At 35.1% G+C, this 57,671-nt stretch carries 59 protein-coding genes, 1 tRNA gene and 1 pseudogene (1 of these 61 running past the window's edge); 54 read left to right on the forward strand and 7 right to left on the reverse strand.

Annotation, left to right across the window (positions count from 1 at the left end):
- Positions 1-241 (reverse strand): annotated as a pseudogene (locus BM157_RS08740) (hypothetical protein); the annotation flags it as partial.
- Positions 242-334: 93 nt separating this feature from the next.
- On the opposite strand from BM157_RS08740, the gene BM157_RS08745 reads away from it, so the two are divergent.
- The 17 genes from BM157_RS08745 (at position 335) to BM157_RS08810 (ending at position 14,152) form a co-directional block, all read left to right on the forward strand.
- Positions 335-1,186, forward strand: a complete 852-nt coding sequence (locus tag BM157_RS08745) for a DUF5688 family protein (RefSeq protein WP_090140742.1) — start codon at positions 335-337, stop codon at positions 1,184-1,186.
- A 35-nt stretch (positions 1,187-1,221) separates the two neighbouring features.
- The gene (locus BM157_RS08750; protein WP_090140744.1) at positions 1,222-1,560 is read left to right on the forward strand and encodes a hypothetical protein; all 339 of its coding nucleotides are present in this window, start codon (positions 1,222-1,224) and stop codon (positions 1,558-1,560) included.
- Positions 1,561-1,716 (forward strand): hypothetical protein, encoded by a 156-nt coding sequence (locus BM157_RS13015; protein ID WP_318255883.1) that lies wholly within the window; start codon positions 1,561-1,563, stop codon positions 1,714-1,716. It abuts the gene before it with no gap.
- Positions 1,717-1,820: 104 nt separating this feature from the next.
- Positions 1,821-1,970 (forward strand): hypothetical protein, encoded by a 150-nt coding sequence (locus tag BM157_RS13020; RefSeq protein WP_318255884.1) that lies wholly within the window; start codon positions 1,821-1,823, stop codon positions 1,968-1,970.
- A gap of 342 nt (positions 1,971-2,312) precedes the next feature.
- A complete protein-coding gene (gene hxsD / locus BM157_RS08755) occupies positions 2,313-2,663 on the forward strand; it encodes a His-Xaa-Ser system protein HxsD (protein ID WP_318255885.1) in 351 nt (116 codons plus the stop codon).
- Entirely contained in the window at positions 2,656-2,868 is a 213-nt protein-coding gene (locus tag BM157_RS08760; RefSeq protein ID WP_090140748.1) for an HxsD-like protein, read from the forward strand. Before hxsD ends, BM157_RS08760 begins: the two co-directional genes overlap by 8 nt.
- Positions 2,865-3,896, forward strand: a complete 1,032-nt coding sequence (locus BM157_RS08765) for an A24 family peptidase (protein WP_090140750.1) — start codon at positions 2,865-2,867, stop codon at positions 3,894-3,896. Before BM157_RS08760 ends, BM157_RS08765 begins: the two co-directional genes overlap by 4 nt.
- Positions 3,881-5,002, forward strand: a complete 1,122-nt coding sequence (hxsC, locus tag BM157_RS08770) for a His-Xaa-Ser system radical SAM maturase HxsC (RefSeq protein ID WP_090140751.1) — start codon at positions 3,881-3,883, stop codon at positions 5,000-5,002. The genes BM157_RS08765 and hxsC overlap by 16 nt, the downstream gene beginning before the upstream one ends.
- The gene (gene hxsB, locus BM157_RS08775) at positions 4,999-6,402 is read left to right on the forward strand and encodes a His-Xaa-Ser system radical SAM maturase HxsB (RefSeq protein WP_090140752.1); all 1,404 of its coding nucleotides are present in this window, start codon (positions 4,999-5,001) and stop codon (positions 6,400-6,402) included. Before hxsC ends, hxsB begins: the two co-directional genes overlap by 4 nt.
- A 10-nt stretch (positions 6,403-6,412) precedes the next feature.
- The gene (gene hxsA3, locus BM157_RS08780; RefSeq protein ID WP_090140754.1) at positions 6,413-7,123 is read left to right on the forward strand and encodes a His-Xaa-Ser repeat protein HxsA3; all 711 of its coding nucleotides are present in this window, start codon (positions 6,413-6,415) and stop codon (positions 7,121-7,123) included.
- A 294-nt stretch (positions 7,124-7,417) separates the two neighbouring features.
- Positions 7,418-7,753, forward strand: a complete 336-nt coding sequence (locus BM157_RS08785; RefSeq protein ID WP_055176724.1) for a nucleoside triphosphate pyrophosphohydrolase family protein — start codon at positions 7,418-7,420, stop codon at positions 7,751-7,753.
- A 95-nt stretch (positions 7,754-7,848) separates the two neighbouring features.
- On the forward strand, positions 7,849-8,058 hold the full coding sequence (locus BM157_RS13245) for a GIY-YIG nuclease family protein (protein ID WP_444292339.1): 210 nt from the start codon (positions 7,849-7,851) through the stop codon (positions 8,056-8,058).
- Positions 8,059-8,089: 31 nt separating this feature from the next.
- Positions 8,090-8,950 carry a DNA damage-inducible protein D gene (gene dinD / locus BM157_RS08790; protein WP_055176603.1) on the forward strand — a complete coding sequence of 287 codons (861 nt, stop codon included), beginning with the start codon at positions 8,090-8,092 and terminating at the stop codon, positions 8,948-8,950.
- Between the two features lie 537 nt (positions 8,951-9,487).
- Complete coding sequence (locus tag BM157_RS08795) at positions 9,488-10,159, forward strand: response regulator transcription factor (protein WP_055176599.1); 672 nt, start codon at positions 9,488-9,490, stop codon at positions 10,157-10,159.
- A complete protein-coding gene (locus BM157_RS08800; RefSeq protein ID WP_055176597.1) occupies positions 10,156-11,172 on the forward strand; it encodes a sensor histidine kinase in 1,017 nt (338 codons plus the stop codon). The genes BM157_RS08795 and BM157_RS08800 overlap by 4 nt, the downstream gene beginning before the upstream one ends.
- 189 nt (positions 11,173-11,361) lie before the next feature.
- Positions 11,362-12,129 carry an ABC transporter ATP-binding protein gene (locus tag BM157_RS08805; RefSeq protein WP_055176594.1) on the forward strand — a complete coding sequence of 256 codons (768 nt, stop codon included), beginning with the start codon at positions 11,362-11,364 and terminating at the stop codon, positions 12,127-12,129.
- Complete coding sequence (locus tag BM157_RS08810) at positions 12,122-14,152, forward strand: ABC transporter permease (RefSeq protein WP_055176590.1); 2,031 nt, start codon at positions 12,122-12,124, stop codon at positions 14,150-14,152. Before BM157_RS08805 ends, BM157_RS08810 begins: the two co-directional genes overlap by 8 nt.
- A 153-nt stretch (positions 14,153-14,305) precedes the next feature.
- Here the strand turns inward: BM157_RS08810 and BM157_RS13025 are convergent, their stop codons facing one another.
- A complete protein-coding gene (locus BM157_RS13025) occupies positions 14,306-14,443 on the reverse strand; it encodes a hypothetical protein (RefSeq protein WP_156333760.1) in 138 nt (45 codons plus the stop codon).
- Positions 14,444-14,655: 212 nt separating this feature from the next.
- Here BM157_RS13025 and BM157_RS08815 point away from each other — a divergent pair, with 212 nt between their 5' ends.
- The 4 genes from BM157_RS08815 to BM157_RS08830 all read left to right on the forward strand — a co-directional run bounded on the left by BM157_RS08815 (position 14,656) and on the right by BM157_RS08830 (position 18,122).
- Complete coding sequence (locus BM157_RS08815; RefSeq protein ID WP_022501366.1) at positions 14,656-16,047, forward strand: MATE family efflux transporter; 1,392 nt, start codon at positions 14,656-14,658, stop codon at positions 16,045-16,047.
- A 291-nt stretch (positions 16,048-16,338) separates the two neighbouring features.
- Positions 16,339-16,779 carry a MarR family winged helix-turn-helix transcriptional regulator gene (locus tag BM157_RS08820; RefSeq protein ID WP_055176584.1) on the forward strand — a complete coding sequence of 147 codons (441 nt, stop codon included), beginning with the start codon at positions 16,339-16,341 and terminating at the stop codon, positions 16,777-16,779.
- Between the two features lie 2 nt (positions 16,780-16,781).
- Positions 16,782-17,462, forward strand: coding sequence for a hypothetical protein (locus BM157_RS08825; RefSeq protein ID WP_055307216.1), 681 nt, complete (start codon positions 16,782-16,784; stop codon positions 17,460-17,462).
- A 111-nt stretch (positions 17,463-17,573) separates the two neighbouring features.
- A complete protein-coding gene (locus BM157_RS08830) occupies positions 17,574-18,122 on the forward strand; it encodes a hypothetical protein (protein ID WP_022501363.1) in 549 nt (182 codons plus the stop codon).
- A 148-nt stretch (positions 18,123-18,270) separates the two neighbouring features.
- Here the strand turns inward: BM157_RS08830 and BM157_RS08835 are convergent, their stop codons facing one another.
- Complete coding sequence (locus BM157_RS08835; RefSeq protein WP_090140756.1) at positions 18,271-19,353, reverse strand: NAD(P)H-dependent flavin oxidoreductase; 1,083 nt, start codon at positions 19,351-19,353, stop codon at positions 18,271-18,273.
- A gap of 244 nt (positions 19,354-19,597) precedes the next feature.
- On the opposite strand from BM157_RS08835, the gene BM157_RS13250 reads away from it, so the two are divergent.
- The 24 genes from BM157_RS13250 to BM157_RS08955 all read left to right on the forward strand — a co-directional run bounded on the left by BM157_RS13250 (position 19,598) and on the right by BM157_RS08955 (position 44,901).
- The gene (locus tag BM157_RS13250; protein ID WP_443973499.1) at positions 19,598-19,744 is read left to right on the forward strand and encodes a DUF3021 family protein; all 147 of its coding nucleotides are present in this window, start codon (positions 19,598-19,600) and stop codon (positions 19,742-19,744) included.
- A 197-nt stretch (positions 19,745-19,941) separates the two neighbouring features.
- The gene (locus tag BM157_RS08845; protein WP_090140758.1) at positions 19,942-21,408 is read left to right on the forward strand and encodes a phospholipase D-like domain-containing protein; all 1,467 of its coding nucleotides are present in this window, start codon (positions 19,942-19,944) and stop codon (positions 21,406-21,408) included.
- A gap of 40 nt (positions 21,409-21,448) precedes the next feature.
- Positions 21,449-21,910, forward strand: a complete 462-nt coding sequence (locus BM157_RS08850) for an NUDIX hydrolase (protein WP_055176574.1) — start codon at positions 21,449-21,451, stop codon at positions 21,908-21,910.
- A 174-nt stretch (positions 21,911-22,084) separates the two neighbouring features.
- A complete protein-coding gene (locus BM157_RS08855; protein ID WP_022501359.1) occupies positions 22,085-22,831 on the forward strand; it encodes a hypothetical protein in 747 nt (248 codons plus the stop codon).
- A 1-nt stretch (position 22,832) separates the two neighbouring features.
- Positions 22,833-23,729, forward strand: a complete 897-nt coding sequence (locus BM157_RS08860; RefSeq protein WP_090140760.1) for a LysR family transcriptional regulator — start codon at positions 22,833-22,835, stop codon at positions 23,727-23,729.
- A gap of 162 nt (positions 23,730-23,891) precedes the next feature.
- Positions 23,892-24,839 (forward strand): nickel ABC transporter permease, encoded by a 948-nt coding sequence (gene nikB / locus BM157_RS08865; protein ID WP_022501357.1) that lies wholly within the window; start codon positions 23,892-23,894, stop codon positions 24,837-24,839.
- The gene (nikC, locus tag BM157_RS08870; protein WP_090140762.1) at positions 24,829-25,698 is read left to right on the forward strand and encodes a nickel transporter permease; all 870 of its coding nucleotides are present in this window, start codon (positions 24,829-24,831) and stop codon (positions 25,696-25,698) included. Before nikB ends, nikC begins: the two co-directional genes overlap by 11 nt.
- Positions 25,676-26,554 carry an ABC transporter ATP-binding protein gene (locus BM157_RS08875; protein ID WP_318255886.1) on the forward strand — a complete coding sequence of 293 codons (879 nt, stop codon included), beginning with the start codon at positions 25,676-25,678 and terminating at the stop codon, positions 26,552-26,554. The genes nikC and BM157_RS08875 overlap by 23 nt, the downstream gene beginning before the upstream one ends.
- Positions 26,532-27,260, forward strand: coding sequence for an ABC transporter ATP-binding protein (locus BM157_RS08880; protein WP_055307212.1), 729 nt, complete (start codon positions 26,532-26,534; stop codon positions 27,258-27,260). The genes BM157_RS08875 and BM157_RS08880 overlap by 23 nt, the downstream gene beginning before the upstream one ends.
- Before the next feature lie 34 nt (positions 27,261-27,294).
- Entirely contained in the window at positions 27,295-28,968 is a 1,674-nt protein-coding gene (locus BM157_RS08885) for an ABC transporter substrate-binding protein (protein ID WP_318255887.1), read from the forward strand.
- A gap of 45 nt (positions 28,969-29,013) precedes the next feature.
- Entirely contained in the window at positions 29,014-29,769 is a 756-nt protein-coding gene (locus BM157_RS08890) for a class I SAM-dependent methyltransferase (protein WP_090140763.1), read from the forward strand.
- Between the two features lie 196 nt (positions 29,770-29,965).
- Positions 29,966-30,823 (forward strand): transporter substrate-binding domain-containing protein, encoded by an 858-nt coding sequence (locus BM157_RS08895; RefSeq protein ID WP_090140765.1) that lies wholly within the window; start codon positions 29,966-29,968, stop codon positions 30,821-30,823.
- A 237-nt stretch (positions 30,824-31,060) separates the two neighbouring features.
- Positions 31,061-31,846, forward strand: a complete 786-nt coding sequence (locus tag BM157_RS08900; protein ID WP_022501350.1) for an amino acid ABC transporter permease — start codon at positions 31,061-31,063, stop codon at positions 31,844-31,846.
- Positions 31,847-31,868: 22 nt separating this feature from the next.
- Complete coding sequence (locus BM157_RS08905; RefSeq protein WP_349153849.1) at positions 31,869-32,630, forward strand: amino acid ABC transporter ATP-binding protein; 762 nt, start codon at positions 31,869-31,871, stop codon at positions 32,628-32,630.
- 112 nt (positions 32,631-32,742) lie between these two features.
- Positions 32,743-33,414, forward strand: a complete 672-nt coding sequence (locus tag BM157_RS08910) for a cytidylate kinase-like family protein (protein ID WP_090140766.1) — start codon at positions 32,743-32,745, stop codon at positions 33,412-33,414.
- 44 nt (positions 33,415-33,458) lie between these two features.
- Positions 33,459-34,217: a helix-turn-helix transcriptional regulator gene (locus tag BM157_RS08915; RefSeq protein ID WP_055307209.1), complete on the forward strand. Its 759-nt coding sequence runs from the start codon at positions 33,459-33,461 to the stop codon at positions 34,215-34,217.
- 44 nt (positions 34,218-34,261) lie between these two features.
- Complete coding sequence (locus tag BM157_RS08920; RefSeq protein ID WP_090140769.1) at positions 34,262-35,521, forward strand: class-III pyridoxal-phosphate-dependent aminotransferase; 1,260 nt, start codon at positions 34,262-34,264, stop codon at positions 35,519-35,521.
- Between the two features lie 102 nt (positions 35,522-35,623).
- Positions 35,624-36,688 (forward strand): phosphotransferase enzyme family protein, encoded by a 1,065-nt coding sequence (locus BM157_RS08925; protein WP_318255888.1) that lies wholly within the window; start codon positions 35,624-35,626, stop codon positions 36,686-36,688.
- Between the two features lie 115 nt (positions 36,689-36,803).
- Positions 36,804-37,730, forward strand: a complete 927-nt coding sequence (locus BM157_RS08930; RefSeq protein ID WP_090140773.1) for an AEC family transporter — start codon at positions 36,804-36,806, stop codon at positions 37,728-37,730.
- Positions 37,731-38,164: 434 nt separating this feature from the next.
- Positions 38,165-39,265 carry a Fic family protein gene (locus tag BM157_RS08935; RefSeq protein ID WP_090140806.1) on the forward strand — a complete coding sequence of 367 codons (1,101 nt, stop codon included), beginning with the start codon at positions 38,165-38,167 and terminating at the stop codon, positions 39,263-39,265.
- A gap of 65 nt (positions 39,266-39,330) precedes the next feature.
- A complete protein-coding gene (locus BM157_RS08940) occupies positions 39,331-40,026 on the forward strand; it encodes a response regulator transcription factor (protein WP_318255889.1) in 696 nt (231 codons plus the stop codon).
- 16 nt (positions 40,027-40,042) lie between these two features.
- Entirely contained in the window at positions 40,043-41,227 is a 1,185-nt protein-coding gene (locus BM157_RS08945; protein ID WP_090140776.1) for a sensor histidine kinase, read from the forward strand.
- Positions 41,228-41,374: 147 nt separating this feature from the next.
- On the forward strand, positions 41,375-42,055 hold the full coding sequence (locus BM157_RS08950) for an ABC transporter ATP-binding protein (RefSeq protein WP_318255890.1): 681 nt from the start codon (positions 41,375-41,377) through the stop codon (positions 42,053-42,055).
- On the forward strand, positions 42,052-44,901 hold the full coding sequence (locus tag BM157_RS08955; protein WP_090140781.1) for an FtsX-like permease family protein: 2,850 nt from the start codon (positions 42,052-42,054) through the stop codon (positions 44,899-44,901). The genes BM157_RS08950 and BM157_RS08955 overlap by 4 nt, the downstream gene beginning before the upstream one ends.
- Positions 44,902-44,955: 54 nt before the next feature.
- Here BM157_RS08955 and BM157_RS08960 read toward each other — a convergent pair.
- From BM157_RS08960 to BM157_RS08970, 3 genes are all read right to left on the reverse strand, one after another.
- Positions 44,956-45,037 (reverse strand) — tRNA-Leu (locus tag BM157_RS08960).
- Between the two features lie 41 nt (positions 45,038-45,078).
- Positions 45,079-46,314 carry a glycosyltransferase gene (locus tag BM157_RS08965; RefSeq protein WP_318255891.1) on the reverse strand — a complete coding sequence of 412 codons (1,236 nt, stop codon included), beginning with the start codon at positions 46,312-46,314 and terminating at the stop codon, positions 45,079-45,081.
- A 10-nt stretch (positions 46,315-46,324) separates the two neighbouring features.
- Positions 46,325-47,143 (reverse strand): Mrp/NBP35 family ATP-binding protein, encoded by an 819-nt coding sequence (locus tag BM157_RS08970; RefSeq protein ID WP_055176539.1) that lies wholly within the window; start codon positions 47,141-47,143, stop codon positions 46,325-46,327.
- A 378-nt stretch (positions 47,144-47,521) separates the two neighbouring features.
- Between BM157_RS08970 and BM157_RS08975 the strand changes: the two genes are divergently transcribed.
- The 6 genes from BM157_RS08975 (at position 47,522) to BM157_RS09000 (ending at position 54,350) form a co-directional block, all read left to right on the forward strand.
- Entirely contained in the window at positions 47,522-47,893 is a 372-nt protein-coding gene (locus BM157_RS08975) for a GntR family transcriptional regulator (RefSeq protein ID WP_022501336.1), read from the forward strand.
- 17 nt (positions 47,894-47,910) lie between these two features.
- Positions 47,911-48,831, forward strand: a complete 921-nt coding sequence (locus tag BM157_RS08980; protein ID WP_022501335.1) for an ABC transporter ATP-binding protein — start codon at positions 47,911-47,913, stop codon at positions 48,829-48,831.
- Complete coding sequence (locus tag BM157_RS08985) at positions 48,818-50,980, forward strand: ABC transporter permease (RefSeq protein ID WP_090140785.1); 2,163 nt, start codon at positions 48,818-48,820, stop codon at positions 50,978-50,980. Before BM157_RS08980 ends, BM157_RS08985 begins: the two co-directional genes overlap by 14 nt.
- Positions 50,981-51,305: 325 nt before the next feature.
- The gene (locus tag BM157_RS08990) at positions 51,306-52,175 is read left to right on the forward strand and encodes an NUDIX hydrolase (RefSeq protein WP_070101528.1); all 870 of its coding nucleotides are present in this window, start codon (positions 51,306-51,308) and stop codon (positions 52,173-52,175) included.
- Between the two features lie 30 nt (positions 52,176-52,205).
- Positions 52,206-53,444, forward strand: a complete 1,239-nt coding sequence (pncB, locus tag BM157_RS08995; RefSeq protein WP_055176532.1) for a nicotinate phosphoribosyltransferase — start codon at positions 52,206-52,208, stop codon at positions 53,442-53,444.
- 42 nt (positions 53,445-53,486) lie between these two features.
- Positions 53,487-54,350 carry an aldose 1-epimerase family protein gene (locus BM157_RS09000; protein WP_055307199.1) on the forward strand — a complete coding sequence of 288 codons (864 nt, stop codon included), beginning with the start codon at positions 53,487-53,489 and terminating at the stop codon, positions 54,348-54,350.
- Positions 54,351-54,353: 3 nt separating this feature from the next.
- Here the strand turns inward: BM157_RS09000 and BM157_RS09005 are convergent, their stop codons facing one another.
- Positions 54,354-55,175: a polysaccharide deacetylase family protein gene (locus BM157_RS09005; RefSeq protein WP_172678529.1), complete on the reverse strand. Its 822-nt coding sequence runs from the start codon at positions 55,173-55,175 to the stop codon at positions 54,354-54,356.
- A 237-nt stretch (positions 55,176-55,412) separates the two neighbouring features.
- Here BM157_RS09005 and glnA point away from each other — a divergent pair, with 237 nt between their 5' ends.
- From glnA to dapF, 3 genes are all read left to right on the forward strand, one after another.
- Positions 55,413-56,744 carry a type I glutamate--ammonia ligase gene (glnA, locus tag BM157_RS09010; protein ID WP_055307198.1) on the forward strand — a complete coding sequence of 444 codons (1,332 nt, stop codon included), beginning with the start codon at positions 55,413-55,415 and terminating at the stop codon, positions 56,742-56,744.
- Between the two features lie 27 nt (positions 56,745-56,771).
- Entirely contained in the window at positions 56,772-57,326 is a 555-nt protein-coding gene (locus BM157_RS09015; protein ID WP_055176523.1) for an ANTAR domain-containing response regulator, read from the forward strand.
- A 101-nt stretch (positions 57,327-57,427) separates the two neighbouring features.
- Positions 57,428-57,671, forward strand: the 5' end (the start) of a protein-coding gene (gene dapF / locus BM157_RS09020; protein ID WP_022501327.1) for a diaminopimelate epimerase. It continues 698 nt past the right edge of the window; only the first 244 of its 942 coding nucleotides appear in the window; its start codon is at positions 57,428-57,430; its stop codon lies beyond the right edge, outside the window.

Genomic DNA, 57,671 nt, shown 5'->3' on the forward strand with positions numbered 1-57,671 from the left:
CTGATTTGTTGGATTCTCCGGAAATCACTCTAGCAACAAGTTCCAATTTTTCTTCAGGGGACCATTTTTTATAAGATCCTTTTGGCTTTAGTGCATCGGGCCCTTGAGCATCTTCAAGATGCATCCAATCATTTAAGTAATGGATAAAACGTTCTCTGGAAATACCTTTAGGAATGTCTGGAACAATCCCTTGGCGATACATCTCTACACATTTCCTTTTAAATTCATAACTATATCGCATAAAAATACCCTCCTTACTGGTTTGTCCAGTAAAGAGGGTACATATCAAAAACCTTTCAGTACTTGCTCTTATTTTATTTACAGGAGGTTTGCTATGGATGACAAGATAGGTGCTGTTGTTAGTAAGCTACAGCAAAGACTTGGCGATGATTACGAGGTGAGAATTGTTGATGTAACAAAGAACAATGATACTGTGAAGAAAGGTATTTCTGTCAGGAAGAATGGAGAGAAAATCGGAAGAATATATTACTGGAATGGAGAAGCATTAGAAGCATTCCTTGGTGATGTAGAAAGCAGTCCTCTTCCTGATATAGACTTTGAAATGAGTCTTAAGAAGCAGAAGGACAACATAGTTGCTATTCTAATCAATGCTGAAGCGAATAAGGAACGGCTAAAGGATATGCCACATAGAATGGTAGAAGGTCTGGATCTGGCAGTTGTCTATAAGATAATATTCAAGAAAGATTCAGAGGTAATAACATCATCAGATATCAATAATGGCATGATGGCAATGTTGAGAGTGACAGAAGGAGAATTGTATACCATTGCAATGAAGAATACAAAAGAATACTATGCTCCGGATATAAAATCTATGACAGAAACACTTAATGATATGATGAAAGAGTCTCAGGATATTGTAGAAGATATTCCTGAGACTCTTTTTATATTGTCAAATGAAACAAGACAGTTTGGAGCAATATGTATGCTATATCCAGAAGTCTTAAAGAAGTTCTGTGTGGAAAAGATGATTGATGGAGTATTTGTAATTCCTTCATCAATTCACGAAGTGTTGCTGATGATAGCAGATAAGAATAAGGTTGATGTTGGATATATAAGGCAGATGATTAAAGAGGTTAACTATGAAAATGTGAGCGAGGTTGAAAGATTGTCTGATAGTCCGTATTACTATGATGTTGCAACAGATACATTAAGAATTGCTGAGTGAAAATGTAAAACAATGCTTACAGAACAGGAGGTCATATGTATACATTCAAAAGTGAAAAGGAACTGGAGAATATCATAAGGATTGATAAAAGTATACCTAATAAGGTAATAGAAAATGCCAAGTATCATATAGGACTTGTTGAGGAAAGCTATGAGGATGGAGCCTGTGGCAACTTCTACATACTGACAGATGATAATGGCATAGATAGTGCGGTATATAAAGATTGTCTTGCTAATTGTAACCTGGATGAAGATGAGTATGAGTTTGATGACCTGATATGTATGGACAATAATTATGAGTGGCACGTAAGGGCATATATAGGAACAGAAGCATACTGGGTATTTTTCTATCGTGATTGCAGAAAGGAGCAGTAAATGGAAACTAAGAGAGAACAGATAACAACAGAGGTTGTATTCAATGGAGACAGGACATATGAGATAAAGAGAAGAATAGAAGGGTATAAAGGAGACAAGGCAATACTGATAGGACTTTACCCTACTATTGATGGTGATAACATTACCCAAATATAAGAGCAGATAGTTCTTGATTCAGATGATATGAAAGAGGTCGTTTTTCTGCCATATGAGAAGTATTTATAATAGTAATAAAGCGTAAACAGGAAGTGAGTGATAAGATGTTTGATAATGACAGATATGTAACGAAAGGTATCAATGAGAAAATGCCTTCAGACGCACAGAAAGTGCATAAACATAAGTCAGAATATGAGTTTTTTTCTGTTGATGGCAACTATGTAGAAGGTAAAGTATATGTAATAGATGAATGAGTGTATGCAACAAAGCCTTGAGCAGAAGAATACTAGAGAAAATGGTATTGAAAAGGCAGATTTGGAGATAATAATTCCTATTTACTTTTATTTGTAAGATGTATATTTTTTCATAAGATTAGGAGCACTTGCTAGTGATAGCTATATAGTAGTACAAAAAGAAATGTTATGATTCAATTAATAAAATTATTAGAATTAATACAAGAGTTTGATATAATAAGAAAAAAATTAATGCGAATTAATTTATTAAGTGGTGAAAGGTATAGATATAAGTGAGTATATAAAAGTAATATAGTATAATAAATTGGTGATAAAAATTATAAATAAATGAAAGGAATTAATATGTTTTTCTCAATTAAGAAAGATATTTATGATAAAAAAGTCTTATTAAAGACCTGTTATAAATTCACAGATGAATATTATATTCACTTGGATTCTAATAAGGATGAGTTTGTTATTAGTATACAAAAGAAAGATGGGAAGGCAGATACATCCATAGAAGGTGAATTTAAGAATGAACTTATTGAATTTGCTAATAGAGAGATAGTATTTGAACAAACGAAAAATATTAGAGAACTTCTTTTTGCAAGGTCAATGGCATCTTCAGTTATATATGATGATGAAATACAAACAGATATTAATTTGAATGTCGATGATAACAGTTCAATGAGGGATTGGTTTGATAATGAATGAGTTAAAACTTAGTAAAGAAATATATAATTATGGTCTTGTTAAAATGGCAGTTAAAGAATTTGCTGGAATATCTAATATTGTTGTTAATATTGAAGAAAATTTTTTAAGATGCGTATTTACAAATTGTATTTATGATGTCGAAATTACATTGAAAGAATTTGAAAATTATGTCATTGATTTAAATAATCAAAGAGGATTGATATGACAATGGTAATTAATGTGGTTCTTATAATATTATTTTGTTATATTGCATTAATAAGTTATTACAGTGATAAGAAAAATGGGATAATTCCTAATAAAAATCTTTTAGTCATAGGAATAATAGCTGTTATATTGAAAATTTTAGATTACAAAAATATAGATATAATGATAATACAATTAGTTATAGCATGTATTTGTTCATTATTATTTTATTTATTACATATATGGGCTGGTGGTGATTCTAAGTTATTTATAGTTGAGGCTATATTGACACCTAATATATTATATGTTCAGGATAGAATGGCGATTTTCCAAGTAATAGTTTTTTCATACTCATCGGTATATGTATATTTGATTATAGATAGTATATATGCATATATTCGCAAAAAAGAAACATATAATAAGCTTTCTTTGAAAAATATAAATGTAAAATTCTTTATTATGAATTGGTTATTAGTATTTTTGGCTTCAGCAGATATTCAAAAGCTGTTATATTATTTATTGAGAAAGTTTTATATTGAAAATTACATAATATTTGTTTTTGGAAATATGTTTTTTGTATTGATAATGAAAGAAGTTCTTGTAAAAGTAAGCAGACAATTAAGAAATAGTCTATTGATATTGTTATTGGTTTTATTTATGGTTCTTTCTCTTATATCTCCAATAAATTTTAAAATTGATTTAAAAAACGTAATTATTGTTTTGGTTATAGTTATTCTTCGTGAATGGGCAGATAGGTATAGTTATACACCAATTAAGACTTTAGATATAAAAAAAGGAATGATATTATCTGCATCATCAGTAATGTTATTTTTAAACTCAAACATAAAAGGTCTGCCTATGAAAGTATCAGAAGATATGGCAGCCAGACTGACAGATGAGGAAGTAGATAGTATTAAAAGATGGGCAAGAACAAAGAATGGGAAAGATGAATTAATTATAGTAAAGAAAATTCCATTTGCTTTTTTTATAAATATTGGTTATGCAATATTTATGATAATAGGAGGCTATAAGTTGTGGTTAGGTACATAAGTGAATATAAAAGCAAGTATAGAATATTTATTTTTTCTACTAAAGAAATTTACACAAAGGAATTACTAAATAAACAAAAAAATGTAGGAGAGTTTATAAATAATAAAATTGTATTTTATCCAGATGGAGAGACAGTAAAATTAAGTCCTAAAGAAATAAAAATAATGGATGAATTCTGTGATGGAGATGTTTTAGAAATATCAGAAACAGGTATAATTTACAGATGGTATTCGGTTATAGAAGGAGATGCAGGTATTGCGACAACTCCAAAATGTAATTCTAATTGCATAATGTGCCCTGCAAGTGATGGTGAACGAAGTCATAATACAGGATTATCATTAGAACAGCTAGAAACAGTAATCAAACATATGCCAGAAGATTTATGGTATTTTACAATAACAGGAGGAGAACCAACTTTAATTGGTGAAGATAATTTTATAGAAATATATAGAACAGTAAAAGAACATCTGCCGAATACCAATATATTGCTTTTAACAAATGGTAGGACGTTGGGAAATTATAGTTTTTTTGAAAAGTTTAAAAAGGAAAATATGAAAAATCTTAGAATAGCTATACCTATTCACGGAAGTATAGCATCAAAATATGATTATATAACGCAGGCAAAAGGTGGATTTGAGCAAACAATTAGAGGGTTGACTAATATTATTAATGCTAATATTGAAACAGAAATAAGAATTGTAGTTAGCAAGCTAAATGAGGATGATATACTTGATATTGCCAAGCTCATTGTTGCAAAATTTAAAAGAGTAAGAGTAGTTCATTTTGTAGGACTTGAAATGCGAGGTAATTGTGCTGCTAATGCTGATAAAGTGGTTATATCGTATGAGGAGGCTTTTTCAAAGTCAAAGAAAGCAATTCAATTATTAATGATAAATGGGATTGATGTTGCTTTATATAATTTTCCTTATTGTATGATTGAGAGAGGATATTGGTCATTAGCGAAGAAAAGTATTTCATCATATAAGGCAGAGTATTATGTTGAATGTGATAAATGTAAAATGAAGTCTATGTGTTGTGGGATTTTTACAGCTACAAGAAATTTTTACAAGCCAAGAGTATATCCAATAAAAGGTGATAATGAATGATAGGTTATTTTAATGCTAAAAAACAGAGTGAGGATGAATATTTACTTACAAATGATATGGGATTTTATAAGTATGTAAATTCAGAAACATATGATAAATTATGCAATAATAAAATCGACAAAGAAGATGAAGATTATGAGGATTTGATTGAAAAAGGGTTTATTATTAATATATCAATAGAAGAATATATAAAAAAATATTCTGGATTTATAAGAAGTATGAAATCATATTGTATGGGAGGTACTTCTTTACATATATTTGCAGTTACCAATATGTGCAATCTTGACTGTATTTATTGTCAGGCACATAGTAGAAATTCACATTTGAATGGTAAAATGACAGAGGAAATAGGAAAGCGTGCAATTGATATTGCGATGAATTCCAAGAATGATAACCTGACATTTGAATTTCAAGGTGGCGAGCCGTTGTTAAACTTCAATGTTATAAAAAGTATGATTGAGTATTCAAAGGAAAAAAATAAAATTTTAAATAAACATATTGAATACACAATAGTAACAAATTTGACGTGTCTGAATGATGATATATTACATTTTTTGTTAGATAATAATGTTAGTATATGTACTTCATTAGATGGAACAAGAGAAATTCATAATTATAATAGACCATACAAATTATCAAAAATAGGTAGTTTTGATGATGTTATTGATAAAATAGCATATTTAAAAAGTAAAGGTGTAAATGTTGGGGCTATTCAAACAACTTCTAAAAAAAGTATTCAAAATCCTAAAGAGATAATAGATATGTATTTAAAGATTGGCATAAACCATATTTTTTTAAGACCATTAACTCCATTAGGTATGGCTGATGATTCGTGGAAGAAGGTTGGATATACAGTAGAAGAATATATAAATTTTTATAAAGAAGCATTTCAGTATATAATGGAACTTAATAAAAATGGTACATTTTTTGTTGAAACGCATGCGGCATATTTTTTGTGTAAGATACTTGAAAATTATTCTCAAAATTATATGGAATTACGTTCGCCTTGTGGCGCTACATTAGGACAAATGAGTTATTATTATGATGGCAATATATTTACCTGTGATGAAGGAAGAATGTTATATGAAATGGGAGATAGTTCTTTCTTGCTAGGAAATGTATATAATGATTCATATATGGATATGATTGGTTCCGATATATGTAAAACATTATGTAAGTCCTCTATAATAGAAAGTCTTCCAAAATGTAATAATTGTGTATATCAGCCATACTGTGGAACTTGTCCTGTTGTTAATTATGCCAGCGATAAGGATTTGTTTTCTAAAAATCCAAAGGATTTTAGATGTAAAAGTTACTCAGCAATTATGGATTTATTATTTGAAATAATACATAGAAATGACAAACAGGAAATGGATATATTATATTCGTGGATAAGATGAGGTGATATGGATGGAAGAGAAAAAGTTTCCTAAAATAAGTAAATCTATTCAAGATTTTTTTGAGGATGAAGATGGAAGTATAACAAGAAATAAAGCATTGTTAATGGGTGGAATGATATTAGTGTTAGGGATGCTTTTTAGTGATGAGGTGTATGCTGCACATAGAACTCATTCAACGCATAGGACACATTCGACCCATAGGACTTCTAATAATGCGCATGGAAGTCATTCAACACACGCAACTCATAGCAATACACATTCAAATCATGCAACTCATTCAACACATGATTCACATAGCTCCCATAGTACACATTCAAATCACGCAACACATTCGACAAGTACTGTAGCACCAACAACACAGTCAGCACCAACAGAATCAGCAACAGCAGCACCAACAACTCAGTCAGCAACGATAGAACCAACAACAGCAGCACCAACAACACAGTCAGCAACGATAGAACCAACAACAGCAGCACCAACAACTCAGTCAGCAACGATAGAATCTACAACTATAGCACCAACAACGCAAGCGGTAACAATTGAATCAACAACATCAGCAATGACGGAAGAGGCGGCAATAGATGCTGGAACTTTAAATTCTGCATGTAATGATGTAATAAATACGTTAGTAGGCGGTGGAACATTGGCAGCAGTTGGAGGAGTTTTAGCACACAAAATAAAAAAGAATAAAGATAAAAATAAGGATGATAATAAAAAATAGCACGATTATTTAATTAAAATTTAATATAATAATTTAAAACAGAGCAAGTACTAAGGTGACGAAAACCTTTCAGTACTTGCTCTTATTTTATTTAAAGAATGAAGAAGAATGATACTGAACTGAGAAAATTCATGTCAGGAGAAAGAACAACAACATTGAACAGTTATGTTTACTCCTGTGGCACTTGGTGTCAGGGGGAGAGGAATGATTGAGAATAGGAGTTTTAACTTGGTTGAGTTTTATGTTAAAATGGATAAAACGAATCGAAGTTTGTGCATTATGGAGGATATTAGAATGAAGATTAATGAATATCAGGAATTGGCAATGACTACTTTAAATCCTGAACTAAGTAAAAGAGATGTATTAATAAATAGTGTAATGGGATTATGTGGCGAATCAGGAGAAGCCATTGATATAGTAAAAAAATGGATGGCTCAAGGACATGAATTGGACAAGGAACATTTGGCAAAGGAACTTGGAGATGTAGCTTGGTATTTGGCAGAAGCTGCAACAGCATTAGATATATCGCTTGAAGATATTTTACAAGCAAATATCGATAAATTAAAGATGAGGTATCCAGACGGATTTGAAACGAAAAAATCTTTAGTGCGCCTAAAAGGAGATATATAAACTCAAGTTTATAGATTACATCTCACAGAATATCCGTAAATCACCTGCCTACAACCATATATAATAAATTTGATATAAAAAACAGAGCAACAGGTATAGTTTTTCCATTTTCATCTAGAAAGGTTTTTAGAGTTTATGATGCATCATATTCTGAAAAATTGGTTTATAAAGAATTATCACAGTATCGAATAAGGAACGATAGAGAATTTTTTTTATTATCATATTCAAAAGCATGTGAAATGATAGAGAAAATTTTAATAGACAATAATATGATGTATTATAAGTATGACAATAAAGAAAAGTAGTAATTTGAGTATTAGTTTATAGGAGTTTTATATGAGTGATTTAAAAGCAATAGAGTATAAAAGATTTGAAGATATAAAGCATATTAATGAGAATGGTAGTGAATATTGGAGTGCGAGAGAATTAGCCGTTGCTTTAGATTATGTTCAGTGGCGAAATTTTGAAAAAGTAATAAAACGTGCAATGATTGCATGTGAAAATAGTGGACATAATGTTATGGACGATTTTGCTGAGGTCAGCAAAATCGTGGAAGCTGGTGCAACACACAAATCTACAAGGGATTATGAATTATCAAGATATGCTTGCTATTTAATAGTTCAAAATGGTGATCCGAGAAAAGAGGTCATTGCTTTAGGACAAACATATTTTGCAATTCAGACATATAGACAAGAAGTAGCTGATCATTTCAATGAATTGGATGAGGATAATAGAAGGTTGGTGGTGAGAGGGGATATAAAGCAATGGAATCAGATGTTAGCAGAAACTGCTCATAATGCAGGTGTTATTACAAATGAAGAGTTTGCTATTTTTCAAAATGCGGGTTATATGGGACTTTATGGAGGTCTTGATGTGGATGATATTCATACGAGAAAACAATTGGAAGTGGGGCAGAAAATTCTTGATTATATGGGAAGTACAGAGTTAATTGCCAATTTGTTTAGAATATCACAAACAGAAGAAAAATTAAGAAAAGATAAAGTGCAAGGTGCTGAAAAAGCAACATCGGTTCATTATAATGTTGGCAAAGAAGTAAGAAACGCAATAGAAAAAATAGGTGGAACTATGCCAGAAGATTTACCAACACCAGAAAAAAGTATTCAACAAATTGAAAAGGAACAAATGGAAAGATTGCGTAACAAAGCCCAAAATGGGAAACTTATGTTGGACGAATAGATTAAAAGATATTTATATTTGAAATAAAACTATGGATTTTTCAGGTGCTAGTTTAGAGTCGAGTGTTCATTAACTCAGTTGATATATGTGTTGTGTAAGAATATTTGTTTGTATATGATGCTTGAAATCACGTAAGAATAATTAAAAAAGTTTTGGGCACTTTTCCGGCACTTATTTCATCACTAATCATTACATAAAAATCATTACACAGGCTATCGGATCCTACTGGACTAGTGCCATAAAGGAGACCTAAGAAAGTCAGTGTTTAAGCGGTCTCACGGCTTCGAACCCCGGTGGGCTCATTGTCAAGGGAATGGTTGAAGACCATTCCCTTTTTTCTTTTCGTGTCCGGTGACTAGGAGGGGAACGGGTGTCTTGTGAAGAAATTCATTCTTCATTATTTCCAAGTGGTGTTAATGAAAAAAGTGAAAAATATCAAAATATTTACATTATTTACAATAAACAGGGAAAAGGGTATTATTATCAAAGAAATTTAGTGAATTGACCAGAATTTATCAGGCGGAAATGGAGAAGAAAATGTATAAGGTGTTAATAGTAGAGGATGAAAAGGTAATTGCAGATACACTTGCGGCTCATCTTAACAAGTGGGGATATGAGGCGGTATGTGTTACTGATTTTCAGAATGTGTTAGAGGAGTTTGAAAGAGAAAAGCCCCATATTGTTCTTATGGATATAGGGTTGCCCTTTTTTAATGGGTATCACTGGTGTACCCAGATTAGAGCTCAGTCTAAGGTGCCTGTTATATTTCTATCTTCAATGTCGGACAATATGAATATTGTTATGGCCATTAATATGGGCGGTGACGATTTTATTACGAAGCCCTATGACCTTAATGTGGTTGTGGCAAAGGTGCAGGCACTTCTTAGAAGAACCTATGATTTTACTGACAATACAAGCACAATTGAGCATAATGGCGGGGTGTTGAATTTAAATGACCAGACATTTATGTATAATAATAATAAGGTTGAACTTACTAAGAATGAATACAGGATATTGCAGTGTCTTCTTGAAAATGTAGGTAAGGTTGTAAGCCGTGACAGTATTATGGAAAAACTCTGGGAGGATGAAGCATTTGTTGATGATAATACACTTACTGTCAATGTTACCAGACTTAGAAGAAAGCTTGAGGATGCAGGGGTCAGCGATTATATTAGAACAAAAAAAGGAGTGGGATATATTATTTCATGAAAAATGTGGTGTTATATCTAAAAAGCAGAATAAAGGTTATAGTGATGCTTGTGGTAATTGCGATTGTGCAGTTTGTAGTGTTTTATCTTTATTCGGTGCCAGTGGCACCTGTTATATATTCATTGGAATTGCTGTCCTTTATGCTGGCTGTGGCAGTTGTTTTTGATTATATGGCATTTTACAGAAGGCATAAGGCGCTTAAGCACAGCCTTTTGTGTGATGAGATTTTTCAGGTTGAATTATATGATACTTCTGATGCAATAGAGGATGATTATCAGCAGCTTCTTACAAAGGTGCTTACGCAGAAGTATCAGGCTAATGAGCTTAGAGAGAAATCGATGGCAGACCTAAGAGATTACTATGCTATCTGGGCACATCAGATTAAGACACCTATATCGGCAATAGATGTACTGCTTCAGGCAGAGAATGAACCGGATAAAATTGACTTAAAGGAGCTTAAAAGGCAGCTTTTTAATATTGATTTCTACGTGGATGCTGTTATGAATTACCTAAGGCTTGAGGATATGTCCTCTGATTATGTATTTGAGGACTGTCAGGTTGAAAAAATTGTGCGAAAGGCAGTTAAAAAATTCGCGGCACAGTTCATAGGTAAGAAGATATCAATTGAGCTTAACAACCTTGATACAAATGTAAAAACAGATGAGAAGTGGCTTGGCTTTATAATAGAGCAGCTTATTTCCAATGCGGTTAAATACACCAGAAATGGCGGAAAAATCAGCATATATATGAAGGAAACCTTCAATAGTGCTGATAGAATTCTGGTTATTGAGGATAACGGAATAGGGATTACTAAGGAAGATATTCCAAGAATCTTTGAGCGAGGATACACGGGCTACAATGGAAGAATGAGTAAAAAATCATCGGGAATCGGTCTGTACCTTTGCAGGAAAGCAGCAGATAAGCTGGGGATTTCTATTGCAATAGAGTCAAAACTGGATAAGGGAACTAAGGTGCTTCTGGATATGACGCAGAAGTATATCTCACATGAGTAAGTTTAATAGATTCTTGTAAGATGATTTTTAATATAATACGTTGTGCAAGCTATACAATTTACGTTATTAAATATTTATCTTACAAAAATGTAAGAAAAACGTAAGCTGCTTAAATGGCAGGGAATGCAAACTCTGCGTATACTTGGCATTGTAAGAAATGTTAGATGTTTGAAACACAAGGAGGATTGTATGGCATTATTAGATGTAAGAAATTTGAAAAAGGTATACACAACAAGGTTAGGTTCTAATCAGGTTCAGGCGCTTTCTAACGTGAATTTCAGCGTTGAGCAGGGCGAGTATGTGGCTATTATGGGAGAGTCTGGTTCAGGAAAGACTACGCTTCTTAATATACTGGCGTCGCTCGACAGGCCTACAGGTGGTGAGGTTATTCTTAATGGCAAGAATACAGTGGATATTAAAGAAAAGGAATTATCAGCATTTAGAAGAAAGAACCTTGGCTTTGTATTCCAGGATTTTAATTTGTTAGATACATTTTCACTGCAGGACAATATATTCCTTCCGCTGGTGTTGTCAGGGGAGAAGTATGATAGCATGCAAGAGAAGCTTAAGCCAATTGCAAAGGAGCTGGGAATTGAGTCTATATTAGGAAAGTTCCCATATGAGGTGTCAGGTGGACAGAAGCAGAGGGCAGCGGTTGCGAGAGCTCTTATTACTAACCCTCAGATTATTCTGGCAGATGAGCCCACAGGAGCGCTGGATTCAAAGTCTACAGACCAGCTTTTAGAGCTGTTTAGCAAGATTAACGGACGTGGTCAGACAATACTTATGGTAACTCATAGCACTAAGGCTGCAAGCAAGGCGGGCAGAGTGTTATTTATCAAGGATGGAGAGGTGTTCCATCAGATATACAAGGCATCAATGACAGACGAGGAAATGTACACTAAGATTTCTGATACACTGACTGTTTTGGCAACAGGAGGTGAGAGCCTTGAGTAAAGCATTTTATCCTAAAATGGCGCTGTCTAATATAAATAAGAACAGACAGACTTATTTTCCATACATTATAACCTGCATCCTTACTATTATGATGTATTTTATGATGGGCTCAATACTTCATAATGAGAATGTAAGAAATATGAATCACGGTGATATGGTTATTGTGCTCCTGAATATTGGTATGTGGGTTACGATGATTTTCGCAGTTGTATTTCTTTTTTATACCAACAGCTTCTTAATTAAGAGAAGACAAAAGGAAATTGGACTTTATAACATTCTTGGAATGGAAAAAAGGCATATTGCAAAGATGATGTTTTATGAGACATTATTTACAGCAGTGGTAAGTATAGGCATTGGAATGCTTATGGGTATGCTATTTGGAAAGCTGATGTTTCTTTTACTGATTAAGCTTATTGGCTCTAGCGAAATTCCGGCGTTTCAGATTCCAAGTGAAGCAGTAGTTAATACTCTTGTCACAATGGCATTAGTATTTTTTGCAATTTTACTTTATAACCTGGCAAGAATTCATCTTACGAAGCCGATTGAACTTATTCACGGTGGACAGATTGGTGAAAAGGAGCCAAAGACAAAGATACTTCTTACAATAATTGGCGTTCTTACTATGGGCGCAGGCTACACATTTGCACTGACAGCAAAAACCCCATTTCAGGCTATGAATAATTTCCTTGTTGCGGTTATTCTTGTTATTGTGGGCACCTATTGTCTGTTTACAGCAGGAAGCATTGCATTTATTAAGCTTCTTAGAAAAAACAAAAAGTTTTATTACCAGACAAAGCATTTTACAAGTGTATCTGGAATGCTTTACAGAATGAAGCAAAATGCAGTTGGGCTGGCCAATATATGTATTCTTTCAACTATGGTTTTAATCAGCGTATCAACTACGGTGTCTATGTATCTTGGTATGGAGGATACACTGAATACGGCTTGCCCTAATGAGATTAACCTGAGTGCTTCATTCTACGGCGAGAAGGATACTGATATGGTTGAAAATGTTGTTGATGAGATGGCAAAAAAATATGGTGCAACCACATCTAATTACTCAGGTGTTTCTTCTATTACATTATTTTGCAATGCTAGTAGTGAGAGCGGTGAGTTTCAGGTGTTAAAGCAATCTAATATGTCAGGTGCGTATATGGATAATCTGTCGGGTTGTTTGTGTATGACGGTTGATGATTTTAATAAGTTGGAGAAGAGTAACTATAAGCTTAATGAAGGTCAGGTTATTGTTTATAAAAATAATGGCTATAAAGCTGCTAATGTAAGGCTGTCAATCGATGATGAAACAAGTACATTTAAGGTGGCAAAGGTTATTACAAAGTTAGAAAATGCACATCTTGGAATTGAAAATACTGAACAGCTTGTCCCTTGTTATGTATTCATAGTAGACAGTGAGAAGACTTTGGAGAAAATCGTTGATGCAATGCAGAGTGGTAACGTGGTTGAGAAAAGAAAAGCTGCAACCTACGATTATGTAGTTCAGTTTGATACTAATCTTACAAAAGAACAGAGTATTGCAATGAGTAGAGAACTGGATGCCCTTGACCTTGAAGGGGTTAGGATAGTTTCAGACAACAGATATGAGATGGCTGAGGAATTTCATCAGATGTATGGAGGCTTCCTGTTTATAGGAATGTTTGTAGGTTCATTATTCTTAATGGCAACTGTACTCATAATCTATTACAAGCAGATATCAGAAGGCTATGAAGATAAGGCAAGATTTGAAATCATGCAGAAGGTTGGCATGAGCAGAGCAGAAGTTAAAAAGACAATAAGAAGCCAGGTGCTTATGGTATTCTTTATTCCTCTTATAATGGCAGCAATTCATATTGTTGTATCATTTAGAATTATTAAGATGATTCTTTCAATGCTTAATCTTGGAAATGTAAATCTGTTTATGTGGTGTACTCTTGGAACGGTTCTTGTGTTCTGTGTAATATATGCTATCGTATTCGCCATTACAGAAAGGGCATATTACAAGATTGTCAGCATAGGTAATAAATAAAGACTTATGTGGTGTTAGAAATATAAATTGTCAAATTGTTTGAAAAAAATTTGAAAAACCTTAATTTCCAGCCCGAGATAGCCCTAAAGGCATCTCAGGCTGGAAATTTACATGTTATTGGCACCTTGAATCTGTGCTTCCGTCATACATATATCATGTTCTTTCGCAAATCAACGTCTTTTTCTTCTGGCTGTTCTTAAATAATAATTCCCGTACAGACATCATAACTTCATGATAGAGAAGAATAATTATATCGCCATACCTGACTGCAAAATAGTATTCCGTTAACATTTGGTCACACCTCTTCAGATTTACTGTGCAGGTACTGCATGATTTCTTCATAACTTCGTCCGCTCTGTGCTATATGCATAAATACTGGGATTGTTTGAAAGTGAGTTAGACACTTTTTCTGTACTCTATGCCATAAATCGCTAGAAAATGTAATTCAATTACAGTATTATTATAAACAACAGATACAGACAGATTCAGGAATGGAGATTACCATGGCAGATTCACAAAAAGGGAAGATTGATATGACCACAGGTCATATAATGAAAAATATTATACTGTTTGCGATACCGATTATTATTGGAAATGTTTTGCAGCAGTTATATACTACGGTTGATGCACTTGTAATAGGCAAATATTGTGGAGATACATCTTTAGCTGCGGTAGGAACGAGTTCACAGCCGGTTGAAGTATTATTATGTGTTTTTTTAGGAATAGGAACAGGTGTGTCTATTCTTATTTCACAATATACCGGAGCAAGGGAATCGGGAAAGGTTGTTTCAGTATGTGGAACTTCAATAACACTTATATATATTGTAGGTATTCCGATTGGAATTCTTGGATGGTTTGCAGCACCATATATTCTGGAATTCATGAAAGTGCCGCAGGATGTGTGGAATGCCGCATTAATATATACGAGGGTTGTGTTCTTAGGTACACTTGGTAATCTGGGTTATAATATGAATGCTGGTATTTTAAGAGGACTTGGAGACAGCAAGGCTTCATTATGGTTTCTGGTTGTGTCCTGTGTTTCTAATATAGTATTTGATTTATTGTTTGTTGCAGGGTTTGGAATGGATGTAGCCGGAGCAGCACTTTCTACAAGTATTGCTATGTTCATTTCATGGATTGTAAGTATTGTTTATATAAGAAAGAAGTTTCCGGAGATACAGTTTACATATTTGCCTAGAAGATTTTCTGGAACAATGATGAAAGCTATTCTGGCTATTGGTTTGCCCGTTGGACTTAACAATTCTCTTTATTCATTAGGACATGTTGCATTACAGACATTTAATAACTCGCAGGGTGCTATATTTATGGCTGGAGGTGCAGTAGCAGGAAGAATTACAGGATGCGCTAACATAGCAATTACAGGATTATCTTCGGCGGCCACTACATTTTCAGGACAGAATTATGGTGCTAAGAAATATTCAAGAATTAAAGAGGGACACTGGAGAATTCCATTGTGTTCAGGTCTGATTACATTAAGTTTTGGATTGCTTTTTATAATGATACATAAACCTATAATCCGTTTCTTCTCGTCAGATGAAATGGTATTGATGTATGCTAGCAGACATGTTGTTGTCATGTTACTTTCACAGTGGTTTTATGCTATCTTTAACTGTATAATATCTATTGTAAACGGAACTGGAAAGGTGCGTTATACTACAATTGTCAACATTCTTATGCTTTGGGCAGTCAGAATTCCAAGTGCCTATATTATTAGCAGATACTTTGATGGAACATGGGTAATGTTGTGCTTCCCAATCTCTTTCAGCTTTGGAATGTTTGCAATGATAGGTTATTATCTGTTCTCACCGGCATGGAAGGAAGTTATGAGAATGGCGGAAAAGAAACAAAATGAAGGTGAGAAGAATCTGGCGTAAGTAATATTGCAGGCTTGCGAAAAGAGTGCAATAAGATTGATAAAAAATTAAAGAACAGCAAATCATCAACATACAACTATATATAATAACTTTGATATAAAGAAGCAGAGCAAGTGCTAAGGCAACGAAAACCTTTCAGTACTTGCTCTTATTTTATCACTAATGCTTACATAAAAATCATTACACAAAATAGAGTAAAGATTTTGTGAGTTGAATAAGAAAAAATGATTGACATAACAGAATAATCTGTCTATAATCGTTCTAAAAAGAACGATAGTAAAGGAGGTCAGGATGTATTTCTGGGATAAGCATAAAACAATCACAAGCTATTATGAATTACTTTCAGGAGAAGTGTGCGACAGGTATGAATTAACGCAGATGGAATATGATATACTTATGTTTCTTCATAATAATCCACAGCATAATACAGCAGCAGACATAGTAAAGATTAGAAAATCAACAAAATCCCACGTTTCAACATCACTAAAGAATCTTGAAAATAAAGGTCTTGTTGAACGAATACAAAGTAAGGATAATAAAAAGCATATTGAGATTGTTTTATTAGATAAGGCGGAGGTAATTGTAAAAGCAGGAATAAACGCACAGAAACAGTTTGCTAAGGATGTTTTAAGTGGCTTAACAGAAGAAGAAAAGCATATGTGTATAGATGTGTTTGATAAGATCTGCAATAATGCAGAAAAATATTTAAAAGAGTATAGGGAGCAGAACTAGTAATGAAGCAGAACAATTATAAACCACAGCTTCCAGATGTTATGGAAGCAATATTTGATGCAGCATATCTTATATTTGATCTTGTTGCTGCAATATTATTTTTTATATATTCAAATGGGGATATGTTATTTATTCTTTATGGAATATTAACATTAACACTTTGCGGAGGAGATGCATTTCATCTTGTGCCAAGAATTATCAGAGCAGTATGTGGAAGTAGTGATAAGATAAAGAAACAGCTAGGAATTGGATTGCAGATATCTTCTATTACAATGACAGCTTTTTATATTATTTTGATGTATATCTGGAAATTTACATTTCCAGGGTTTACAATACCAGTAATAATTGAGGTTATAATATGGATATCAGCAATTGTTAGAATTGTAATATGTATGTTCCCACAGAATAATTGGTGTACAGATGAGGGAAATATGAAATTATCCGTTATCAGAAATTCAGTCTTTGCAGTTACAGGTATAGGAGTAATTATTCTATATTTGATTTCAGGAAATGCTTATGGATATCATCTGACAAGGATGGTAGCAGCAATTATTATTTCATTTGGATGCTATATACCAGTAACCTTATTCAGCAAAACTAAACCAAAGGTTGGACTTTTAATGATTCCGAAAACTTGTGCATATATGTGGATTATAGCTATGGGACTTAAGCTTTTGTTTTAGAATTATGTGGAGCAGCTCTGAGGCATCACTAAGCGGTAGAATTTACGTTCATTGTTCATATTATTACAATTATAAATATAACAAAATATTATCATATGGAGGCATAACATTATGATGGAAATTAAAAAGTTTGTAGAGCTTATGACTGGAGAATTTGATAACAAAGAACAGTTTATGGAAATGAAGGAGGCTGGTAAAAGCTTTCCGTATGCACAACATATAAACACAGTCTGCAATGATAAAATAAAAAATATTCCAGAGGATTTTAACGGAATATTTGTTGTAGAGGAAAGTTATTATGAAACAGATGGAAAACGTCATGCGTCACCACATTTATTTCTGATTACAGATAGTAACGCTGGAGTTATACTTTCTTCTTATGAAATTCCTGCAGGAGAAGACAAGAATACATTTTCTTATAACTCAATGAAGAGTGTAGATTATAGTGAACTTAAAAAATCTGAGAAGTTTACGCCAGCATTATATAAGGAAAATAATGGAAGCTGGGAGGGAGGAAGCGTAAGCCAGTTTACACCAGTTATGATATTCAGATTATGGGAGCGTTTTTCAGAAGCTTGTCTTGAGGTATCAGAAAGCATGGAGGTGAATGGAAAGAGAACCTTCGGATATGATGTTCCTATTATTTATAAGAGAGTATAGAACAATTGGACTGCCAGCCGGATTATCCTGCTGGCAATTAACTGGCAGTGGTGCAAGGTAGTGTAGAGTTATATAATAAGCATATTATTTTATATTAAGTGTACTACATATGAAACTAAAGCTTGGGTGCTTTCTGTTTCATATGTAGTTATTCTGTAAGTTCCTTCATAAGTGAGTTTACAGTTGTAATTTCATTTATCCGGCCAACATTGTCACCACAGAAGATTAAGCCATTATCCACATCTCCCTTTACAGCATTTATAAGAGCTTTTGTAATACAATATGGAACCTTTGCAGGGTTACATTTTTCAAGACAATTGTAGCATTTGGAAATAGGAATTCTTGAATTGTCAAGTCGTTTGATAAATGCATTACGAAGTGCTCTTCCAGGCATTCCGACAGGACTTTGGATAATCTGAACATCTTCTTGTCTGGCATTGATATAAGCCTGTTTATAAGCAGGTGATGCATCACATTCTTTAGTAGCAACGAATCTGCTTGCTATCTGCACTCCATCAGCTCCAAGATTAATTGCATGAATAATATCCTGTTTATCGAATATTCCACCTGCAACAATAACAGGTATTTTTTTGGAGTATTTATCTTCATATTCTTTTTTACATTCTATAATATTAGTTATTTCATTATCGAAATCAAGTGAAGCTGTATTGTTCAGCTGTTCATTAGAAAATCCGAGGTGTCCGCCAGCCTTTGGTCCTTCTATTACGATAAAATCAGCGGTTCGGTCATACTTATGTGACCACATTTTTAATATAAGCTGTGCAGCTCTTTTTGATGATATGATAGGAGCTATCTTAGTCTGACAGGCTTTGTCTACAAGTGCTGGTAAATCTATCGGAAGACCAGCACCGCTGATAATTATATCGGCACCTGCTGCAACAGCTGCTTTTACATGTTCTTTATAATGTTTAAGTGCAACCATAATATTTACGCCAACAAGTCCATTACCACCGGCAATTTCTTTAGCTTTACGGATATGTTTCTTTATTGCTGCTAAATTGCAGCCGGCCTGATCATATTCAAATGCATCATCATCATAACCAATCTGGGCAGTTGAAATAATTCCGACTCCCCCCTCCTTTGCTACTGCACCTGCAAGACCGCTTAAGCTGACACCAACACCCATGCCACCTTGAATAATTGGAATTCTTGCTGTTTTATTACCAATATGTAATTCGGGAAGCTTATATTTATTTGTACTAAGATTCATATTAAACCAATCCTCATTTCTATGTATATATTGTTGGAGTATACAAGAATTATTAAACCATTATCACAATGTTTTGATACTCAAACTATTGTGATAATAATACATCGTGGCAGAGATGTCAAGATTTTATTATTAACAATACTTCTTGATATAGTATTTAAAACTATGAAGATTAATAAAATTCACTATAAAGTATCAAAAATACCATTCAACTCCAAAATCCAACCGAATACCGAAGGGTTATATATATCTTTCAAATGGCTGGATTACGGTAGATAAAATACTCACATTTACGATTATTTTTGTTGCTATTTTTGTTATAATATGGTTATGTATCTATATACCAATAAGAATTAAAATAGCCAGGATTAATAAAATATTTAGTAAGTAATGTATACACAGATATAAAATGCCTGGCACATAATAGAAGAAAGGAAGCCTGTTACAATTACATTATTATAATATATTTAGATATGTTGGATATATTAGATATGCGGATATATTGATATGTTGTATACATTAAAAGTGTTAGATATATTTGCTCGATTATATTAGTGATAATTAATAAGACAGGCTGTATAAAAGACTATGGACAAAGTTAAGAAGCATACAATACGTGTCAGGTATGTAATATTATCTGTGATAGGTTTTGTTCTTGCTGTGATAATAGGAATAGTTACGATTGCACTTGTAAGCTACAAAAAGCAGCCGAAGCTTACAGATGGTGAGAAACAGGAATTAGATAACACGGATCTTTTAAAACGTCAGACTAGTCCTGAGAGAGCCAAGATAATAGAGGATAATAATGATGCGTTAAAAGAACGTATAAGAATGATTAGCCAGGCAAAGGAAGAAATAATACTTTCAACCTTTGATTTCAGGTCTGATGATAGTGGAAAGCTTATATTAGGTGCACTTATTGATGCGGCAGACAGGGGAGTATCGGTTAATGTTATAGTTGATGGAGTGTCAGGTTTTCTTAGAATGAGGGGCAATGCGTATTTTGAGGCACTTGCGGCTATGCCAGAGGCAACAGTTAAGATATATAACAAGGTCAATCCGTTAAAGTCTTATAAGTCAATGGGAAGACTGCACGACAAATATATAGTTATAGACAGGCAGAATTACATTCTTGGTGGACGTAATACATTTAATTATTTCCTTGGAGATAATGAGGGACATAAGAATTATGACAGAGATGTGTTAGTATATTGTGCCAAGACAGATGAGAACAGTTCGGTCAACCAGCTTATAGACTATTATGACAGCGTGTGGAACTATAAGGAGAGCAAGACTCTTTTATCAAGCAGTAAGACTTCTTATAAAGAAAAGATAGCTGCAAAGGACAAGGTTAAGACAGCAAAAGATGAGCTTTTAGCAGGTTATGAGGCATATTGTGCTGATAATCAGGAGTTCGTAGACAATACAGATTATGCCAGTGAGACAGTGGAGGTCAACAGCATAGCACTTCTTAGCAATCCGATAGATTACAAGGTAAAGAAGCCGGTTGTGTGGTATCAGCTTGTAAGGCTTATGAAATCGGCAGATGCTAAGGTGAAGATACATACACCTTATATAATATGTAACGATTATATGTATGAAGGACTTACTGAGGTATGTGATAAGGTAGAAAATGCATCTTTGATGACTAATTCTATTGGTAATAATGGTAATCCATTTGGCTCGGCAGATTATTATGTTAATAAAGATAAAATACTTAATACCGGGCTTGAAGTATGGGAGTACGAGGGCGGATATTCTTATCATGGAAAGTCAATACTTATAGATGATAATATATCGGTCATTGGCTCATTTAATGTGGATATGCGAAGCGTCTATCTGGATACGGAGCTTATGCTTGTAATTGACAGCAGGGAGATTAACAGCCAGTTAAATGAAGCTATGGAGTCATATGAGCATATAGCAAGAAAGGCTGATGCAGATGGAAGTTACGACAATCCATATGATGTAGAACCTGTGGAGCTTACGCCATACAGGGAAAAGAGAATGAAGCTTATCAAGAACTTTATATTGTGGACGAGATATCTATTTTAAAATACAGACATATTTATAATGCAAGATATGGAGATTAACTATGAAGATGACAACTCTGTGTTATATTGAGAAAGATAACAACTATCTGATGTTACATAGAACCAAGAAAGAAAATGATATCAATAAGGGTAAGTGGATTGGTGTTGGAGGTCACGCAGAGGGCTGTGAGACACCAGAGGAATGTCTTTTAAGGGAAGCGAAGGAAGAGACAGGACTTACACTTACAGCATATCGTTTCAGGGGGCTTATAACATTTATAAGTGATGAATGTGAGCCTGAGCTTATGTGTCTGTTTACCGCGAATGACTATGACGGTGAGGTAAGCATATGTGATGAAGGCGACCTTTGCTGGGTTAGTAAAGATAAAATATTAGAGCTTCCAACGTGGGAGGGTGACGCTGTATTTTTAAAGCTTCTCCTTAGTGATGAACAGAGATTTTTTACAATAAAGTTAAGATATGAGGGCGATAAGCTCATTGAAAAAAATGTACAGTTTTATTAAGAAAATGTATACATATGCCGATATACATTAAGCTACGGAGAGCACATTTATTCAATGGATTGATTGCTGTTGGATAAGTGTGTTTTTTTATGTACATTTATTTTACTTACCACTTGGACCGTACAGGAAAGTGGAGCGGCTGTGACTGACTGAACAGCGGCAGGAAGGAGAAAAATGGATATTAATACACAGACATTCAGAGAAAGCTATACTGATTATTACAATCAGAAGATACTTGCTAATGAAAATGCTGATGAGAATGACTGGCGCAGTATGTCTGATAAGCAGTGGGACAAAATGCTTGACGGAATAGACGACTACGTTGATGATTTCAAGGAGAACTTAAAGAGGCTTAAGGAGATGCAGGATAAGGCGGCAGACAGAGCGGCGGCGGACGCAAGGTCAGATATGAGGGCTAATGCGGCGGCAAGTGCGGCACTTAGGACAGCGGCATATGGTTTTGTGTCACAGACAGTAGCAGGTGATGATACATCTGATAAGGCTGATTATGAGCTTACAGATGGACTTTTTCCAAGTGACCCTGAAGAAACTAAGGCTGTGAATATGTCTAAGACACAGGAAGCACTTCTTACAGGTAATACAAGTGCGGGAATATCTGGTACAGAGAGTACAAGGGAAACTGCAAGCACAAGTGATGATGATGAAAATGTAACGTGGTATATAACAGTATTTTCAGAGCAGGGCATTTCCTGTGCTTCATTTGATAAAGACGGCAATAAGACAGAACTTTGGGATATTCCGTATAATAACAGCAGTGATTATAAGAAGGTATTAGATTTCTTAGACAGATTTGAGAAGGATGCTAACCTAAAATTTTCCAGTGATAAGCAGTTCTGGGTAGATTTTCTTGCTGGAAATATTGATGTGGACAAGATAGTTAAAGAATACAGCGGTGATTAATATGCTTGAGGTAAAGGAATTACAATATTTTGTCGTGTGTGCAGATCTTTCGTCTTTCAGCAGAGCGGCAGAAGTATTGTATACAACACAGCCCAATGTCAGTAAGGTTATAAGAAGTCTTGAGGAGAAGCTTGGCTTTGAAGTATTTGAAAGGGATAACAGGGGCATTAAACTTACAAGGCGTGGCAGACAGGCGTATGAATATGCTGGAAAGATATTAGAACAGGAACGCCAGCTTGCGCAGATTTATAAGATTGATGACAGGGAAGAATTCAGCATATCAAGCAATCCAAGTTCGTGGGTGGCGCGATGCTTTACGGATTATTACATCAAATATTCTGATGAGAATGTCAGATATAATATAATGGAGGGAAGTGTCAACAGCGTTATTAAGCGTGTTGGAACGGGGCTTGATGAATTAGGTTTTATATTCTTTATGGATAACCAGTTACAGCAGATTGAGTATAAGCTTAAAAAGCATAATCTTCAATTTGTTAAGCTTAAAGATAATGAGGCTTATTTATATTATGGCAATAATGAAGCACCTAAGGATAAAGATGTTGAGAGTTATCTTAAAGATAAAATGCTTGTTCAGTGCTACGAAGATGAGTTTGCACTTAATCATTATTGGGATAATATAAGAAAAGATGATGAGGAATTTAACAAACACGTTGCTGTTATTACTAATAGTGATTATGTTATGAATTATATGCTGAAATATTCCAGGCTGTGTAATATAAGCAGCAGCCATTTCAGCAAACAGCCTAATTTTGATGGTATTCCATTATATGATGACACAAGGAAAGTGTTATTTGGATATATCAAAAAATGTGACGAAGCAGTAAGTAGGATTGGCGAGCAATTCTTAGCATTTGTAAGGGAGGAATTAAAGAAATAAATATCTGATAGTGAAGCTGTAATATATACAGCGTGATTATTTAAGTAGATTTAATTAATATAGGTATAACAGAATGGAATGACACGATTAAAAAATAATTGTGCCATTCCATTTTTATTGTTATACTAATCAGACAATATAAGACTATTAGAAAAGGTATTTATGAAGAAGTTTATAATAAAGCGTCTGGTACAGCTTATTCCTATTATTATAGGCATTACACTGCTGTCTTTTCTGCTTGTAAATGTAAGCAATACAGATGCAATAGATATGTTAGAGGCTAACAGGGGAACGGCTATATCAGAAGAACAGAAGAATGAATTAAGAGAAGAACTGGGGCTTGACCAGCCAGTCATTGTCAGATATGTTGTGTGGCTTAAGGGCGTTATTACAGGCAATATGGGTAATTCCTATATATCAGGAAAGCCCGTGTTTGCAACATTTATATCAAAGCTTCCAGCGACTATATATTTATGTGTGGTTTCAATATTATTGACACTTATAATATCATTGCCACTTGGAATTATTGCGGCAGTTAATAAGAACCGGTGTATCGATTATATTATCAGGTTATTAAGTTTCTTAGGCAATTCAATGCCTAATTTTTTTGCCGCCATAATGCTTATATACATATTTGCACTGAAGCTTAATTTACTGCCGGTTATGGGAATGAATGCAGGAATTAAAAGCGTGATACTGCCAGCAGTTACCCTCGCAATAGCAATGTCGTCAAGATATATAAGACAGATAAGGACGGCTGTGATTAATGAATTACAGAAGGATTATGTGCAGGGTGCTATAGCAAGAGGTGTTGGCAGATTAAAGATAATTACAGGAAGCGTACTTAAATCAAGCCTGCTTACAATCATAACACTGCTCGCATTATCAATAGGTTCACTGCTTGGTGGAACAGCTATTGTTGAGAGCATATTTATGTGGGACGGAGTAGGGAAAATGGCGATAGATGCAATTACGATGAGAGATTATCCGGTTATACAGGCATATGTGATATGGATGGCAATTATATATGTAGTTATTAATCTTATAACAGATATAGTATACCATTATCTCAATCCAAGGATACGTCTGGGAGATTGTTATGAAGATTAAGAAAAGAACAGAAAATGTCAATAATAACAGACAGCGGTTGATATTCAGAGGGAAAATTAATAAAAGCAATACAAGCTTAATTATATGGCTTATATTTGCATTATTAATAGTGCTTATAGCGGTATTGGCAGATGTGATTGTTCCATATGATCCTTATGAGCAGGATTTGTCAGCCGCACTTATGCCGCCAGATAGTCATCATCTGTTAGGAACTGACCAGTATGGGCGTGATATGTTATCACGCGTCATTAAAGGAGCAGGAATATCGTTGTCATCATCATTTGCACTTGTTGTGATTATAACGTTAACAGGCTGTATTGCCGGAATAATAAGTGGTTATTACGGTGGAATTATAGACAGCATTATAATGAGGCTGTCAGATATATTTCTTGCATTTCCGGGGCTGGTATTTGCAATTGCGGTTGCAAGCGTAATGTCAGGAGGGTTAGTAAGTGCTGTTATTGCACTTGCACTAATATCGTGGCCCAAGTATGCAAGAATAGCAAGGGCAGATGTGCTTGCCATAAAGAATGAGCCATATATACAGGTGGCAAGGATGTCAGGACTTAATACCATAAGAATATTAATAAAGCATATTATACCTAATATTGCAGATATGATTATAGTAACAGCGGTTCTTGATATTGGAAATATGATGATGGAGATTGCTGGGTTGTCATTCTTAGGGCTTGGAGCAGAACCTCCGCTTGCAGAGTGGGGACTTATGGTAAGTCAAGGCAGAAGCTTTATGCAGACAGCACCGTGGGTTGTTATAGCACCGGGGCTGGCAATATTTATTACTGTACTTGTGTTTAATATGTTAGGAGATACTTTAAGTGATATTACAGGCAGACAATAAGGAAAAATTGAATAAAAAGGACATAGATAGTGTTAACAGCACTCAGTTAAATATCAGTGGTTTATCTGTAAGCTATTCTGACAGCACAGTATTGGAAAATGTAACGTTACAGCTTAAAAAAGGTGAGATATTAGGGATTGCAGGTGAATCAGGAAGCGGAAAAAGCACACTTATTAAAGCCATAATAGGACTTCTTCCTAAGGAGGGGTATATAGACGGTGGTGTAATAGAATATAACGGAGTGGATATAACTGGTAATGAAAAGTGTCTGAAAAGTTTAAGAGGCAGTAACATAGGTATGATATTTCAGAATACCGAGAGAGCAATGTGTCCGGTAAGAACAATAAAGAGCCAGCTTTATGAGAGCATTTTCAGTAATGAAGCCGTAAAAGATAAAAGAAAGGCAAAGCGTATAATTGATGAGAAAGCAGTTCATATGCTTGAACAGATGAATATTAAAAATGCTATCAAGGTTCTTAACAGTTATCCGTTTGAGTTATCAGGTGGAATGAACCAGAGAGTTGGAATTATGATGGCTATGCTTATGAAGCCTGATTTGCTGCTTGCAGATGAGCCGACAAGTGCATTGGATGTTATAGCACAGAGGCAGGTTGTGGATATCTTTAAAGACATAAAATGCAGTGGAGATACTTCAATGATTATCGTGTCGCACAATATAAATGTTGTTAGGGAGCTTGCTGATAAAATAATTGTTATGAAATCTGGCAGGATTGTAGAATACGAAGATACAGAGATAATTATGAATTATCCAAAGCAAGAATATACGAAACAGCTTATATCGGCTGTTCCAGTGTTAAGACGGGAGTGTGCTGATGAGTACAATATTAGAGCTTAATAATATTAAAAAGGCGTATGATGTGAAAATGGCTGTAGATATAGACAAGCTGGTTATAGAAGAGGGCGACTGTGTAGGACTTGTTGGGGAAAGCGGTTGCGGAAAAAGCACGCTTGCTGGAATTATAACGAATACAGTTAAGTTATACAGTGGTTCAGTAATCTTTAAAGGTGAAGATATAAGTAGATTCAATGCCCGTAAAATGAGGGATATTTATAAGAATATGCAGATGATTTATCAGTCACCTGTGGCTTCATTTGATCCTGAATATACATTAGGAAAAAGTGTTGCCGAAGCATTAAGAAATAATAAGAGTGATAATCTTGTGTCGGAATTGTTTATAAGTGTTGGACTTTCAGCGGAATATGTTAATAAATATCCAGGACAGGTGAGCGGTGGCGAGTGCCAGAGAGCGGCAATAGCGAGGGCATTGGCTGTGAAGCCGGAGTTTCTTATATGTGATGAAGCTACAAGTGCACTTGATGTTACAGTGCAGAGTCAGATAATTGCACTTATTAAGCAGTTGCAGCAAAGCAGGAAAATGACAGTATTATTCATAAGCCACGATATTGCACTGGTAAGCCAGATATGCAATAAGACAGCTGTTATGAAGGACGGGAAAATAATAGAGTATTCAGACACAGATAATATTATCAACAGGCCGGAAAAGGAATATACAAGGCTTCTTATAAAGTCGGTACTTTAAATATAAGAAATATATAAGATGAGGTATATAAATTATGAACAGATTAAAGATAAATAAAATGAAGAACAACAGGGTATGCATATATAAATTAAAAGAAATTATAATGAAGAATAACAGAACCAGAATAGATAAATTAGGTGAAAGCAGAATGAATATAGATAGATTAAAGCAGAATATAATAAAATTAGCAGGAATTATACTTGTAATAGCAGCTGTATCAGGTATTGCAGGCTGTGGGAAAAGTACAGCTTCCACAGAGAAAGTATTCTACTATGGAGATACAACCTTTAACGCAGAAAATGATGAGACAGATGTCAACCCACATAACGGATATTCAGGCTGGGCGTGCATAAGATATGGCGTTGGAGAGACTCTTTTTAAATATTCGGATACAATGGAATTAGAGCCATGGCTTGCTGAAAGCTATGAGAATGTAGATGAGCTTACTTGGAAGATTAATTTAAAAGATGGAATTACATTTACAAGTGGAAGAAAGCTTGATGGTGAGGCTGTTAAAGAATGTATAGAACATCTTGTTGCGGTGCATAAAAGAGCAGCAGGGGATTTGAATATAGAGAGGGTTGAGGCAGAAGCTGATACAGTCATAATAACAACAGCCAAGCCGGTGCCAGCACTTATTAATTATCTTTCTGACCCTTATGGCTGTATTATTGATATGCAGGCAGGAATTACTGATGAGGGTAATGTATCAGCGACAGGACCTTATATAGCCGAGGAGATTGTGACAGACTCAGGACTTACACTTGTTAAGAATCAGAATTACTGGAATGGAGAGCCTAGGCTTGATAAAATAATTGTTAAGACGATAAGTGATGGTGATACTCTTACAATGGCATTGCAGTCAGGTGAACTTAATGCGGCTTATGGTCTGCCATATTCAAGTCTTTCGCTGTTTAATAACAGCAATTATACAATATCATCAAGCGAAACTTCACGTTCATTTTTTGCACAGATGAATTATGCTAATGTCAATTTACAGGACAGCAATGTAAGAGCTGCAATTGCTATGGCAATTAATAAGAAAGATTTTACTAATGTATTATTAAAAGGCAATGGAACGTTGGCAGAAGGACCATTTCCGAAAGATTATACATTTGGTGACAGCTATGTTAAAGCTGCGGAGTATAATATTGATAATGCCAGAAATTTATTAGCACAGTCGGGCTGGAAGGATACAGATGGTGATGGATATGTTGATAAAAATGGAGAAAAGCTTACATTAAGGTGGCTTACATATCCAAGCAGACAGGAGCTTCCTTTGCTTGCAGAAAATGTTCAGGCATCATTAAAGCAGATAGGAATAGAGGTTAAGATTAACTGTACGGCTAATCATCTTGATTATGTTAAAAAAGGTGAGTGGGATATATATGCAAGTGCCTTTGTGTGTGCACCAACAGGTGATCCTGAATATTTCTTTACAACACACTGTCTTAAGAATTCGTCAAAGAACCGTGGTGGTTATTATAATGAACAGCTTGAACAGCTTGAAGAACAGCTCAGTACTACATTTGATACAGAAGGCAGGGAACAGCTTGGAATAAAGATGACACAGACAATACTGGACGACAATGCTTTTATATTTGCATCGCATCTTAAAATGTCAATTGTTTCAGGGAAAGGTGTGAGCGGTTTAACTGCACACCCATCAGATTATTATGAGATAACGGCAGAGCTGGATATGCAGTAATATGCCTATAAGAAATATGTAACGGATTATGAAAGAAAATAGATTATGATACAGGATAAAAATAATATAGAAGAAAAAGTTGTAGACTACTGGACTAAGCGTGTGGCAGATTTTTCAGATGTCAGGGAGAATGAGCTTGACAGTGAGTTAAGCCGTGAATGGGTTGATAACATTATGCAATATATAAGTCCGCTTATAGATAATGGACAGAATGTAAGGGTGCTTGATGTTGGAACAGGTGTTGGATATTTTGCGATACTTCTTTATGGCAAAGGACTTCAGGTTACGGGAATAGATTTAACACCGGATATGATAGAAAGGGCTGAAGTTCTGGCTGACAGATATGGGGCAGATGTTAATTTCAAGGTTATGGATGCTATGAATCTGGAATATGAAGACGAAAGCTTCGATGTTGTTATAACAAGGAATCTTACATGGACACTCCCTGATGTGGATAAAGCCTATAAGGAATGGCACAGAGTGTTAAAAAAAGGCGGCGTGCTGTTAAATTATGATGCGAATTATGCCAATATGAAGAATCTGGATGCAACGCTTATTGATGATGATAAGAAAGAAGAACCATACGGACACCAGGGAATGACCTATGCACTTGAAGCAGAAAATGCGTATATCACGAAAGCAATGGATATAGGAAGACACCAAAGACCTGAGTATGATATAGCTTTATTAGAAAAATATGGATTTAGTAATTGCAGTGCAGACAAAGCCATAGGTAAGAAATTATTGAAAGAAAAGGACATCAAAGAAGCACCAATGTTTCTTATAACTGCATATAGATAAATTATCTATTGCAATCTGCATAAGAACGTGGTATATAATTCATAAGTGAAATTTTTACAATTATTATATTAATATATCTGCTATGTTAATAGCGTCAACAGAATACAAGATTGACAAAGGCGTCTAATTCCAATGAATTAGGCGCCTTTTCTGTATGTATTTTTTACTATGGCAATGGTGAAAGGAGAGAAAAGTTATGAAGAAGAAGTTATTATCGTTAATGGTTGTAATGTCACTTGTGGTTTCAATGACATTAGGAGTTACAGGTTGTGGAAGTAAGAGTTCCGATTCAGACAAGAAAGTATTGAAGGTAGCATTTGAATGTGCATATGCACCTTACAATTGGACACAGGAATCACCAGAGGTTGGTAATGGCAAGCAGGCAGTAAAGATTAAAAATGCAGATGGATATGCATATGGATATGAAGTTGAGCTTGCACAGAGAATAGCAGATGAAATGGGCTATGAATTAGAGGTATACAAGATTGAATGGAGTTCAATACTTATGGGACTTCAGGATGGATCATATGATGCAGTAATGACTGGTGTATGCTACAGTCCTGAAAGAGATGAGACATATGATTTTTCAACACCTTATTATAAAAGACAGATTGTTGGTGTTGTAAGAGCAGATAGTGAATATGCTAATTATACTAAGCTTTCACAGTTTGAGGGTAAGAATACTAAGTTAACAACACAGATTGCAACTAACTATGTACCTTACAAGGACGAAGTACCTGGCGGTGTAATTGCAACAGACTATGAAACATCATCAGAATGTTTTCTTGCAGTACAGAATAAGACAGCCGATATGGTTATCCTTGATTACACAACATCAATATCAGCACTTTCAACTATGAATAATTTAAAGATGCTCAATCTTGATTTCACAGAGCCAGAGGGTGCATCGAATGACTGCTGTATAGTATTCAGGGAAGGTGATCCAATGAGAGATACAGTTCAGGAAGCACTTGATAAGCTTAACTGGAATGACAAGGCTGAATTTGATAAGTTAATGGATGAAATGGTTAAGTTACAGCCATCATCTAACTAAATAAGACTAAAGTAATAGTTGATAATTAATCTGACAAAGTACTACATAATAGTTTAACCTTATAAAAATAATAAAAGTCCACAGACTTTCCTGTCAAAGGCGGCAGGACCTTACAGGGGAAGTCTGTGGCTTTTTTATGTAACAGGAAATTCCGATAGAATCCCCTATTACATAAAAGGCACTATGTGTCTATAATGCACATTCCTTTTTATAATTAAATGTATGGGAGGTAAAGGTATGTATAGTTCAATAGTGGCATTAGCGGCCAATACGCCAGGTGCTGATGGAACACTGTTCCAATGGAGCTGGTTTATATTTAATAAATACTCAACACTATTTTTAAAAGCTACCTGGGTAACACTTTATGTGTCACTTATAGGTACAATATTAGGATTTATTCTTGGTTTTGCAGTAGGAATAATCAATACAGTACAGATACATAAAGAAGACAATATAGTAAAGAAGATCCTGATAAGAATATTAAAGATAATTGTAGTTGTATATGTTGAAATATTCAGGGATACCCCAATGATTGTTCAGGGAATGGTTATTTACTATGGCTTAAGACAGAATGACATAATGATAACTTCAATTATTGCAGGTATTCTTGTTACAACACTTAATACCGGAGCTTATATGGGTGAAACAGTAAGAGCAGGTATTAAGTCAGTAGATGCAGGACAGGAAGAAGGAGCACTCGCTATGGGAATGTCACATTTCAAGGCAATGCTTTACATAATTGTTCCACAGGCATTAAAGAATGTAATACCTGAAATGTGTAATACATTTGTTAATAATTTGAAGATGACATCAGTATTAAACGTTATCGGTGTATCAGAGCTGTTCCTTATGGCAAAGACAGCAGGTGGTGCATATTACAAATATTTTGAATCATATATTGTAATTTCAATCATTTATTTTGTTTTATGTTTTGTGTTTAACAGAATATTTGCAGTTGTTGAAAAGAAGTTACAGGGACGAAGCGATTATGAGCTTGCAACTGAATTCCTTGATAATGAGTGATAAGCAGGCAGGAATGGAGGTTATTATGGCAGAGTCAATTATTAAAGTAGAAAATCTCGTAAAGTCATTTGGTGACCACGAAGTATTAAAAAAGATAGATTTTGAAATATCAAAGGGTGAAGTCGTATGTATTATAGGTTCTTCAGGTTCAGGCAAATCAACATTGCTACGTTGTATTAACCACCTTGAAACACCTACAGGCGGCAAAATATTATTTCATGGGGAAGAGGTTAAGAATACACAAAGCTCACTTTCCAAATACCGGTCACAGGTTGGAATGGTGTTCCAGTCATTTAACCTGTTTAATAATATGACGGTATTAAAGAATTGTATGTTTGGTGTACAGAAGATACTTCATCTTAGCAAGGAAGAAGCTAAACTTAGGGCTATAAAGCATTTAAGAGAGGTTGGAATGGCAGCATATATCAATGCCAAGCCGGCACAGTTATCAGGTGGACAGAAACAGAGAGTTGCCATTGCAAGAGGTCTTTGTATGAATCCAGAGGTACTTTTATTTGACGAACCTACCTCAGCACTTGACCCAGAGATGGTAGGAGAAGTCCTTAATGTTATGAAAGAGTTAGCAGATGAGGGACTTACAATGATAATTGTAACCCACGAGATGGAATTTGCGAAAAATGTATCAACAAGAACAATATTTATGGATAACGGATATGTTGTTGAGGACGAAAGTCCGGATATATTATTTACTAATCCTAAGAATGAACGAACAAGAACATTCTTAACAAGATATATGGAAAGCGGCGTAAAGAAGGGTGCTTAATAATTGGAATATAAGTAACAGCGAAATATAAGTAACAGTGGAATATATGTAACAAAGTGAGCAGGCACTAACTTGACGTGCACAGGAAACGCGTGCAGAAAAGAGGATTATTATGGATAATTTGGTTATTACAGTAGCAAGAGGCTTTGGCAGCTGTGGAAAAAGAATTGCCAAGCAGATAGCAGATGATTTGGGAATACATTGTTATGAGAACAGAATACTTATGCTTGCCTCTCAGATGAGCGGACTTGATGAGGAAGTATTTGCAGAGGTTAATGAGAAATTGAGAAGCCAGAATGTATTTTCGGCATTTCTTAAAGGACTTCCAATGCAGCGTTCTCCTAAAGTAGAGGACAGGAAGTTTGTATCAGATGAGAAGTTATTTGAGTACCAGAAACAGATTATAGAACAGCTTGCCGATACAGAAAGTTGTGTGATTGTCGGAAAATGTGCTGACTGGATATTAAAGGACAGACCTAATGTTATAAGCCTTTATATTGAAGCACCACGAAGATTTACACTTAAAGAGATTATGAACAGAATGGGTGTTAATGAAGCCACAGCGGCAAGGTCAATTACACAGACAGATAAATACCGTGCAGAATATTATGAACATTATACAGGAGGCAACTACTGGACTAACCCAGTGAACTATGATCTTACTATAAATACGGAAAGAGTGGGATTTGAGGGTGCTGTAAAGCTTGTTGAAGATTATATAAAGATAAAATATCCAGATTTTAATATAAAATGCACTAATACAGGAAGCACACAGGAAGCTTAATAAAAAGCCTGAAGTTAAGTGCACATAAGAAAGAAGGTGTTACTATGCAGGTTAAGACTTATCTTATATCAGAAGGTGTTAAATATACAGAGACCATAATAGAAGATGGTTATATTAATAAGATATATAAAGTTGATAATTGCAGGAAAGATATATATGCAATTCCTGATGCCTGCATAGACATACAGTTTATATATGAAAAGGGCAGATATGTTCCATATGCGTGCGGAACACATACTAAGGTCAGCCCTGCATATATAAGTGGAAGCAAGAAAACTTTTGCAGTTAAATTTGAACCAGGTGTAATTCCAGATTTTATGAAAGAGTATATTTCGGACATAGTATGTGACAGAAAATGCCTTGCTTATATAGATGATATACAGAATATATCATCTATGCTTCAAAATGAAGATGATTTTGAAAAAATGGTGGATATTTTTATGGATAATTTCCGGTATGACAGGCATTTTGCAGATAAGAAAAATATTATTGCAAGCATAGCAGGCATTATTCATAAGGGTAAGGGCAATATAAATATTGCAAAGATAGCCGAAGAGGTAGGCTACAACCAGAGATATCTTGACCGTGTGTTTAAGGAAGCTGTTGGCGTTTCTATGAAAAAATATGCGGAAATAATAAGAATACAGAAGGCAATATATTATTTGCAGAACAGTCTTACTTATGAGATATACGAAAGGCTTGGATATTATGACCAGGCACATTTTATAAAGGATTTCAAGAAAAATACTTCACTTACGCCGAGCAGGTTTGAGAGGGCCAACAGCCAGTATAAGATAGTATAGTTAATGGCAGCAGTAACATAAGTGTTATAGAAAAGAGGTAGTCTATGAGTTATATTAATAATCCAGATATTACTAAGGAAGATATATTAAAGAAAAGTTTGGCACATTGGAATGTTGGAAAGACACAGGAATGGATTGACAGGGATATGGCTATCGTTATGGGCAAAAGAGAGGGCTATTATTTCTGGGATCTGGATGGCAGAAAGTTCTTAGATATACATATTAATGGTGGTACATACAACTTAGGACATAGAAATAAAGAGATTATAGGTGCTTTAACAGATGCTATGACAGAGCTGGATATAGGTAATCACCATTTTACAGGAATAACCAAGGCACTGCTTGCGGAGCAGTTGACAAGCCTTTGTCCTGACGGACTTGATTATGCATGCTTTTCAACCTGTGGTGGTGAAGCAGTTGACCTTGCAATAAAGAGTGCAAGATATGCTACACAAAGAAAGAGAGTTGTATCAATTCAGGGCTGTTATCATGGACATACAGGTCTTTCAGTATCGACAGGAGATGCAAGATTTAAAGATCCATTTCTTTGTCAGGGAGCACCTGGAGAATTCGTACAAGTTCCCCTTAATGATCTTGATGCAATGGAGGCAGAGCTTAAGAAAGAAGATGTAGCGTGTGTAATTATAGAATCACTTCTTGCAACTTATGGCTTCCCAATTCCAGATAAGGGCTATCTTGCAGGTGTTAAGAAGCTTTGCGAGAAATATGGAACATTGTATATAGCAGATGAAACACAGACAGGTCTTATGAGAACCGGAAAAATGTGGTGCTTTGAACACGAGGGCTTCGTTCCGGATATGATTACAACAGCTAAAGGCTTTGGAGGTGGAATATATCCAATATCAGCAACGGTTATGAACAAAAAAGCGGCAAGCTGGATGTTTGATATAGGAAGAATGCACGGTTCTACCTGTGGTAATTCAGAATTAGGCTGTGTTGTTGCGATGAAGGTTCTTGAAATATCAACAAGAAAAGAAACAGTTGATAATATTAATAAGAATACCAAGATTCTTACAGAAAGAGTTAATGCACTTATTGATAAATATGATGGATTTATTACAGGTTATACACAGCGTGGTGTAATTATGGGTATTAATTTTGACTGTGAAGATGCAAGCAAGACAGTATGCAAGCCATTATTTGATAACGGCGTATGGTCACACAATTCAAGACTCCACCCTAATACATTGCAGTTAAAGTTAGGACTTTTGTGTGATGATGCATTTATGGACGAATTATTTGAAAAAATAGATAAGGGTCTTGCACAGGCACTTTCAAAGTAGGTTAGAAGTAAAGATTAGTTAAAGCAGGATATTTTAAGATACTCATTGTGATTTTTCAGGAAAGTTCTAAGTGAATTATGTATGTGCGGAAAAGAGGGCTATATGAATGATACACGACAGGCATTAGAAAAAGATGTAAGAGATAATTTATTATTGCTGTATGATTTTGATAAAGATTATGATGTAAAGTTATTGAAATATTCAGAAAATGTTATATTCAAAATTACATTTAAAGAAGCTTTTCCTGTAGTATTGCGTATACACAGACCGGGGTATCACAATATAGAAGAACTGGAAGGCGAAATATTATGGATGGACGAAATCCACCGTGATACAGATGTGGAACTTCCAGTCGTATATCGTGGCAGGGATGGCAGATTTCTTCAAAAAATGACTACATTTTCTGGTGAAGAAGTATATGTTTCAGTTATATCATTTCTTGAAGGAAGCCCACTTGGTGAGCTTAAAGATGACGAACTTATAAAAGGACTTGAAAGCCTTGGAGAAATAACAGCGAAGCTTCATATGCAGTCAATTAATAGAGATAAGAGTGTTGTTATTAAGAGATTTTACTGGGATATCAACAATCTTTTTGGCGACAATAACGATGGAATATGGGGCTCGTGGCGTGATTATAAGGCTTTAACTAAAGAGCAGTACAGGATACTTGAAAAATGTACATCTGTAATGAAGGACAAACTTAATTATTATGGCAGAAGCAATGAAAAATTCGGACTTATCCACGCAGATTTACATTTTTATAATGTGATTAATAATAATGGTGTCAACCAGATAATAGATTTTGATGACAGCGGTTATGGATTTTATATGTATGATATGGGCTGTGCACTTGTTACTTATTCGGGAAATCTGACAAAGCTTGAAGGAGCGTGGGTAAGAGGCTATGAGAAAGTAAGAAAATTATCAGACGAAGACAAGAAGTTTATACCGATGTTCGTATTATTAAGGCGTATTACAAGACTTGCGTGGCTTGCGACTCATAGTGACAGTGACACAGCCAAGACTGTAGATGATGAATATCTGGATGTCACTATTGATATGGCTAAGGAGTGGTTAAAAGCCAATACCAAGGTAGCTGTTATTACGGGTGCGGCTGGCGGAATAGGCTATGGAATTGCAAAAAAATTCTTAGAGTCTTGCAAGTGATGATGCAGAGTATGTTACAGGCACAGCCAATATAATAGATGGTGGTAACATAATTCCTGAGACTGGGGTTATGGGTACAGAGTAAATAATATATTTGTGTAGGAGCTGGTGAAGTATGGTAAATGTTGTTATGACTGCACTTGTGTATCTGCTGACTATGGTGATGTCGTATATTTTAAAAAGAGCAGGGCTGTTTCATAAAGAAGACAAAAAGGTGTTGTCAAACCTGATATTTTATATTACTCTGCCAGCTTCTTTAATAAGCAGCTTCGCTGGGGCAGAAGTAAATGTATACTATGTAATAGCGATACTGCTGGGATTTCTGGTTAATACGGTTATGGTGATATCAGGACAGATAGTTTCGGCTGATAAAAGTCCTGAATTAAAGGCAATATATTCGGTTAATGCTTCGGGATTTAATATGGCCTGTATTGCAATTCCATTCTTATCAACCTTTTATCCAGCAGGTGTGCCTTATCTATGTATGTTTGATGTCGGAGATTCTTTTTATACATTGGGAACAACCTATGCAATAGGCAAAATGAGACTTAATGGAGGCAGTAAAGATAAAAATGAGAATTATGTATTAACAATTTTAAAAGGATTGTTAACATCAGTTTCATTTGATACATATATGATTATGACAATACTGTCATTTCTTAATTGCAGGCTTCCGGATTTTGTAACGATGGCAGCAGATTTCTGTGGAAAAGGAAACGGATTTCTTACAATGATAATGATAGGTGTGTCATTAGAACTTCATATGAGCAGAGAGTCTGCAAAAGAAGTGATAACACTGCTTTCAATGCGTTATGTTATTGGTATTATTGCAGCTGTGCTTATATATTGCGTACTTCCGGCACCGCTAGTTATGAGACAGATATTAGCGGCGGCAATGTTCGCATCATCAGCGGCTGTGTCAATAATATATAGCGAGAGGCTGGGTGTATCTACCGATATAGCGGCGGCGTTAAATCCGATATCTACGATACTTATGATTCCTATTATGTCACTGGTGGTGATGGGGACTATGGGGAGGTAGGTAAATATAAGACAAGACGGACGTTGTGCGAGGGTGTTATATTACCGCTGGGCACGCTCTCGCTGCTTGTAGCCGTAGCGGACACGTAAGCGGCTAAAGGACAGCCGCTAAGTGCCGACGGCTGCAAAAGCACCCAGCTTGCAATATGACAGCCTCGCACAACTGTGCGTTGGCGATATTTACGTGTTGCGTAGGAGGCACGGTGATATTTTCTTAAGAAATATAAGGAAATGTAGCCGTGGCTTTTTTTATGTTCAATTTTGGGGATAGTGTAATAATTGTGTAGATGTATTTTGGGGATAGTGTAATTACAGGGGATAATAGTGTAATTTTAGTGAAAAATAGTGTAATAATAGTGTAATTTTAGTGGAAAAAATATGAGGGGGATTGTATTATATATTTATGAGGATATATGTAAGGAGATGATGTTATTAGTGATAAAGGCTGTTTTAAATAACGATATTGTACGAATGATAACTAATATTGTACAGAATAAATTTACGCTTAATAATATAAAATTACCAGCTATTACGAGAAATAAACTTCGTAAGAATTCTAAGAAAAAGAGTTCGTATGCTTCTAATAAAATAGAGGGAAATCCGTTGACGGAAAAGCAGGTAAGCGATGTTATAGATAAAGATGAGCATAAGCATTTTTTAAAGCCAGAGCAGGAAGTTCGTAATTATTATATGGCACTGAATTATCTTGAGGAGCAGATAGCTAAGAAAGCACCATTTACAAAGGAACTTATATTAAAGGTCCAGTCAATTGTAGAAAAAGGGGCATCTAAAGAAAAAATAGGTTTAAGGGGTGCAATGCCGCCGGGATATTTATTTGCTGTGTATGATTCTGAGACACAGGAAGCAGAATATATACCACCAGAGTATAATGAGATACCTGAATTATTAGATGAACTTGTTGAGTATGTTAATACAACTGATGACCATCCACTTATTATAGCGGCAATTGTTCATTATCAGATAATTACAATACACGCATTTGAAGATGGTAATGGAAGAACAGCGAGACTGCTTTCAGGATATATATTAGATTATTATGGTTATGGATTTCAGGGTATAGGCTCATTAGAGGAATATTTTGCATATGACTCAGATGAATACTATAGTTCATTACAAATGGGTCTGCCAGCATTGTACTATATGGGGCGCGAAAATCCACCTCATCCAGAGATATGGATAACGTATTTTTTGAGAATGATGGAATTATATTCTAATAAGGTCTGCGAGTTATCAATGGAAACCAATAAGCAGAGTGAACAAGTTAATTTATCTTATCTTAATAAGAAGGATAAAGAATTATTAGCATATTTAATAGAGAATAAAATGTATGAATTTAAGCCTGTTGATGTGGCAGGAGCATTGAAAGTTACTAATAAGACCGTTATTAACAGATGTGCGAAATTATATTCTAATGGATTTGTAGTTCCTGTTATTACAGGGGTAAGAATTATGGCATATAGATTGACAGATTACACAATAAGTAATGCAGATACAATATTAAAGAACATTTTGTAAGCTGATTGCAAGCTATATATGTTAATATTAATCATATTACAATTATTACAATGTTAAGAGAATTAGTGAGAGTAAAAGAGGTGGTGTTAGTGTACAGGATAATGATTGTGGAAGATGACAGGGAATTAAGGGAGACATTAAAGGAACTGCTTATCTTAAAGAATTATGACGTTATAACGTCGGGAAGTGTTAAAGAATTTGATGAGCATACGGATATATATGATATGTATCTGCTTGATGTGAAGCTTCCTGATGGTGATGGGTTTGACATTTGTGAAAGAATAAGACATAACAGCGATGCACCGATTATATTTATTACCTCGTGCGATGATGAGGAATCTATTATAAAAGGGCTTGATATGGGCGGAGATGACTATGTGACGAAACCATTTCATAATGCGGTGCTGTTATCAAGAATAAGTGCCAATCTGCGAAGAAGAGATATGAATTCAGGTGATGTCTATAATAAAGGAAGCCTGTCAGTGCATTTTGACCAGTATAAGCTTTATCGTGACGGCAAAGAGCTTAAGCTATCATCAAATGAATGGGATATTATAAAGATATTGATTGAGAATAAAGGCAGGGTTGTAAGGCGTGATGTGTTCTTTGACAGACTGTGGGATATGCACGGCAATTATGTGGAATATAACACACTGACAGTTACAATGAGCAGATTAAAAGCAAAGCTTGGAACATTCTCAGATGAGCATATTCCATATATTGAAACAATAAGAAATGTAGGATACCGCTGGATAGTATAAAAAGAGGGGGAAAGCTATGGGAATAGTTAGAATTACAGAAGAAGATGTTAAGAAAAACGTAAGAAATTATAGAATAAAACAGACATTTTTCGTGTTAGGAGTAATGGCTGTAAGTGTGATTATAATAGTGTCGTTAATTGTATATTATAATATTAAACAAAGGGCTCTTGTTGGAGCTCTTTATTTGTCAGATGAGAATTCGGCAGTACAGCTTGTTAATAACCTGATGTATCTTAATATTAATAAGTATACGTTACAGGCAGGCTCTGATGCAATGCTTGAGGCAGGATATTCAGCTAAAGGCTACACATATTTATTAAGGATAAATGGAGAGCTTGTAAGTTATATTGTAATAGCTTTAATACTTGCTGTAATTCTTATATACGGTCTTATCAGCTGTTATAAGATTGGCAAGAAAGATTATATGGGACAGATTAAGCTGATTGCAGGAAAGAATGTTGCTTTGAAGGACGAGCTTAATAAAGAACACGAATATAATAAAATACAATATAAGAAAATGCAGGAGTTTGTTGAGAATATAGCACACCAGATTAAGACACCGCTGTCTGTAATTACAATGAAGCTTGAGATGATACAGGAATTATGCGGCATTAATGAAGATATATGCAGACTGATAACAGATTGTACGAAGAATACATTTAAAATTAAGATGTTTATTAAGAAATTACTAGACATAAGCCGTATAGAGTCAGGAAAAATCACACTTTCATCAGATGAGATAGTTATTGATTATATAGTTGAGGAGAGTGTGGAGTGCGCGGTTGATGATAAGCAGAAAGTGTCGGTTAATTATGGCAATGAAGACAGACATAGAAAGATGTATGCAGATGAGGGCTGGCTTTTAGAGGCGTTGATTAATGTTATAAGTAACTGTTATGAACATATTAACCAGAAGAAGGATGGTATGGTCTATATAGATATAAGCAGTAATTCAGAGGTATGTATGATAACTATATCTGATAATGGAGATGGAATACAGGATTGTGATATAGCAGGAATATTTGACAGATTTATGAGCAGGAAAAGTCAGGACGAATTCCACGCAGGAATAGGACTTAACCTGTCGAAACTTATAATAGAAGCACACCACGGAAATATAAGGGCAGGCAATAGTGACAAGTATGGAGGGGCACAATTTAAAATAATACTGCCATTATATAAATTTAAGGGCAAATTGTAAGTTGTATGTAAGTCGTGCAATATATAATACAGTCATAGCAATAAATAATAAATGTACAACAGTTAGTAATCAGACAGGCAGCAGTACATTAAGCAGTGATGAAGTACAGCGGACAAGCCTGATAACAAAAGATAAGGAGGTGTGAAGATGGAATACATATTGAAAGCAGAGGGTATATGCAGAACCTATCATACTGGAACAGTTGAGGTACACGCATTGAAAAAATGCAACATTAATATTAAGAAAGGTGAATTTACCGCAATAGTAGGAAAGAGCGGTTCGGGTAAATCGACACTCTTGAGAATATTAGGAACGCTTGATAAGCCAGATGAGGGAAATGTATGTATAGATGGCATTAATATAGCTGAACTTAAGGATAAGCAGTTATCAAAGTTCAGACGTGAGAATATCGGATATATATATCAGGATTACAGCCTTATACCAGAATATACTGCGTATGAGAATATAGTCCTGCCATTAATTCTTGACAATAAAGACATTGACGGGGACGAAGTAAGGGAATTGATGAGTTCGTTGCAGATAGAATATTGTTATGAGAAATATCCGTATGAGATGTCAGGGGGTGAGCAGCAGAGGGTGGCAATAGCAAGGGCATTGATTAATCATCCGGCTGTTGTATATGCTGATGAACCAACTGGTAATCTTGATGCAGGAAGTTCAGAAAATGTAGCTGCAATGCTTGCATTAGCGGCAAGTAAATACCGCCAGACGATTATTATGGTAACACACGATAAGCAGATGGCTGGATATGCAGACAGGGTATTGAGTATTGTAGATGGAAATGTATCATCGGAGGTGAACGTATGAACATAGAATTGCTGGAATACTGCCTCAAAGGACTGCGTAAAAGGTGGAAAGAAGTATTAAGAACTTCGATTGTGATATTTATAGCCTTTACATTTGTAGCTGGAACACTTATATTCCAGAGCAATATGTATAAATGGCAGATACAGTCAGCTAAGAGCCGTTTTGGAAGCTGGTATGTAATGTATGAGGGCTCAGTCAAGGCTGAAAATAATGATTTGAAAAATCATCCGTATCTTGGAACTGCCGGTCTGGCACAGGTTAATAATTATGTATATAATTCGGTGGGAAAGACTGATATAAGTATTGGCACGTTGTCAGACAGATTTATTGAGATAGGTAATATAAAGCTTAATAAAGGAAGAATGCCAGCAAAGGATAATGAGATTGCAGTTGAGTGGAGTACACTTATAAAGCTTGAACAGGGCAGTGATATTGGACAGGATATAGTTATTGATACATATCTGAATGGAACTTCTGATAAATTAACTAAGACATATAAGCTTGTTGGAATACTTAACAGTTACACAGATGTGTGGCAGGGCGGTGATAAGCTTCCAGGTATCATTGTAACTGAGAGTGAGGGAAAAGCCATTAACAGATATGGCGGCGGTATATTTATTTATCCTATTAATGATTACATCAAAGAGGATTATAGGGATATATACAATGGAATTGAGCAGAAGGTAAGTCCTATATATATTACATATAACAGCAGTGTATATGATTATAAGCCGTGGAAGGATAATTATGTATATAAATATATGTACATAGTTGTTATGATACTTGCCATAGCAGCAATAATATATCAGCTTATATCGTATAATAAAGCAAGAAGCAGGACACGCAGTATTGTTAAGAACATAGGTGCAGGCAATGTACAGATGGCATTTATAATTATAATTGAAAATGCTGTTATATTGATAAGTTCATTGCTGTTATGTCTGATTTTTTCAATAGTTGTAGGGAAAGCGGTATGTATCTTTATTGAACACAAATGTGGTTTTGAGTTCTACTCAATAGATAATAGTGTGTATGTTAATACATTTCTGACATTTATAATAGCTGTAATTATGTGCTGTGTCATCAATATAATTCAATGGAGTAAAAGAAGCAGGGGACAGTCTTACAGGGTTAGAAAGTATAAGAAACCAAGGATACGCAGTAAGTCAATCAATAAGGATAATTATATATGTTACACGCATAAAAGGCTTATGCAGTCGCACGGAGCAGTCCAGAATATACTTACAAGGGTATTTGGCATATTAATGCTAGTAATAATAGTTGTATGTGCTATGAACATATCCGTAACATATAAAAACTATAATAATATCACAAAGAGTTCAGATATAATAGCTTTTAAAAAGGTTGATAAAAAAGGCTATTATAATATTAATTATATATATAACCCTGTTGCAATATGGACCAATGAGATGAAGGAGAAATTCAGTAAAGACAGCAGTTATTTATTAATAGCTAAGCAGAATGGCAAAGTTGATAATGTAACAAAAGAAGAATATTTTCAGAGGTCAAAAAATATACCACAGAACAATGACAGTGGAATAATTTATACATATGGCAATGTGGTTATTGAAAAGTATGCAGATGCCTATATGTATCAGGGAATAGATGAGCACATAATAGATTATATAAAGGGAATATCCGGAATAAAAGATGTGCAGTATTCCTGTTTTGAAACGTCAAGGATGTGGACCTGGGAAGGCTGGAATATACAGGAGGCTAAGTCAGTAAATAATAATTATCTGTATGCGGCTGAGTATGTTGAGCCATCTTATGAAATCTATAATATACTGATAGATTATGCTAAGGATTGCGATTTTAGTTATGAAGATTTCTGTAATGGCGATGCGGTAATTGTATTTGAAGAACCCAATATACATGGAGGGTATGATAGTACAATTGGCAAAGATACGAAGATAAATCTTATGAATTATTGCAGCTTTCCAAAAGGTTCTACATCTTATGACAGTTCTTATGGTGGTGAATATTACGAAAATTTATATGAATATATGTATAATAATGGAATGATAACGGTTAATGATAATTACAAGTCATTTAATGAGGATTATCTTACTTCTGATATAACCACAGAAGAGCTTGATAAAAGGTGCAGGGAAATAATGAATATAGATGAAAATATTCAGGTCAGCAGGTCAGTTGCTGAAGGTATCGTTGGAAATACTATTTTAAATGAATATGAATATGATACTCTTTTTGCACCGGCGGCAGTGACAAGGGCTGCTAATGTAGTCTATGTTAATGATGAAATAAAGGAAAGATTAAAAGAGTATATACCTGAGTATGCCAAATATACGATGGTAGCTTCTAATAAGCTTGGACAACGGGCCGTAGACCGCCAGAATGAATTGCTTAGAAATCTGCTTGGTATGGAAGAATTACCAGAAACAATTACACTTGCAATGAAATACAACCAGATTAATGTAAAGTACAGCTTAGATTCGGTAAATCTTTCTACAGGCAATAATCTGCAATCATATCTTGGACCAGCAGGATTTTCATATTATGTGTATTCAGATGATAAAGATGATGCCAGAAGGGAAGCAATAGTCAATTACATATTATATGGAGTATCTCTGGCGGCAGCAGTATTCGTGTATATAGCAGTATCTCTGGTTATTCTTGTAACGAGAATGAAACAGTATAAAGATATAATACGTGTTATGAGGAATACAGGTGCAGACAGGGAAGTAATAGAGAAAATCTGTATGAAGGAATGTATCGTGTTATCGCTGTGGTGTATAATACTTGCACCAGTAACGCTTGTGGCAGAGTATCTTGTAATACATAAGATAATCAAAGGATACTAAAATATAATTAGAATTAAAGATATAATCAAAATATAAATATTTTAAAATAAAAAATGCGGATGACAGGAATCGAACCTGCACATCGTACGATACTAGAACCTAAATCTAGCGCGTCTGCCAGTTCCGCCACATCCGCAAGCGAATACTACTTTAACATATAATAAAAAAATAGTCAACTTATCTTAACAGGACCTCTATAATGGAGGCTCTGTTTTTCCAGTCGTGTCTGTTATGGCACAGGCTGTAAGCGTTATCAGCAATAGCCTGAAGCTTATTGTCGTCTGCTAATAATTCTTTAATATAGTCTGTAAGAGGCTTGGTGATATTAAGGTCATACCCGGAAAGCTCATAATCCCTTAACATATTAAGGTCATACAATATTATATTCTGTCTGTCAGTGAATAATTCATCAATATATATAGATGAGTCAGAGAGGCTGACAGCACCATTAAGACAGCTGTTAAATATACGGTCGTGAATGCCATTTTTAAACCAGGGCATTACATTAAGTGATATTTTGGACTGGCTTATCATATCAAGGCATTTCTGGGAATTAACACCGCCGTGCATAATGATATTCTCAGGGTGGTTACATTCTATATAATTATAGCCGGCACCATATGTATTAAGCTTTATTCCAGAGTCTGCAAGCATACGAATAACAAGCTGTCTGTAGTGAAATCTTACAGAAAGGTCAACATACATCATTGGCGGCATACAGTTGGCGAGCTGTTCATCAGTTATTTCTGGAAATTCTTCTTTAAGACACATTTCTGAGAGCTCATCAATAGTAAGATCTGGTGACATAATAAGGCGTTCTAAGGCACTTTCATAGAAATCAATATAATCCTGTTCCATATTATTAAGCTGCTTTCTTAGAATATGCTTAGGAGTGTAATTGCCTGTAAATATTACATCGATTGGACGTTGGCACATTGGCAGGTAATCATAATCTTTAATAAGCTTTCTGTGTTTATTGAGCTCGGTTCCGGCAGATGGGATAAAATATACATCAACATCGGGAAAGAAGCGTTTCATATAATCAATATGCATATGGTCAATATTGACCTGACGATAATGTTCAGGCAGAGCTTTAAGAAACTGATTGTAATATAAAGGGTGGTCAACAACGATATTAATAACTGTAACACCAGAATAGTCCCAGAAGTTCCAGCCATCATTGTTATATAACCCTTCTTCGCCCTCAAGTCCCTCAAAGTTAAAGGTAATTGCATAGAGCTGTTCATTGCAGTGATTATTATAATAGTGCATAAGCTTATTAAAGCTGTTCTTTGATAAAAGCAGGTTGTACCAGAATATTTCGTATCCCTTGCTTTCTAAATATTCAGCTATTTCAACAGAGAAGAACTCAAGTGTTTCAACTCCACCTTTAAACATTATTATCCTTTTCATAATATAATCCTTAAATATCTTTGAATATAGTATCAAGTGCAGAGGCATCAAGCTCCTCAGCACGTCCTGCATCGATATATTCAGCAACGTGTGGGTCTATAGGCATTTTAGCAACATTTTTAATGCCCATATCTTCGGCAACCTTATCAATATTGCTTTTTCCGTAAATGTAGTGGATATTGCCACAGTCAGGACATTTGAAATATGACATATTCTCTACAATTCCGATAACAGGAATATCCATCATCTTAGCCATATTAACAGCCTTTTCAACAATCATAGATACGAGATCCTGAGGTGATGTTACAACAACAATTCCGTCAACCGGGAGTGTCTGGAATACAGTAAGTGGAACATCGCCAGTTCCCGGTGGGCAGTCGATGAACATACAGTCTGTATCTTCCCAGGCTACTTCTTCCCAGAACTGCTTAACAGCACTGGCGATAACAGGACCTCTCCATATAACAGGGTCGGTTTCGTTATCAAGAAGATAGTTAAGTGACATAGTCTTGATACCTGTGCGGGTTTCTGGTGGGTATATTATTGTACCTTCTTCATTGCAGGTTGCCTTGCCTGAAAGACCAAAAGATTTAGGGATAGATGGTCCTGTTATATCAGCATCAAGAATGGCAGTTTTAAGACCAGACTGGCGTGCTTTAACCGCAAGAAGTGAAGTTACAAGTGACTTTCCGACACCGCCCTTACCACTGACAACAGCTATAACTTTCTTTACATTTTTATTATTATCATTTCTTGAGTTCTGTGGTGCTGTTCTTTCGCTGCAGTCAGAACCGCAGCTTGAACAGTTATGTGAACATGCTTCGCTCATTAGATAATCCTCCTGTATTAATAATTGTTAATAATGTGAGTGTCAGGGGCATAAACAGCGGTTTCTTAGTGTAGAAAAGTGTATTTACCTGTGACACGTCATAATTAAAACTATTGTAGCATAATTTAAGTGTTAATCAAAGAGGAAGATGTTATGCAAATATACTAATTAATTTCATATTGACAAAATTCAAGGTATATAATATATTAATCATAACAACTGTACTAATTAATATAGTACAGTTAATACATTGCAATGGATAACTGGTATAGAATACTGGTAGTAATTATAAGATCTATAAGACTTATGATAGTTAATAACAATTATAGATAAATTATAATCAATACGAATTAAACATTAGAAAGGATTGGTAATACGATGTTCGTTATAGATGTCATGTCGCGAGTGCCTGTATATGAACAGATTATAAATCAGGTTGAGGAGCAGATAATGACTGGAATTCTTAAAGAGGGAGATAAAATGCCATCTGTAAGAAGTCTGTCAGTTAAACTGTCAACTAATCCTAATACAATTCAGAAAGCGTATTCAGAGCTGGACAGAAGACAGATGATAGTCACAGTTCCGGGTAAAGGGTCATTTATATCGCCTGACGCACTTGAAGCTTTGGGAGTTAATGTAAGGGAGAAGCTTCCTAAGTTAAACCAGATTGTAAGGGAGCTTGCATTAGCAGGTATTTCTAAAGATGAGATTATTGAAAATGTTAATAAGGTATATGAAGAAATAGAATAAATAAGGGAGGGCTTGTGATGATTAAGGTTAAGGAAGTCAGCAAGAATTTTGAAGACTTTGTTGCACTTGATAATATTACTTGTAACATCAGTGACGGCTGTATATACGGAATGGTCGGCTCTAATGGTGCAGGAAAGTCAACATTTTTAAGAGTTCTTGCAGGTATATATAAGCCGGAAAAGGGTGAGGCATATATAGATGATGCCCCAATATATGAAAATCCTAAGATTAAGGAAAATGTAGTTCTTGTGGCAGATGAATTATTCTTTCTGCCAGGTACGAATATGAATAAAATGGCAAAGCTGTATGCATCAATATATGAAAAGTTCGATTGGGAAAGATTTAATAAGCTTACAGAGCTTTTCGAGTTAAATCCAGCAAAGCCAATAGGTAATTTTTCTAAAGGAATGAAAAGACAGGCGGCTATTATACTGGCATTGTCTACAAGGGCAAAGTATATGTTCTTTGATGAGACATTTGACGGGCTTGACCCTGTTATGAGAAATCTTGTTAAAAAGCTTATATGCAATGATGTTATTGAATATAATGCAACTGTTATTGTGACTTCACATTCATTAAGGGAGCTTGAGGATATATGTGACCATCTTGCATTACTGCACAGAGGAGGTCTTGTACTTGACAGTGACGTGCTTGAATTAAAGACATCACAGTTTAAAATTCAGGTTGCATTCAGGAATGAATTCTCAAGAAGTACATTTGATGAATTTAACATAATAAGATACAGACAGGAAGGTTCTGTTGCCAATATGATTATTAATGGCGACAGGGATACAACTGTTGAGAAGCTTAGTAAGTTAAATCCGCTTGTTCTTGATGTGCTTCCGCTTACATTAGAAGAAGTATTTACTTATGAGATGGAAGCGTTAGGTTATGAATTTGATACAGCATTGGAGGTGGAACTTGATGGACAATACTAATAATAAAAATGTATTTAGTTTAAAGCTGTTCTGGCAGACAGTAATACAGTTAAAGGTGATTGGATTTATATCTTTAGCAGTTGTGGCATTTGTATCAGGATTTCCAATTATCATAGAAGGACTTAATATTAAAAAAATGATAAATGCCGCTAATGCTGCGGCAGAGAGTGGCACAGAAGTTATTAATATGTCATCGCCTTATACATCATTGGTGTCACCGATATCATCACAAGGAGTGCTGCTGATTGTTGTATTGGTTATTACACCGATACTTGCTCTTTATGCGTGGTCATTTCTTAATAAAAGAAGTACAAGTGATTTCTACCATTCACTTCCGTACAAAAGAAAGGCATTATTTATAAGTAAGTTCGCTGCAGTTACATTCTGGCAGGCAGTATCAATGTTGACAGCTTTTGTGGCAAGCTTTATAGGCTACCACATTTTTAGGAACTATTTTATAGTTGATTACGGTGTAACAATTCATATATATGTTGCAGAATTTATATGTGCACTTCTTTGCAGTGCGGCAATTGCACTAGCTTGTTCAATAACAGGTAATATATTCAGCAATATATGTGTGTCAGGACTTATAGTATTTCTACCAAGATTTATTATACTGCTTATCGCAAGTACAGTTACAGATTCAGTTGCTACAGCGACTATGGAATGTCCTGTGTGGATACTTGATAATTCTTATAATATGCTTACAGCACAGGTATTTGGTGCATTTGAACCTTTATATATTACATCGTCAAGTGTTCCACAGATGCTTTTGTCGATCGCCTCTAATATATACACACTGGTTCTTGCAGTTATTTATATTGTTCTTGGCTGTGTACTGTTTACTAAGAGAAAGAGTGAGACAGCAGGTAAGCCGGCACCCGGCTGGAAGTTACAGTTTGCAATAAGAACTGCAATCGGTTTTGTTATAAGTGTTCTTGGAGTTATGCTTTATATAAGGGAAAAGCGTGGTGGTTACAGAGGATATTTTCTTGAATATATAGTGGTTTCATTTGTGGTGGCTGCATTTGTTGTAATAATATATGAAGTCATATCAAGCAGGAAACTTCACAGAATAATAAAAGCAATGCCTTCAATTATTCTGGCTTACGTCCTTGCGGCAGTATTTGGAGTGATTGTTAATGCAGGAATTGGGCAGATGCTTTCGTACGTTCCAGATACTTCAAAGGTAAAGTATGTAAAGATGTCAATTGTAAACGACAATATGTTGTCATACAGTTATTCAGAAGAAAAAGATTATTTTGAGGATATATTAGGCAGACTCAAGATAACAGATGAAGAAGTTATAAAGCTTGTAGCAGACAGTATTGAGGATAATTTACAGAATATACAGGATATCAGTGCAGGTTATTATAATAATGGAAGAAAAAATGAAGAATATATAAAATATAATGTATATATTAAAGACGGCATATTTGGAAGATACAGAAAAGTATTCATTAAGCAGTCAGAGGTTGTTAAGCTTGCTTCCAAGTTCGAGAATATGCAGGATATAAGTAAGGAATATAAGAATCTTCCTGCATTTGAAGATGCCAAGCTTACATTTATGGATAACATAATTACACAGGAAGCTGCCAAGGAAGTGTATGAAACTTTCATTAATGAAATTAACAGTATTCCATTTACACAGTATTATAGCAGTATTAATGATGTTTCATCAAGATACAGAGGTGGTATGCCATATATATACATTTCGTTTACAAGAAATGGAATACCATACTCAGCACAGATATTATTAGGTGATAAGCTTCCTAAGACTTTAAATGCTTATTATAATGCAGTTAATAGGATTGCATCACAGAATATATCACAGACAAGTAATATGCTTAAAAAGTATCTTGATAACTTTGAAAGTAAACGATTGAATAAATCGGACAATGATGATGATTTTACATTGTATATATATTCAATAAAAGACGGCGATTATTATTATATGGACAGCAGTAATATATCAGATATGACTCTTATCAGTGAAATAAGAAAAGCACTTGACAATCCATTTGATAAGACCTTTGATACTGATAAGGTTATATTATCAGTAAGCTATTATGATGAGGATACTTATAATAATGTTAAGTATTATATGCAGCTTAGTGATTATAGTACTTTAAAGTCGTTGGGATATTAATGTTTAACAATTATAATTAAAGAATGATACAATTATAAGAAAGCTATAATTAAATGGTAATTGGGCTGTTACACTAAATGGTGATTTGTATAATATGCAGGCAGAAGGCAGTATGCTTACAGCTGCATAATGTATAGATTAAGTTTAGTGTGACAGCTTTATTTTTATGTTATTGCAGGGAATGGTTATGTAGATAATGAATAAAAAATCGGAGTGGGATAAGACAGGAACGCGGCTGATTAGTAAAAAGTACTGGACATATTAGTACAAAAGTAGTATATATAAAAGTATCAAAAAGCTACTTTTAATAAGAGGTATAGGTTTTATGAGTGAAATTAGCAATAATAATGAGTATATACCAAGAGCTGAAAGAAGAAATAAAGATGGGCTTACAGAAAAGGAGTTTCTTGAACAATATAATCCGGGACACTATGAAAGACCTAGTGTTACGGTTGATATGCTTCTTTTTGGCATGAGCAGGGATTTAAAATGTCTTAAAGTACTTCTTATAAAGCGTAATAATCATCCATATATAGATTGTTATGCACTTCCGGGAGGTTTTGTAAATATAACAGAATCAGCGTATACGGCAGCGTGCAGAGAGCTTGAAGAAGAAACAGGACTTAAAGATATATATATGGAACAGCTCTATACAATGAGCCAGCCGGACAGAGATCCAAGAATGAGGGTTATAGATATAGCGTATATGACACTTATTCCAATTGATGGAATTAAGCCGCAGGCTGGAGATGATGCGAGTGAAGCATTATGGTTTGATATAACATTTAATGATGAGATATTGACATTTGCTAATAAAGAAAAAAATATTACGATTAAATATTCGCTTAAGGAAAAGACATTTAAAAATGGCTGTATCAGCGTGAAGAGTTACATTCCGGAACTTATAAGTTATGAGGCGTTAGCATTTGACCACGCCCAGATTATCCTGGAGGGACTTATGAGATTAAGGAATAAGACACAATATAGTGATGTTGCATTTAATCTTATGCATAAGGAATTCACACTTCCAGATTTGCAGAGAGTGTACGAGATTATACTTGGAAAGCAGTTGTATAAGACAAGTTTTAAAAGAAGTATAAATGATAAAATAAAGTCCGTTAATAAAAAAGGTGTATCAATAACAGGCAATAAATTATCAGAGTTATATGTATACAGTAATGACAGTCAGGAGTAAGTGTAGCAGCACAGGAACGGAGGATTATTTATGAAATTAAATCCAATTATAGTAAGTCTTTTGGAAACAGATATGTACAAGTTCAGTATGGGACAGGCAATTTACCACCAGTTCTCTGATTATAAGACAACCTGGACATTTAAGTGCAGGAATAAAGATGTACATTTTACAGAAGAGATGGTAGAAGAAATCAGAGAGCAGATAAAGCATTTCTGTACTTTAAGATTTACAGAGGACGAGCTTGATTATCTTGAAAATGTTAAGTGGATGAAAGGAAGTTATGTTGATTTCTTAAGATTATGGCAGGCAAGATATGCTGATTTTAAGATTACAACTGATGCAGAATGTGGACTTAGCATAGAAACTTTTGGAACGTGGCTTAATACTTCATTATATGAGATACCAACACTTGCGATTGTCAATGAAGTGTATTTCAGAATGGCATATAATTATGATGAACTTCTTAAGAGCTTTAAGGAAAGATTAAGTGCCAAGGTTGCGGCACTTGAGGCCGATGAGGCTGATGAAGCACAAGGAAAGAATGTATACAGGCTTGGAAGCTTTAGTGAATTCGGACTTAGAAGAAGATTATCATCAGAGGCACAGGAACTTGCGGTTAAGACACTTGCAGAGGCTGACTATAATGGTAATTCTTTGTTCGTAGGAACAAGTAATGTATATCTTGCCAAGAAATATAATCTTACACCTGTTGGAACAATGGCACACGAGTGGATAATGTGTACAGGACAGGGCAACCATAAGCACAATCCGGCATATTCTAACTGGTATGCACTTGATGCCTGGGTAAGGGAATATGGAATTCTTAATGGTATTGCACTTACAGATGCGATAACAACAGACTGCTTCTTAAAGGATTTCCAGCTTACTTATGCAACACTTTTTGGAGGTGTAAGACATGACAGCGGCGACCCATACGAATGGGGAGATAAGATGATTAAGCATTATGAGAGTCTTGGGATAGATGCTGCTAATAAGACATTATTATTCAGTGACAGCCTTGACTTTGACAGGGCTGACAAGCTTTACAGATACTTTAATGCAAAAGCTAAGGTTGCATTTGGAATAGGAACATATATAAGTAATGATACAGATGTTCCGGCACTTAATATAGTAATGAAGACTACTAAATGTAATGGAATGGACGTTGCTAAGATTTCAGATAATCCGGGAAAGGGTATGTGCAAAAATCCAGAATATGTTGAATATCTCCAAAGATGCATAGACTGGAGGATGAATAACGACAGATAATAAGGCAGGTAACTGCAAATAAACATAAGAGAGAGGAAATATATGCAGTATACACTTAGTAATGATAATTTTGAGGTGATTGTAGATAGTAAGGGCTGTGAGATAGTATCAGTTATTAGAAAGAGCGATAATAAGCAGTATATATGGTCAGGACAGCCAGACATATGGAAAAGACATACACCAGTATTATTCCCGCTGGTTGGAAGGTATAAGAACGATACTTCAATATACGAGGGAAAAGAATATCATATGACACAGCATGGTTTTGCAAGAGATATGGAGTTTAGTCTTGTTATGAAGGATAATAGTGCCGTGGTAATGAAACTGGAGTCTGATGAGAACACTAAAGCTGTATATCCTTTTGACTTTGAGTTAAAGATAACACACAGACTGGCAGATAATAATGTCATAACTATATGGGAAGTTGTGAATAAGGATAATAAAGAGATGTATTTCAGCATTGGTGGACATCCGGCTTTTGTGTGTGGTGAAAATGCCATTGGAGCACAGGTAAGATTCGAAACCAAAGAGAATGGAATACAATACCATTTGTTATCAAAGGATGGACTTGTACAGCCAGATATCCATTATATGCCAATCACTAATAAAAATGTGACATTGACAGAGAATTTCTTTGATAAGGATGCTTATATTATTGAGAACAGCGACATAAAATGTGTAAGCCTTTGTAAAGATTGCAAACCGGTTGTTGAGGTTATATTTGATACACCGGTATTTGGATTGTGGTCATCAGCAGGAAAAGGAGTACCTTTTGTGTGCATAGAGCCTTGGTATGGACGTGCTGATGCAGTAGATTTTAACTGCAGGCTTACAGACAGGGAGTGGGGCAATAAGCTTGCAGTTGGGAAAGTGTTCAGCGGTGGTTATAAGATGAGGTTTATGTAACTTTTAATCATTTAATTGTCGTCCGGTACTATCCATATGGAAGTTATCTTTTAAGATAAGCTGTGATATAGGAACAATCTCATACCCTTGCTGTTCAAGATTAGTAAGGACGGTATCGAGTGCATCAGCCGTGAATTTAGCACCGTTGTGCATAAGAATTATAGAGCCGTTGCCAAGTGCTTTGTGCGTGGTGATGGTTTTTATAATGTTTTCAACGCCGTAGTCCTTCCAGTCAAGAGAGTCAACGTCCCATTGTACAGGATAGTGGTTACAGCCATATATAGTATTAATTAGTTCAGAATTATAATCACCATAAGGAGGGCGGAACAGGAAACAGTTGTATCCTGTGAGTTCTTCTATTTTCTGGTGTACAGACATAATTTCCTCTTTCTGTGAGGCAGTATCAAGCTTACTCATCTGTTTGTGGTTCTCGCTGTGATTTCCAAGGTCGTGGCCGCGGCTGTATATCTCTTTAACCATATCAGGATAAGTTGATACCCAGCCTCCCGTCATAAAAAATGTAGTCTTTACATTATGTTTATCTAAAACGTCCAGTATCTGGATAGTATCGTCAGCACCCCACGCAGCATCAAAAGATATCGAAATCTGTTTCTTGTCAGTCTGCACGCAGTATATTGGCAGTGCTTTTTTTCCTGCCTGACAATCACCAGTTATATTACCTCCGCCAATTCCATTAATAACAGCCGAACTATTGGCATATGCACCGTGTTGTGTGAATATTGTCGTGTATATGTAAAAAAAAGTAGCAAGACTAAGAAGTATTATGGAAAGTAATACTGATAATTTGTAATGGCTGATCTTCATTGTAATCCTCATTTCTGTATGATACAGGCACTTATTGTTGGAATATTATATGTTAAAGTCAAAGTTAATATGACGGTTTACATTATTAGTTTTTGACAAAACAATGTATACAAGATAAAGGTAAATGTAGTATATTATCTGTATTGGCGTATTAGTTGAGGGTGCGTAAAATGTGCACTGGTGAATATTATAATAACGCTTATGCTTATCATTTAATCAGGAAAGGAACAGAGTGATATGGGAAAGTATACCAAGCAGGACATATTCAGAATGGTTGAGGAAGAAGATGTTGAATTTATCAGACTTCAGTTTACTGATATGTTCGGAGTTTTGAAAAATGTAGCTATTACATCAAGCCAGTTAGGAAAAGCACTTGATAACAAATGTATGTTTGATGGTTCTTCAGTAGAAGGATTTGTAAGAATTGAAGAGTCGGATATGTATCTTTATCCAGACTATGATACATTTGAGATATTCCCATGGAGACCACAGCAGGGCAAAGTTGCAAGGCTTATATGCGATGTGTATACACCTGATGGTAAGCCATTTGAAGGTGATCCACGCTGGATTCTTAAGAAAGTAATTAAAGAAGCTGAGGATATGGGATATGTATTCGAGGTAGGACCTGAATGTGAATTCTTCCTGTTCCACACAGATGATAACGGACTGCCAACAACACTTTCACACGAGAAAGCTGGATATTTTGATTTAGGTCCAACAGATTTAGGTGAAAATGTAAGACGAGATATGGTGCTTACACTTGAAGATATGGGCTTTGAAATAGAAGCTTCACATCATGAGGTTGCACCAGCACAGCACGAGATTGATTTTAAATATGATGAGGCGTTAAAGACAGCCGATAATATAATGACATTTAAGCTTACAGTAAAGACTATAGCTAAAAGACACGGACTTTATGCAACATTTATGCCAAAGCCAAAGTATGGAATTAATGGCTCAGGTATGCACGTTAATATGTCACTTGCGAAGGATGGAAAGAATATATTTGCTGATGAGAATGACACACTTGGTTTGTCAGAGGATGCATATCATTTTATAGCAGGACTTATGAAGCACGCAAAGGGTATGGCGGCACTTACTAATCCATTAGTCAATTCTTATAAGAGATTAGTTCCGGGTTATGAAGCTCCTGTATATATTGCGTGGTCAGTAACTAACAGAAGTCCGCTTATAAGAATTCCGGCTTCAAGAGGACAGTGTACAAGAGTTGAATTAAGAAATCCAGACCCATCAGCTAATCCATATCTTGTACTTGCAACCTGCCTTGCGGCTGGTCTTGATGGAATTAAGAATAAACTTGAGGTTCCAGCAAGTGTTGACTGTAATATATTTGAGATGACAGATGAAGAAAGAAAGCATGCGGCTATAGAGGTGCTTCCTGAAAGTCTTTATGATGCTGTCAGATATCTTAACGAGGATAAGTTCATATGTGATGTATTAGGAGAACATATTACATCTAAGTACACAGAGGCCAAGTTAAGAGAATGGAACGATTACAAGACACAGGTTACCCAGTGGGAACTTGATGAATACCTTTACAAATTTTAAAAACTGACTGTGATAAGAGGTTAGAATATGTCTACATTAATAGTTGCGTTTCCGAAAATAGAGGAGGCCAAGGCGGTTCGCAGTCTTTTAGTAAGAAGAGGTTATGATGTGGCAGTTCCCTGTACAAGCGGTGCTCAGGCTATCAATCAGGCAGATAATCTGTCAGACGGAATTATAATATGTGGTTATAAGCTGTCTGATAATATGTTGTATTCAGAACTATACGAATACAAGCCAAAGAGTTTTGAAATACTGCTTGTCGCGTCGCAGAATTTGTGGGAGGAATGTCACGACAGCAATGTTGTATGCGTTGCCATGCCGATTAAAGTTAATGATTTATTATCTACAATTGAGATTATGCAGCAATCGCAGATTCGCCGCAGAAGAAAAGCTAGAACCACGCCAAGGCAGAGAAGCCCTGAGGAACAAAAGATAATAGATACTGCAAAGCATATGCTTATGGAAAAGAATAATATGACTGAGCAGGAAGCATTCCGTTATATACAAAAATGCAGTATGGACAGCGGTAATACTATGGTAGAATCGGCGACTATGGTTATGAGTATATTTACGGATGCGTAACACTAAAGATGGGTATTAAAGAAAGATATAGATGTAACAGATTGGTATTATTAATGAAAGATACTGATATATAATTTTATAGTAAGGTGATTGGAGGATATATGGTATTTACAAAAATGCACGGAGCAGGCAATGATTATGTATATGTTGACTGCACTAAAGAAGAATTAGATAATCCAAGTGAGGTTGCAATTAAGGTAAGTGACAGACATACAGGAATAGGCTCGGACGGACTTATCCTTATAAAGTCATCAGATAAGGCTGATTTCTTTATGGAAATGTACAATGCTGACGGCTCACAGGGAAAGATGTGCGGCAATGGCATACGTTGTGTCGGAAAGTATG

It is taken from the genome of [Lactobacillus] rogosae (assembly GCA_900112995.1).
In the GTDB taxonomy this organism is placed as follows: Bacteria; Bacillota; Clostridia; order Lachnospirales; family Lachnospiraceae; genus Lachnospira; species Lachnospira rogosae.

Excerpts from the sequence above, each read along its gene's own strand:
- hxsB (WP_090140752.1), top strand. The coding sequence starts at position 4,999 with ATGATAGGTTATTTTAATGCTAAAAAACAGAGTGAGGATGAATATTTA.
- BM157_RS08860 (WP_090140760.1), top strand. The coding sequence starts at position 22,833 with ATGCTTGAGGTAAAGGAATTACAATATTTTGTCGTGTGTGCAGATCTT.
- BM157_RS08990 (WP_070101528.1), top strand. The coding sequence starts at position 51,306 with ATGAGTGAAATTAGCAATAATAATGAGTATATACCAAGAGCTGAAAGA.
- BM157_RS08820 (WP_055176584.1), top strand. The coding sequence starts at position 16,339 with ATGTATTTCTGGGATAAGCATAAAACAATCACAAGCTATTATGAATTA.
- BM157_RS08925 (WP_318255888.1), top strand. The coding sequence starts at position 35,624 with ATGAATGATACACGACAGGCATTAGAAAAAGATGTAAGAGATAATTTA.
- nikB (WP_022501357.1), top strand. The coding sequence starts at position 23,892 with ATGAAGAAGTTTATAATAAAGCGTCTGGTACAGCTTATTCCTATTATT.
- hxsD (WP_318255885.1), top strand. The coding sequence starts at position 2,313 with ATGTTTTTCTCAATTAAGAAAGATATTTATGATAAAAAAGTCTTATTA.
- hxsA3 (WP_090140754.1), top strand. The coding sequence starts at position 6,413 with ATGGAAGAGAAAAAGTTTCCTAAAATAAGTAAATCTATTCAAGATTTT.
- BM157_RS08920 (WP_090140769.1), top strand. The coding sequence starts at position 34,262 with ATGAGTTATATTAATAATCCAGATATTACTAAGGAAGATATATTAAAG.
- BM157_RS09005 (WP_172678529.1), bottom strand. The coding sequence starts at position 55,175 with ATGAAGATCAGCCATTACAAATTATCAGTATTACTTTCCATAATACTT.
- BM157_RS08885 (WP_318255887.1), top strand. The coding sequence starts at position 27,295 with ATGAACAGATTAAAGATAAATAAAATGAAGAACAACAGGGTATGCATA.
- glnA (WP_055307198.1), top strand. The coding sequence starts at position 55,413 with ATGGGAAAGTATACCAAGCAGGACATATTCAGAATGGTTGAGGAAGAA.
- BM157_RS08980 (WP_022501335.1), top strand. The coding sequence starts at position 47,911 with ATGATTAAGGTTAAGGAAGTCAGCAAGAATTTTGAAGACTTTGTTGCA.
- BM157_RS08895 (WP_090140765.1), top strand. The coding sequence starts at position 29,966 with ATGAAGAAGAAGTTATTATCGTTAATGGTTGTAATGTCACTTGTGGTT.
- BM157_RS08855 (WP_022501359.1), top strand. The coding sequence starts at position 22,085 with ATGGATATTAATACACAGACATTCAGAGAAAGCTATACTGATTATTAC.
- BM157_RS08800 (WP_055176597.1), top strand. The coding sequence starts at position 10,156 with ATGAAAAATGTGGTGTTATATCTAAAAAGCAGAATAAAGGTTATAGTG.
- dinD (WP_055176603.1), top strand. The coding sequence starts at position 8,090 with ATGAGTGATTTAAAAGCAATAGAGTATAAAAGATTTGAAGATATAAAG.
- nikC (WP_090140762.1), top strand. The coding sequence starts at position 24,829 with ATGAAGATTAAGAAAAGAACAGAAAATGTCAATAATAACAGACAGCGG.
- BM157_RS08760 (WP_090140748.1), top strand. The coding sequence starts at position 2,656 with ATGAATGAGTTAAAACTTAGTAAAGAAATATATAATTATGGTCTTGTT.
- BM157_RS08910 (WP_090140766.1), top strand. The coding sequence starts at position 32,743 with ATGGATAATTTGGTTATTACAGTAGCAAGAGGCTTTGGCAGCTGTGGA.
- BM157_RS08930 (WP_090140773.1), top strand. The coding sequence starts at position 36,804 with ATGGTAAATGTTGTTATGACTGCACTTGTGTATCTGCTGACTATGGTG.
- BM157_RS08880 (WP_055307212.1), top strand. The coding sequence starts at position 26,532 with ATGAGTACAATATTAGAGCTTAATAATATTAAAAAGGCGTATGATGTG.
- BM157_RS08785 (WP_055176724.1), top strand. The coding sequence starts at position 7,418 with ATGAAGATTAATGAATATCAGGAATTGGCAATGACTACTTTAAATCCT.
- BM157_RS08945 (WP_090140776.1), top strand. The coding sequence starts at position 40,043 with ATGGGAATAGTTAGAATTACAGAAGAAGATGTTAAGAAAAACGTAAGA.
- BM157_RS08975 (WP_022501336.1), top strand. The coding sequence starts at position 47,522 with ATGTTCGTTATAGATGTCATGTCGCGAGTGCCTGTATATGAACAGATT.
- BM157_RS13015 (WP_318255883.1), top strand. The coding sequence starts at position 1,561 with ATGGAAACTAAGAGAGAACAGATAACAACAGAGGTTGTATTCAATGGA.
- BM157_RS08805 (WP_055176594.1), top strand. The coding sequence starts at position 11,362 with ATGGCATTATTAGATGTAAGAAATTTGAAAAAGGTATACACAACAAGG.
- BM157_RS08985 (WP_090140785.1), top strand. The coding sequence starts at position 48,818 with ATGGACAATACTAATAATAAAAATGTATTTAGTTTAAAGCTGTTCTGG.
- BM157_RS08965 (WP_318255891.1), bottom strand. The coding sequence starts at position 46,314 with ATGAAAAGGATAATAATGTTTAAAGGTGGAGTTGAAACACTTGAGTTC.
- BM157_RS08835 (WP_090140756.1), bottom strand. The coding sequence starts at position 19,353 with ATGAATCTTAGTACAAATAAATATAAGCTTCCCGAATTACATATTGGT.
- BM157_RS08745 (WP_090140742.1), top strand. The coding sequence starts at position 335 with ATGGATGACAAGATAGGTGCTGTTGTTAGTAAGCTACAGCAAAGACTT.
- BM157_RS08915 (WP_055307209.1), top strand. The coding sequence starts at position 33,459 with ATGCAGGTTAAGACTTATCTTATATCAGAAGGTGTTAAATATACAGAG.
- BM157_RS13025 (WP_156333760.1), bottom strand. The coding sequence starts at position 14,443 with ATGTTAACGGAATACTATTTTGCAGTCAGGTATGGCGATATAATTATT.
- BM157_RS08950 (WP_318255890.1), top strand. The coding sequence starts at position 41,375 with ATGGAATACATATTGAAAGCAGAGGGTATATGCAGAACCTATCATACT.
- BM157_RS08970 (WP_055176539.1), bottom strand. The coding sequence starts at position 47,143 with ATGAGCGAAGCATGTTCACATAACTGTTCAAGCTGCGGTTCTGACTGC.
- BM157_RS08845 (WP_090140758.1), top strand. The coding sequence starts at position 19,942 with ATGGACAAAGTTAAGAAGCATACAATACGTGTCAGGTATGTAATATTA.
- BM157_RS08900 (WP_022501350.1), top strand. The coding sequence starts at position 31,061 with ATGTATAGTTCAATAGTGGCATTAGCGGCCAATACGCCAGGTGCTGAT.
- BM157_RS13020 (WP_318255884.1), top strand. The coding sequence starts at position 1,821 with ATGTTTGATAATGACAGATATGTAACGAAAGGTATCAATGAGAAAATG.
- BM157_RS08955 (WP_090140781.1), top strand. The coding sequence starts at position 42,052 with ATGAACATAGAATTGCTGGAATACTGCCTCAAAGGACTGCGTAAAAGG.
- BM157_RS09000 (WP_055307199.1), top strand. The coding sequence starts at position 53,487 with ATGCAGTATACACTTAGTAATGATAATTTTGAGGTGATTGTAGATAGT.
- BM157_RS08890 (WP_090140763.1), top strand. The coding sequence starts at position 29,014 with ATGATACAGGATAAAAATAATATAGAAGAAAAAGTTGTAGACTACTGG.
- BM157_RS08765 (WP_090140750.1), top strand. The coding sequence starts at position 2,865 with ATGACAATGGTAATTAATGTGGTTCTTATAATATTATTTTGTTATATT.
- BM157_RS08850 (WP_055176574.1), top strand. The coding sequence starts at position 21,449 with ATGAAGATGACAACTCTGTGTTATATTGAGAAAGATAACAACTATCTG.
- BM157_RS08815 (WP_022501366.1), top strand. The coding sequence starts at position 14,656 with ATGGCAGATTCACAAAAAGGGAAGATTGATATGACCACAGGTCATATA.
- BM157_RS08750 (WP_090140744.1), top strand. The coding sequence starts at position 1,222 with ATGTATACATTCAAAAGTGAAAAGGAACTGGAGAATATCATAAGGATT.
- BM157_RS08830 (WP_022501363.1), top strand. The coding sequence starts at position 17,574 with ATGATGGAAATTAAAAAGTTTGTAGAGCTTATGACTGGAGAATTTGAT.
- pncB (WP_055176532.1), top strand. The coding sequence starts at position 52,206 with ATGAAATTAAATCCAATTATAGTAAGTCTTTTGGAAACAGATATGTAC.
- BM157_RS09015 (WP_055176523.1), top strand. The coding sequence starts at position 56,772 with ATGTCTACATTAATAGTTGCGTTTCCGAAAATAGAGGAGGCCAAGGCG.
- BM157_RS08825 (WP_055307216.1), top strand. The coding sequence starts at position 16,782 with ATGAAGCAGAACAATTATAAACCACAGCTTCCAGATGTTATGGAAGCA.
- BM157_RS08795 (WP_055176599.1), top strand. The coding sequence starts at position 9,488 with ATGTATAAGGTGTTAATAGTAGAGGATGAAAAGGTAATTGCAGATACA.